49 protein-coding genes and 1 tRNA gene (2 of these 50 cut by a window edge) are annotated in these 57,223 nt (G+C 64.5%); 20 read left to right on the top strand and 30 right to left on the bottom strand.

Annotated features, from left to right (window positions below; translation table 11 throughout):
* Together EDE12_RS11570 and EDE12_RS11565 are read right to left on the bottom strand one after the other, a co-directional pair.
* Window positions 1-1,123 carry the 5' portion of an acyltransferase gene (locus EDE12_RS11570; protein ID WP_084768533.1) on the bottom strand. The gene continues 11 nt to the left of window position 1, outside the view, so 1,123 of the gene's 1,134 nt are visible here — the first part of the coding sequence; it begins with the start codon at window positions 1,121-1,123; the stop codon falls past the left edge of the window.
* Between the two features lie 155 nt (window positions 1,124-1,278).
* On the bottom strand, window positions 1,279-2,454 hold the full coding sequence (locus EDE12_RS11565) for a glycosyltransferase family 4 protein (RefSeq protein ID WP_036290962.1): 1,176 nt from the start codon (window positions 2,452-2,454) through the stop codon (window positions 1,279-1,281).
* Between the two features lie 10 nt (window positions 2,455-2,464).
* Here EDE12_RS11565 and EDE12_RS11560 point away from each other — a divergent pair, with 10 nt between their 5' ends.
* The gene (locus EDE12_RS11560; protein ID WP_024880273.1) at window positions 2,465-3,802 is read left to right on the top strand and encodes a hypothetical protein; all 1,338 of its coding nucleotides are present in this window, start codon (window positions 2,465-2,467) and stop codon (window positions 3,800-3,802) included.
* Here the strand turns inward: EDE12_RS11560 and EDE12_RS11555 are convergent.
* Genes EDE12_RS11555 through EDE12_RS11530 form a run of 6 tightly spaced genes read right to left on the bottom strand, consistent with a single transcriptional unit; the run spans window position 3,792 to window position 12,289 of the window.
* Window positions 3,792-4,949, bottom strand: a complete 1,158-nt coding sequence (locus EDE12_RS11555) for a glycosyltransferase (RefSeq protein ID WP_026598860.1) — start codon at window positions 4,947-4,949, stop codon at window positions 3,792-3,794. The genes EDE12_RS11560 and EDE12_RS11555 overlap by 11 nt on opposite strands.
* Window positions 4,942-5,958, bottom strand: a complete 1,017-nt coding sequence (locus EDE12_RS11550; protein WP_026598859.1) for a polysaccharide deacetylase family protein — start codon at window positions 5,956-5,958, stop codon at window positions 4,942-4,944. Before EDE12_RS11550 ends, EDE12_RS11555 begins: the two co-directional genes overlap by 8 nt.
* On the bottom strand, window positions 5,955-7,535 hold the full coding sequence (locus EDE12_RS11545; protein ID WP_026598858.1) for a lipid II flippase MurJ: 1,581 nt from the start codon (window positions 7,533-7,535) through the stop codon (window positions 5,955-5,957). The genes EDE12_RS11550 and EDE12_RS11545 overlap by 4 nt, the downstream gene beginning before the upstream one ends.
* Complete coding sequence (locus tag EDE12_RS11540) at window positions 7,532-8,962, bottom strand: O-antigen ligase family protein (protein ID WP_026598857.1); 1,431 nt, start codon at window positions 8,960-8,962, stop codon at window positions 7,532-7,534. The genes EDE12_RS11545 and EDE12_RS11540 overlap by 4 nt, the downstream gene beginning before the upstream one ends.
* 7 nt (window positions 8,963-8,969) lie before the next feature.
* On the bottom strand, window positions 8,970-11,150 hold the full coding sequence (locus EDE12_RS11535) for an exopolysaccharide transport family protein (RefSeq protein WP_084768531.1): 2,181 nt from the start codon (window positions 11,148-11,150) through the stop codon (window positions 8,970-8,972).
* Complete coding sequence (locus EDE12_RS11530) at window positions 11,132-12,289, bottom strand: glycosyltransferase (RefSeq protein WP_024880267.1); 1,158 nt, start codon at window positions 12,287-12,289, stop codon at window positions 11,132-11,134. Before EDE12_RS11530 ends, EDE12_RS11535 begins: the two co-directional genes overlap by 19 nt.
* A 749-nt stretch (window positions 12,290-13,038) precedes the next feature.
* On the opposite strand from EDE12_RS11530, the gene EDE12_RS11525 reads away from it, so the two are divergent.
* A tRNA-Phe gene (locus EDE12_RS11525) sits at window positions 13,039-13,114 on the top strand.
* 531 nt (window positions 13,115-13,645) lie between these two features.
* Here EDE12_RS11525 and EDE12_RS11520 read toward each other — a convergent pair.
* The 14 genes from EDE12_RS11520 to proS all read right to left on the bottom strand — a co-directional run bounded on the left by EDE12_RS11520 (window position 13,646) and on the right by proS (window position 26,251).
* Window positions 13,646-14,683 (bottom strand): AI-2E family transporter, encoded by a 1,038-nt coding sequence (locus EDE12_RS11520; RefSeq protein WP_024880256.1) that lies wholly within the window; start codon window positions 14,681-14,683, stop codon window positions 13,646-13,648.
* A gap of 268 nt (window positions 14,684-14,951) precedes the next feature.
* Window positions 14,952-15,731, bottom strand: a complete 780-nt coding sequence (gene amoC, locus EDE12_RS11515) for a bacterial ammonia monooxygenase, subunit AmoC (protein ID WP_024880255.1) — start codon at window positions 15,729-15,731, stop codon at window positions 14,952-14,954.
* A 230-nt stretch (window positions 15,732-15,961) separates the two neighbouring features.
* Window positions 15,962-16,402, bottom strand: coding sequence for a DUF1178 family protein (locus EDE12_RS11510; RefSeq protein WP_026598856.1), 441 nt, complete (start codon window positions 16,400-16,402; stop codon window positions 15,962-15,964).
* Window positions 16,399-16,671, bottom strand: coding sequence for a glutaredoxin 3 (grxC, locus tag EDE12_RS11505; protein WP_026598855.1), 273 nt, complete (start codon window positions 16,669-16,671; stop codon window positions 16,399-16,401). The genes EDE12_RS11510 and grxC overlap by 4 nt, the downstream gene beginning before the upstream one ends.
* 70 nt (window positions 16,672-16,741) lie before the next feature.
* Window positions 16,742-17,494 carry a ComF family protein gene (locus EDE12_RS11500; RefSeq protein WP_026598854.1) on the bottom strand — a complete coding sequence of 251 codons (753 nt, stop codon included), beginning with the start codon at window positions 17,492-17,494 and terminating at the stop codon, window positions 16,742-16,744.
* A gap of 3 nt (window positions 17,495-17,497) precedes the next feature.
* Window positions 17,498-19,363 carry a potassium transporter Kup gene (locus EDE12_RS11495; RefSeq protein WP_026598853.1) on the bottom strand — a complete coding sequence of 622 codons (1,866 nt, stop codon included), beginning with the start codon at window positions 19,361-19,363 and terminating at the stop codon, window positions 17,498-17,500.
* A gap of 11 nt (window positions 19,364-19,374) precedes the next feature.
* Complete coding sequence (locus EDE12_RS11490; RefSeq protein ID WP_026598852.1) at window positions 19,375-19,953, bottom strand: pyridoxamine 5'-phosphate oxidase family protein; 579 nt, start codon at window positions 19,951-19,953, stop codon at window positions 19,375-19,377.
* Between the two features lie 28 nt (window positions 19,954-19,981).
* Window positions 19,982-21,157, bottom strand: a complete 1,176-nt coding sequence (locus tag EDE12_RS11485; protein ID WP_026598851.1) for a GTP-binding protein — start codon at window positions 21,155-21,157, stop codon at window positions 19,982-19,984.
* 7 nt (window positions 21,158-21,164) lie between these two features.
* Complete coding sequence (locus EDE12_RS11480) at window positions 21,165-22,664, bottom strand: D-alanyl-D-alanine carboxypeptidase family protein (protein ID WP_084768634.1); 1,500 nt, start codon at window positions 22,662-22,664, stop codon at window positions 21,165-21,167.
* Between the two features lie 377 nt (window positions 22,665-23,041).
* Window positions 23,042-23,416 (bottom strand): hypothetical protein, encoded by a 375-nt coding sequence (locus EDE12_RS11475; RefSeq protein WP_036308877.1) that lies wholly within the window; start codon window positions 23,414-23,416, stop codon window positions 23,042-23,044.
* A 26-nt stretch (window positions 23,417-23,442) separates the two neighbouring features.
* The gene (locus EDE12_RS11470) at window positions 23,443-23,835 is read right to left on the bottom strand and encodes an energy transducer TonB (RefSeq protein ID WP_024880246.1); all 393 of its coding nucleotides are present in this window, start codon (window positions 23,833-23,835) and stop codon (window positions 23,443-23,445) included.
* A gap of 129 nt (window positions 23,836-23,964) precedes the next feature.
* Window positions 23,965-24,273, bottom strand: coding sequence for a hypothetical protein (locus tag EDE12_RS11465; RefSeq protein WP_024880245.1), 309 nt, complete (start codon window positions 24,271-24,273; stop codon window positions 23,965-23,967).
* A gap of 89 nt (window positions 24,274-24,362) precedes the next feature.
* Window positions 24,363-24,677, bottom strand: a complete 315-nt coding sequence (locus EDE12_RS11460; RefSeq protein ID WP_024880244.1) for a hypothetical protein — start codon at window positions 24,675-24,677, stop codon at window positions 24,363-24,365.
* A gap of 26 nt (window positions 24,678-24,703) precedes the next feature.
* Window positions 24,704-26,251, bottom strand: a complete 1,548-nt coding sequence (gene proS / locus EDE12_RS11455; protein WP_024880243.1) for a proline--tRNA ligase — start codon at window positions 26,249-26,251, stop codon at window positions 24,704-24,706.
* A 182-nt stretch (window positions 26,252-26,433) separates the two neighbouring features.
* Between proS and EDE12_RS11450 the strand changes: the two genes are divergently transcribed.
* Window positions 26,434-27,639: an acyltransferase gene (locus EDE12_RS11450; RefSeq protein WP_134188085.1), complete on the top strand. Its 1,206-nt coding sequence runs from the start codon at window positions 26,434-26,436 to the stop codon at window positions 27,637-27,639.
* 14 nt (window positions 27,640-27,653) lie between these two features.
* Here EDE12_RS11450 and EDE12_RS11445 read toward each other — a convergent pair whose 3' ends face one another.
* A complete protein-coding gene (locus EDE12_RS11445; protein ID WP_036308872.1) occupies window positions 27,654-27,872 on the bottom strand; it encodes a hypothetical protein in 219 nt (72 codons plus the stop codon).
* Window positions 27,873-28,100: 228 nt separating this feature from the next.
* Here EDE12_RS11445 and EDE12_RS11440 point away from each other — a divergent pair, with 228 nt between their 5' ends.
* From EDE12_RS11440 to EDE12_RS11415, 6 genes are all read left to right on the top strand, one after another.
* Complete coding sequence (locus tag EDE12_RS11440) at window positions 28,101-29,003, top strand: LysR family transcriptional regulator (RefSeq protein ID WP_024880240.1); 903 nt, start codon at window positions 28,101-28,103, stop codon at window positions 29,001-29,003.
* Between the two features lie 145 nt (window positions 29,004-29,148).
* The gene (locus tag EDE12_RS11435; protein ID WP_026598850.1) at window positions 29,149-29,625 is read left to right on the top strand and encodes a formate dehydrogenase subunit gamma; all 477 of its coding nucleotides are present in this window, start codon (window positions 29,149-29,151) and stop codon (window positions 29,623-29,625) included.
* On the top strand, window positions 29,622-31,175 hold the full coding sequence (locus EDE12_RS11430; protein ID WP_026598849.1) for an NADH-quinone oxidoreductase subunit NuoF: 1,554 nt from the start codon (window positions 29,622-29,624) through the stop codon (window positions 31,173-31,175). The genes EDE12_RS11435 and EDE12_RS11430 overlap by 4 nt, the downstream gene beginning before the upstream one ends.
* An 11-nt stretch (window positions 31,176-31,186) precedes the next feature.
* Entirely contained in the window at window positions 31,187-34,063 is a 2,877-nt protein-coding gene (gene fdhF, locus EDE12_RS11425; protein ID WP_024880237.1) for a formate dehydrogenase subunit alpha, read from the top strand.
* A gap of 221 nt (window positions 34,064-34,284) precedes the next feature.
* Window positions 34,285-35,115: a formate dehydrogenase accessory sulfurtransferase FdhD gene (gene fdhD, locus EDE12_RS11420; protein ID WP_026598848.1), complete on the top strand. Its 831-nt coding sequence runs from the start codon at window positions 34,285-34,287 to the stop codon at window positions 35,113-35,115.
* A complete protein-coding gene (locus EDE12_RS11415) occupies window positions 35,105-35,326 on the top strand; it encodes a formate dehydrogenase subunit delta (protein WP_018265611.1) in 222 nt (73 codons plus the stop codon). The genes fdhD and EDE12_RS11415 overlap by 11 nt, the downstream gene beginning before the upstream one ends.
* Before the next feature lie 36 nt (window positions 35,327-35,362).
* On the opposite strand, the gene EDE12_RS11410 is transcribed toward EDE12_RS11415, so the two are convergent.
* Together EDE12_RS11410 and EDE12_RS11405 are read right to left on the bottom strand one after the other, a co-directional pair.
* Window positions 35,363-36,016, bottom strand: coding sequence for a cyclic nucleotide-binding domain-containing protein (locus tag EDE12_RS11410; protein ID WP_026598847.1), 654 nt, complete (start codon window positions 36,014-36,016; stop codon window positions 35,363-35,365).
* A 136-nt stretch (window positions 36,017-36,152) separates the two neighbouring features.
* Window positions 36,153-37,346, bottom strand: a complete 1,194-nt coding sequence (locus EDE12_RS11405; RefSeq protein WP_245275774.1) for a lytic murein transglycosylase — start codon at window positions 37,344-37,346, stop codon at window positions 36,153-36,155.
* A gap of 198 nt (window positions 37,347-37,544) precedes the next feature.
* On the opposite strand from EDE12_RS11405, the gene irrA reads away from it, so the two are divergent.
* A complete protein-coding gene (gene irrA, locus EDE12_RS11400) occupies window positions 37,545-38,027 on the top strand; it encodes an iron response transcriptional regulator IrrA (protein ID WP_026598845.1) in 483 nt (160 codons plus the stop codon).
* A 194-nt stretch (window positions 38,028-38,221) separates the two neighbouring features.
* Here the strand turns inward: irrA and EDE12_RS11395 are convergent, their stop codons facing one another.
* The gene (locus EDE12_RS11395; protein ID WP_024880232.1) at window positions 38,222-39,106 is read right to left on the bottom strand and encodes a UTP--glucose-1-phosphate uridylyltransferase; all 885 of its coding nucleotides are present in this window, start codon (window positions 39,104-39,106) and stop codon (window positions 38,222-38,224) included.
* A 200-nt stretch (window positions 39,107-39,306) separates the two neighbouring features.
* On the opposite strand from EDE12_RS11395, the gene galE reads away from it, so the two are divergent.
* Together galE and EDE12_RS11385 are read left to right on the top strand one after the other, a co-directional pair.
* Window positions 39,307-40,302 (top strand): UDP-glucose 4-epimerase GalE, encoded by a 996-nt coding sequence (galE, locus tag EDE12_RS11390; RefSeq protein ID WP_024880231.1) that lies wholly within the window; start codon window positions 39,307-39,309, stop codon window positions 40,300-40,302.
* A gap of 169 nt (window positions 40,303-40,471) precedes the next feature.
* Window positions 40,472-41,401 (top strand): hypothetical protein, encoded by a 930-nt coding sequence (locus tag EDE12_RS11385; protein ID WP_026598844.1) that lies wholly within the window; start codon window positions 40,472-40,474, stop codon window positions 41,399-41,401.
* A gap of 16 nt (window positions 41,402-41,417) precedes the next feature.
* On the opposite strand, the gene EDE12_RS11380 is transcribed toward EDE12_RS11385, so the two are convergent.
* On the bottom strand, window positions 41,418-44,492 hold the full coding sequence (locus EDE12_RS11380; protein WP_026598843.1) for an autotransporter outer membrane beta-barrel domain-containing protein: 3,075 nt from the start codon (window positions 44,490-44,492) through the stop codon (window positions 41,418-41,420).
* Window positions 44,493-44,580: 88 nt separating this feature from the next.
* Complete coding sequence (gene ppc, locus EDE12_RS11375; RefSeq protein WP_026598842.1) at window positions 44,581-47,340, bottom strand: phosphoenolpyruvate carboxylase; 2,760 nt, start codon at window positions 47,338-47,340, stop codon at window positions 44,581-44,583.
* A 112-nt stretch (window positions 47,341-47,452) separates the two neighbouring features.
* Here ppc and EDE12_RS11370 point away from each other — a divergent pair, with 112 nt between their 5' ends.
* From EDE12_RS11370 to EDE12_RS11355, 4 genes are all read left to right on the top strand, one after another.
* Window positions 47,453-48,562: a DUF4062 domain-containing protein gene (locus tag EDE12_RS11370; protein ID WP_084768529.1), complete on the top strand. Its 1,110-nt coding sequence runs from the start codon at window positions 47,453-47,455 to the stop codon at window positions 48,560-48,562.
* 102 nt (window positions 48,563-48,664) lie between these two features.
* Window positions 48,665-49,207: a hypothetical protein gene (locus EDE12_RS11365; RefSeq protein WP_026598841.1), complete on the top strand. Its 543-nt coding sequence runs from the start codon at window positions 48,665-48,667 to the stop codon at window positions 49,205-49,207.
* Window positions 49,208-49,234: 27 nt separating this feature from the next.
* Window positions 49,235-50,221, top strand: a complete 987-nt coding sequence (gene bioB, locus EDE12_RS11360; RefSeq protein ID WP_026598840.1) for a biotin synthase BioB — start codon at window positions 49,235-49,237, stop codon at window positions 50,219-50,221.
* Between the two features lie 35 nt (window positions 50,222-50,256).
* Window positions 50,257-51,099: a shikimate dehydrogenase gene (locus EDE12_RS11355; protein ID WP_026598839.1), complete on the top strand. Its 843-nt coding sequence runs from the start codon at window positions 50,257-50,259 to the stop codon at window positions 51,097-51,099.
* A 70-nt stretch (window positions 51,100-51,169) separates the two neighbouring features.
* Here EDE12_RS11355 and EDE12_RS11350 read toward each other — a convergent pair whose 3' ends face one another.
* Window positions 51,170-51,847: a phasin family protein gene (locus EDE12_RS11350; RefSeq protein ID WP_026598838.1), complete on the bottom strand. Its 678-nt coding sequence runs from the start codon at window positions 51,845-51,847 to the stop codon at window positions 51,170-51,172.
* 181 nt (window positions 51,848-52,028) lie between these two features.
* Window positions 52,029-52,388, bottom strand: a complete 360-nt coding sequence (locus EDE12_RS11345; protein WP_024880223.1) for a phasin — start codon at window positions 52,386-52,388, stop codon at window positions 52,029-52,031.
* Window positions 52,389-52,691: 303 nt separating this feature from the next.
* Between EDE12_RS11345 and EDE12_RS11340 the strand changes: the two genes are divergently transcribed.
* The 4 genes in view from EDE12_RS11340 to EDE12_RS11325 are tightly spaced (at most 38 nt apart) and all read left to right on the top strand, a layout consistent with a single transcriptional unit that may run on beyond the window.
* Entirely contained in the window at window positions 52,692-55,469 is a 2,778-nt protein-coding gene (locus EDE12_RS11340; RefSeq protein ID WP_026598837.1) for a histidine kinase dimerization/phospho-acceptor domain-containing protein, read from the top strand.
* A 38-nt stretch (window positions 55,470-55,507) separates the two neighbouring features.
* Window positions 55,508-55,981 (top strand): nucleoside deaminase, encoded by a 474-nt coding sequence (locus EDE12_RS11335; RefSeq protein WP_026598836.1) that lies wholly within the window; start codon window positions 55,508-55,510, stop codon window positions 55,979-55,981.
* Window positions 55,978-56,745, top strand: coding sequence for a 5-oxoprolinase subunit PxpA (locus EDE12_RS11330; protein ID WP_024880220.1), 768 nt, complete (start codon window positions 55,978-55,980; stop codon window positions 56,743-56,745). Before EDE12_RS11335 ends, EDE12_RS11330 begins: the two co-directional genes overlap by 4 nt.
* A 4-nt stretch (window positions 56,746-56,749) precedes the next feature.
* Window positions 56,750-57,223, top strand: the 5' portion of a protein-coding gene (locus tag EDE12_RS11325; RefSeq protein ID WP_026598835.1) for an allophanate hydrolase subunit 1. It continues 255 nt past the right edge of the window; the window shows 474 of its 729 coding nt (coding positions 1-474); it begins with the start codon at window positions 56,750-56,752; its stop codon lies beyond the right edge, outside the window.

Below are 57,223 nucleotides of genomic sequence, written 5' to 3'. Positions count from 1 at the left end.
CGCTCGATTTCTGCGCGCGAGCCTTGCCGAAGACGGAAATTCCATCGATCGCGCGCCGCATCGGAACCTCGAATAGATGAAATGAAATAAGGCTCGTTGCGAAGATGCACGCATAGCAGACGAGGCTCAGCGCGACGATTGCGATTCCGCTGCCCTTCATCAGCTTGTCGCCGACGATGTTTATTAAAACCAGAATAAACAAATTGTGCCACATATAGATCGAATAGGTGAGCTGTCCGAGCGGCGCGATCTGCGTCAGGCCGGGCGTGGCGGCCGCGTAGAGGTCGCGCGCTGCGGCGCCCGTCACGAGCAAGATGATCAGAGCCAAGATCAGCAAGGGCGATTGTCCCGAGAGCATGGCGGCCACGATCGCCAGCAGGCCTCCCGCGAGAATGGGGATAGGCGGTGTGAACGGCTCGAGGAGATGACGGAGCCGGAAGAGCGCCACGCCGATGCCGAAGCCGAAAACGCCGCGCAGAAGCGGATGAAAACGGTCGGTGTCGATCCAATCATGAACGCCGAAATCGAGACCGTATCGGTAAAGGGCGCCGAGAATGATTGCGACGCAGATCGTCGCGATGACGAAAACGTCTCTCTGCCTGGCGCTTCGAGCGAGAATAATGGCGATAGGAAAGCCGATATACATCATCATCTCGACGCTGATCGACCAGTTGACGCCGTTGAAATACTGACGATTTCCACATTCGATGATCGTATGCAGCAATAGGATCGTATCCGCTATGCACAGCGGGCTGAAGGAAGGGGTATGCCGGCTCGGCAATTGCAGCGCCGAAAATCCCGCATATAGGATCGCTGAAACAATGAGCGTCAGCAGATGAAGCGGGAATAGTCTCGCGATGCGCTTTTTTAAAAAGCCGCCATAAGAGCTCAGATCGTCGATGCGGCCGAAATACATGTAAGATATGACATATCCAGATATGATAAAAAACATGTCGACGAATAGAGCCAAGCCATCCGAGCGCTCATTGGCGGCGGAAGAGAGCATGAACTCTTTGGAATGGTGAAACACGATTCCGAGCGCGGCGAGGAAGCGAAGGGCGTCGAGGTGCAGCATCTCCCCCGATTTCGCCACGAGCGGCTTCAGCTTCAACCACTTCCGCATTACCGAGTTCCAGCTTTCCCCATCGATGTTGTCTAGCTCGCGCCGAATGATTTACCAAGCGCAAATTCTGCCGGTTTGACTGTCGACCGAGCGCGCAATGCGGAATGTTTGTTGCTTCTTTGTGTAGTTCCGCCGCACGGAGGCTTTCGACGAAGTTATCGCTTGGCCGCCGCCAGCTCTTCCTTTTGCATTTCTTCCAACAATTCTAGATATTTCGTCGCGACGCTGTCCCAGCCGAAACTCTCGGCGGTGGCGCGGGCGCCGGCCCGCAATGTCGCGAAGCCGGCCTCGTCCTCGAAGGCGGAGCGCAATTTTTCCGTAATATTCCGGGCGTTCCGCTCGATCGCAAAGCCGTTCAGGCCGTCCCGCAAATAGTCTTCGATTCCGCCGACGCGGGTCGCGAAGACCGGGAGGCCGGCCGCCATCGCCTCCATGCAGACGAGCGAGAAGGTCTCATAGGCGGTCGGCAGCACGAAAGCGTCGGCCGCGGCATAAAAGGCGGCGACGTCGCGCCTCGCGCCGCAAAAAACGAGGCGGCCCTCGGCCTGCGCGGCGAGCTTTCTGTAGCGCGCTGGATTGTCGGAACCGACCACCGCCAGCCAATAGCGGTCGTCCAGAAGCGCCAGCGCTTCGATCAGCGGCGCGAGTCCCTTGCGCGCAAATTCATGTCCGACGAACAGCAGCAGCCGCGCGTCGTGGGGTATTCCGAATTCGCCACGAATCTGCGCGCGCGCTTCCTCCGAGGCTTGGAAACGATCGAGATCGATGCCATTGTAGATGACGCGAATTCGCTCGGCGGGGACATTGTAATGCAGTTGCAATTCTTCGCGGACGCGAGCGGAGACGGCGATGTATTTGCGGTAGCGGAGCCCGCCGATCATCCATCGGTCACGCAGGGCGACCCAATAATGCATAGGATTGATAAGCCAGCCCCAATTGCCGGCCTTACGTTTCTGCAGGAGACTTTCCGCATTCACGGCGTGGACGACGAGCATGTCGCCGCGCAGGCAGTCGCCATGGCTGATGATCTGCGCCGTCCGCGCGCGGCGCCGAAGGGCCAGCGTCGCGGCGAGCGTGAAGATCGGCATGACGACAAGCCGGCCGATATGGCGCATGGCGCCGCGCGTCGGCACGTGCGAGAGCCATGGCGTGATCTGCTCTATTTCGGAGGGCGCGTCGCCATCGTCCGCGACGACCGCGGCCACGACGCTGTTTCGCGCTCCGGCGCGTGTGAAGGCTTTCGTGAGTTCGAAGGCGACATTCTCGACGCCGCCGTCTCGGCTGAATTCTTGCACGACCTGAACGATTTCGAGTGAATTGTGTGAGCCCATTGGTAAGTCCATGACAGGAATCTTCGTAAGAATAGCGTGCTCGACGCTGCTATTCGTCGCATCGGCCGCCTTTTGCGAGGATAGGGCCTCCGAGGCCGATGCGCCGTTGCGGATGCGCATCGGCGGCGGGAATCTGGTGACGCATCTGCACGGAGCGCCTTCCGCGCAAATCTATGCGGCGCTGCGCGGAGTCGGCGCGCCGCTCGGCCGCATGGATTCCTATGGCTGGCGCACGCTCGACCGCAAGCCGACGCCGAGCGATTTCGACGCCGCAATGCGCGAGGCGTATGAGCGCGGAATCACGCCGGTCATTCTGCTGGAATACGAAGGCTCTTATCAGTTTCTCGATCCGCCGCAGCCGATCGGCTCCTACCGAGACTGGTTCATCGCCGGCGTCGCTTATGCGCGGCGCTTTCAGCCCGGCGGCGAGTGGGCGAAGGCCAATCAGGTGAGCGGATGGGGCGCGACCATCTTCACGGCGATCAACGAGCCGGATGTGCAGGCGACCATTCCGCGCGAGGAATATCGGCGCGCGCTGGAGGGGCTCGCCGATGGCGTTCACAGCGTCAATCGTGATCTGAAGGTCGTGCCCGGCGGCTTCGCCACTTGCAACTCGCATGGCGACGCGACTTTGCGCGGCTATGGCCCGGCCATTGCGCCACTGCTCGAGGATGGTCGCCTCGATGGCGTCGATCTGCACACTTATTATAACTTCCGCTGGTTTCCTTTGACTCGCGGTCGCCAATTCTCGGCGCAGAGCTGCTTCGATCGCGTCAAAAAGGCTATGGGCCTTTCGCGCGATATTAATTTCTACGCAACCGAATATAATATCTCGAAATCCGAAGGCTGGGCGCGGCCGGAGACCGCCGCCAAGCTGTTCCTGACGGCCTTTTGGGACGAGATGGCGGTGGTCGGCGCCGACGGGCGCAGGCCTGCGACCGTTTTGGCCATGCCCTGGAACCTCGGCGACACTGGCGCGATCGAGGGGCCGAGCTACGCCATGGCGTCCGGCGCCGCTCCTTGGCGGCCGGAGGCGCGCGCCATTGTGCTGCGCAATCTGATCGCGCTCGCGGGCTCGATGCATTTCGTCTCCATCGATCGCGAGAAGGGGCTGCTGACGCTGGAAGGTCCGACGGGACGATTGTTGGTCTGGCATGATCTCGAGGGCTGGACCGACGCGCCCGGCTCCGCATGGACCGTGCCCTTGCCGGCATGGGCCGTCACCGCGGAGCTGTGGGGCTGGGACGGATTGCGTCGACGCGTCCCTGTGGCGGGACCGGAGCATCGCTTCGCCGGGCTGAAGCCGGACGAGACCTATATGGTTTTCCTGCCCCGGCCTAAGCCCTGATCGACGGCGCATCATGGGCCTCGAGCCAAGCGCGCCGCAGCGTGCGCGCGACCTCTTCATAGGTGAAGCGCGCGGCGACATTCTCCAGCGCAGCGCGTGATGTCGCGCGCAGATCGTATTTTCCGACGGCGATGTCGTCGAGCAGGCGCGCGAGCGCCGCGCTGTCGCGCTCGGGCGCGACCCATCCGCCTTCGCCGATCACATCGGGGATCGCGCCGCCGGTGGAGCCGATCACTGGCACGCCGCAGCTCTGCGCCTCGATGATGACGCGGCCGAATTGCTCGCGGACGCGCGGCGTCGTGCGCGTGAACAAGATCAGCGCGTCGAGCCCGCGCATGAATTGCGCGACCTCATGCGGCGGCGCCCAATCGCGAAAGCTCACGCGCTCGCCGAGGCCGAGGCGCTCCACACGCGCGCGCAATTTGCCTTCATGCGGGCCGGCGCCGATCAGATCGAGGCTGACACTGGCCTCCGCGCGCGCGATCGCATCCAGCACATCGTCGAGCCCCTTCTCCTCGACGAGACGGCCGACATAGCCGATGCGCAATCCCGCGCCCCGCGGCTCCACGGCTCCGTCGGGACGGAAGCAGTCCTGATCCACGCCATAGCCGATCATCGTGACCGGACCCTCATAGCCGCCGGCCCTCACCACGGCCTCGGCGTCCGGGCTGCGCGCGAGAATATGCGCGCATTTCTTCAGCACGAAGCGGCGAATGGTCTCGAATGGCGGCGGCAGGGTCTTGAGTATGTTCTGATCGACCTCGAGCACGAGCGCTGCATCCTGCTTCGTCAGCGCGGCTTGCAGCGCCACTATGCTCCAAGGTTCTTCCCAAAGATGAAGCACATGCGGCCGCACCTTGCGCAGCAGGCGCGGGAGGCGCGGATAGAAATGCAGATACCAGTTCAACGGCCCAGCGCTCGGGAACAGGATCGGCAGCACATGCAGCTGCATGTCGGGGTCGATTGCGGGCTCGCCGATGAGCGAGCGGCCGAACTCGCGCCAATTTTTCGGCACGACGAGATGCAGATCGAGATCGCTCTGCCGGAGCAGGGGCGTGTAGCGCTGGCGGCCGCCTTTCTGGCCGACGGCGGAATGCGCGACGGAAACGACGCGCAGAGAGGAGGGGGCGCTCCGAAGCTCAGACACGGCCGAGCATCCTCGCGACGACGCCGGACACGCCGGTCAAATGCAGCTCGGCCATCGCCAGGCTTCTGGCGGCGCCATTCAGCGTGTTGCGCGGCAGGCTGAATACATTGCTCCGGCGCCGCATCACGCCCTTGCGCGTCGTCGCCGCCGAGGAAAAGCCCGCTCGCCGCGCGAGCTCGAAATCACGCTCGCCCGCATCGGCCGCGCGGCCGAAGGGAAAGGCGAAATGTCGAACCTCTCGGCCGAGCCGCTCGCGCAGGCGCTGACGGCAGGCTTCGAGCTCGGCGAGCGCCTCCGCTTCGGCGAGCGCCGAGACGCGCGGATGATCGACCGTATGCGCGCCGATCTCGACGAGCGGATCGCGCGCCAGCGATTCCAGCATGTCCCAGGAGATGGCGTGCTTCTCGCGCAGCTGCGCCTCGTCGAATCCATTCTCCGCGCAAAAGGCCGAATAGAGCGCGCCGGCGCGGGGGCCTTCCCAGGCCCGCTCGATCGCCGCATAGACGGCGCGCTTCTCTTGCGCGGTCTCGACTTTTACTGTCTCCCCGTCGTGAGCAATGCGGTCTTTGCTCAGGATGATGTCCTCGAGGCCGGCATGCCACATCGGCATTGTCGCATCGGGAATGCCCGTGGTCACGAAGAGCGTCACCGGCGCTCCATGCGCGCGGAACAGAGGGACGATCTCCTCGAAAGTGTCTCGGTAGCAATCATCGACGGAAAAATTCACGAAGCGATCGCCGGGCCGATTTGCGGCTGCGCGCTCTATCGCCTCTTCCATGGTCACGATCGACCAGCGCTGCGCCTTCACATAGACGAGCAGACGATCGAGATAGGCGAGATCGAGATAGAAATTGCGATTGGGCAGCCGCTCCCATAGCGCGCTCGGGGCGGCGCGATGAAAGGTGAGCAGGCAGCCGCGCGCGCCCCTCGCCGTGTCGAGGAGCGCGCCGATAGGTCGTAGCGCGGCCTCCATCGGCAGGACGTCTGTCAAGCTCGACGCGAGACTCATGGCCGCTCTCCTGGTCCAAGCAATTTTCGCAGCTTCGAAAAGCCCGCGCCACGCAGCTGCGGCAGCAGCACGAATGCTCCGGCCGCGGTGCAGACTGCGCAAGCTGCGGCGCCGGCGATGAGCCGCAGCGCGAGGGCGTTCGCTTGCGCCTCGATCATCCATCCGGCCGCGAGCATGGCGGCGCCGGGCGCGGCCGCCACGCATGTCAGCGACAATATCCGTCCACGATTGGGCAAGGCCCATGTCGTCCCCGCCAGCAATGTGAGGCTGCGCGCGCTCTCGCCGAGGCCGATCAGCAGCATGCCGAGGCCGAGCGGCGGCGCCAGCCATGCGCCGAGCGCGTTGATGACGATATTGACGAGATAGGCGCCGACGACGATCAGCGTCGCCCGCGCATTGCGGCCCTCGCTGTTGAGATGCCGCAGGAGAATCCATCCGAGCGTCGAGGCCCATAGGCCGATGGAGACGCCGCGCAGCGTCGCGCTGGCGAGCAGCAGGCCGGTCTCCGAGAAGGCGCCGCGGAAAAACACCAGCCGCACGATATCGGACGCGAAGACGAAGACGAAGGCGGACGCCGGCACGGTGAGCGCGAGGATAAGGCGCGTGATCGCTTCGATCTGACGATGGCTCTCGTCCTTCCGATAGCTCGACATATAGGCGAGGCCGACCGGCTGGCTGATGAGCAGCAGCGCCGTGTCCGAGAGCGTGCGTGAATAGTCGAGCGAGGCCACCGCGCCGGTGACGTTTCGCGAGGCCGCCAAGCGCTCGATCCAGACCTGCGTCTGTTCCGCGAAAGGAAGCGCGAGCAGCGGGCGCAGGCGCCACAGAAACTCGCGTCCGGCCGCAAAGATCATGGCGGGATGCGCGCCGCTCGGGTCCAGCGTGCGCTCCCGATAGCGCGACCAGAGGCCGAACAGCGCCAAGGCGATGAAGGAGAGGGTGAAGGGCCAGGCGAGCGCGCCGAACCAGCCGAGGAAGGCATAGAGGGCGAGGCCGATGATCATCGACAGATTCAAGAGGCCGGCGCGCAGATTGGAAAGTCGCGTCTTGCCGAGCGCGATCTCGCCCGCCGCCAGCGTGTTCACCAGCACAGAGGCCGGCATGGCGAAGCTCATGATCTCGACATAGCTCAGCGTCAGCGCCTTGCCCTCGGGCGTGAAGCCGCCGAGCATCAGATCGATCCACCATGCGCCCAGCGTCTGCACGCAGAGCATCACCGCAATGGCGGCGAGCGTCAGCGCGCAGCAGAGCGAGGCGAGCAGGCGAGGGGCGCGCCCTTCCGTCTGGGCGCGTTGCAGCATGGGGATGAGAATGGCCGGCGCGCTCTCATTCTGCAGAAAGCACAAGGGCAGCAAGATCACCGTGACGGCGCCTCTGTAGCCGTCGGCGAGCAGCGATGCGCCCAGCACTTGCGCCATCAATATCTCGCGCGCGAAGCCGAGAATCTTGCTGGCGAGCGCGCCGAGCATCAGCAGCGCGGCCATTTTGCGCGGCGCGGCGCGCGCCGCCGGCGCCGCGCTCGTGCTCGGAAGGCTCACCGAGGGCGCGGCGCTGCGGAGGCGCTGGGTCCAGCTCATCGGCGCCGCCGAAGGTCGAAGCCGTGACGCAGGCCCGGCGCCGGGACGGAGGCGAGCGCGAGCGCCATGAAGGTCCAGAAGAGAAAGCCGGCCTCGCCCGAGCCTATGCCGGCGAGCGGCAATTGCACGAGGAAGAAGGCGCCGAATGCGCCGAGCATGACGCTTTCCGCGCGGCCGTCGTTCAGCGCGCCGACGATCGCCGAGACAGTGACCCACACCAGCGCGAAGAGGCATATGAGACCGAAGACGATTCCCATCGACTGCCAGCAGGCGATGATCATTCCATCGACCGGCTGCGAGCCGGCGACGCCCGTGTCGACCGTGGTGAAACCGGCGCCGATCAGCGAGCTGTCGGAAAGATTCCATAGAGCGGAATATTGATCGATGCGCTCGCGCGCGCTGCCGTCGCGGCTGCCTTCCGTGAAGGTCGCCAATCTCGCGCTGATCGACTCGCCGAAGGGCGTCGCGATCAAGGCGACGATCGTCGCCGCGCATAGGCCGATCATCATGACGAACGAGCGTCCGCGCGTGGCGCGGAACAAGGCGCAGAACAGCATGGCCACGACGAGCGATATCCAGGCCGTGCGATAGAGCGAAAGAAACAGCGCGAGCGCCGCGGGCGCAGTGGCGATCTGAGACAGCCAATCGCTCTTGCGAAACCACACGAGCAGCAGCCCTACGGCGGTGAAGGTCGCAAAGCCCGCGGGCGCATTCATCGTGCTGAAGACGCGCACGCTATAGGGGACGGGCTGGCCGATCGAGGTGATCGGCGCATTCTGCATCCAATAGCGATCCCAGACGGCTGGATCGACATATTGCACGACGCCGTAGACGCCGATGATCGGCAAAGCGATCGCGAACACATTGGTGACGGCGGCTAGAATTTCGTCCTTGTCGGCGGTTTCCGCGAGCAGCATGGCGTAGAGCAGGGGAGCGAACCATTTGACGGTGTCGCGCGCGGCGCTCATCCACTCGCCTTTGAACAAGGTGAGGATCATCGCGTAGACGACGCAGGCGATGACCAAGAGCAGAGGCTCCATGCGCCGCATCCGGCCCGCCGAGGTCATGAGGCCGAGCATGTGGGAAAGAGGCGCCATGAGGCAGGCCAGCGGCCCCACCAGCATCAGGCTGCTCGTGTCATAGCCGAGGCGGACGTCGACAAGCCGTCTCACGAATGGCGTGAAGAGAAACAGGAGCAGCGCGGCTCCGACATGAGCCGAGGGTCCGCGTCGCCATGTCCACCATCCGACAGCCGCGCAGGCGAGCACATAGAGCGCGCGTGCGGGCGCGCCGAGGAAAGGCCCGACAGCGCCGGCGATCAGCAATGCGCCGAGCGCTGCGGCGCATCCGATCAAATGGTCGCGCGCGCCGTGCGCCGCGTCGCGACGGAGCGCGTTCTCTGTTCTGGCGCCAGCGAGACTCGCCATCTCCGCCTCAGGCCGTTACACGCGAAAAGCGTTGCTGGAATGGCGCCTCGTCGCGCTCCGTCATGTTGACGACGAGGCCGAGCAGTCGCCCGCCGGAAGCCGTGAGCCCCTCGGTCGCCGCGAGCGCTTCCTCCGCAGAGCATCCTCCGGCGCGCGCGCAGAACAGGATCGAATCCGCCTGACGAGCCAGAAGGCGCGCGTCCAATGCATCCGCTGGCGGGCAGTCGAGCAGGACGAGTTCATAGTCGCGCGTCGCTTTCACCACGGTCTCGATGCGCTTGCCGATCTGCGGCGGCGCCGCTTTGCCGGAGGCGCCGAGAGGCAGAGCGTCGAGCATTCGCGAGGCGGTTCCCGTCACGCAGTCCCGCAGAGGCGACGTTGCGTCCAGCGCCTCGAGCAGGCCCGGGCCGTGCTCGAGGTCGAGCGCGGATTCGAAGCAGGGATTGGCGCGGTCGCATTCGACGACCAGCACGCGATGCCCCATCGTCGCCGCGAAATGCGCCAGGGCGAGAGTGAGGAATGTCTTGCCGTCGCCGCGCGCGGGCGAGGTCACGGCGATGATTCTCGAACCTTTCGCCTCGCCGATGCGCGCGCTCGAATAGATCTCGAACAACGCGCGTTGCGCAGGCTCGTCGCTCTCCGCGAGCTTGGTGAGAGCCTTCAAAGGCAGGGCGCGATCTCGACGCTCGAGCAGGCCGAAGAGCTTGCCGTGCGCGCTGCGCAAATGCGGCAGCTCGACGCAGAGCGCGTCGCCGGCGAGAGCGGCGAGCTCGGCCGAGCCGCGCAGGGTCTTGTCGAAGCGGTCGCGCAAAATCGCCGCCGTGGCTCCGAGCAGCGTGGCCAGCGTCAATCCCGCAGCGAGGAACGGCAGCTTCTTCGGGAAGTAGGGCTGATTGGGGAACTCGGCCAAGCCCACGAGGCGCGTGCTACCGTTCAGCACGCGACGATCCGCATCGAGCTCGCTGGCGCGCTTGTACAGCTCGGAATATTGGCGCCTCTTCATATCGACGCCATGCACCAGCGTCTCTATGGAGCCCTGGTCGATCATTGCGTCGCCGACCTCTGTCTTGGCGCCCTCCACTTTGGCTTTCAGCGAGGCGACGAGCGAGTTGGCGGCTTCGTAATTGCGTTTCACCGCGGCGGCGACGCCGGCGACCTCGGCGGCGAGCCGTCGCTGGGCGATGTCGCGCTCCTGCTCCAGCTCGCGCATGGCGGGATGCCGATCGCCGAGCGTGGTCCGGGCGGAAGCGAGCCGGATCTCGATCATGGTGATCTGCTGCTTGAGATCGGAAACGCTGCGGCTCGCCAGCACGGCGGGCGAGTCGGCCAAGCCCTTTCCCTTGTTCGCGGTGATCTCCTTCAACCGCGCCGACGCCTCCGCGCGCGTGGCCTCGGCGGTGGAGAGCTGCTGTGTGAGGCTGGTGAGGCGTTCGGAATCGATCAGCGCATTGGTTCCGCGCGCGAGGCCTTTCTTCCGCTTGTATTCTTGAATCTTGCCGTCGTCGTCGCGCAATTCGGTCTCGAGCCGATGGACCTCGGCCCACAGCCAATCCGCGGCGTGCTGGCGCCCGGACGACAGGTTCGCGCGCTGGTCGTCGAGGAAGGCGGCGATCAGCGCATTGGCCATCCTCTGCGCTATTTCCGGCCGAGTGGATTGGTACGAAATGCCGATGACGCGCGATCGCCCGACATTGCCGATGGAATAGCGCGTGCGGACGAACTCGACGAGCGCGTCGGAGTCTTCTCTCAGCTTGTCGCAGCCCGAGCGGCGGCCGAGCTTCTCCAGCAAGGCGCCGATCCCTTTGCTCGCGGCGCAATCCTGCAACGCCAGTTCGAGAATGCCCGGCGAGGCGATCGCCGCCTTCAGCACGCGCGACGAGCCGATGATGAGAAGCTGACTCTCCATATCGGCGGGATCGCCGGCCTTCTGCGCCCAAACGGCGGAAGAATTATTGTCGCCGGGCTCCTGCTCGGCGACGATCACCGAGCCTGTCGCCATATATTGGACCGGCAGCACCAGGAGCGCTGCGATGAATGCGCCGAGGATCGTGATGAAAATCACCACGAATATCACTTTGCGTCGCCACAGCGCGGCGAGCAGGCCGCGTCCCGGCGGGTCTGCGGCATAGCTCGTCGCGCGCCTCGGCTCCAGATCGGAAACGGTTGCGCCTAGATTGTCATAGGCCATGCGGGCGTCCAATTCGATTGCTTGCCGCGCTCGCGATCTGCGATCGTTCGGTCCACGAGATCTTTGAATTCTCGCCGAAAGCGCTCGGCCGAAAAATTCTGCGCTTGCCTTCGGCAGGCTGTGCGGGAAAACTGATCCTCTTCCGCGACAAATCTGCGTAGGCAATCGGCGATGTCCGCCGGCGTCGCATTCGCGAAGAACATTCCCGAACGCGGCTCCCTCGCGGACACCGATTCTCTCGCGCCGCCACGATCGAGCGCCAGCACCGGCGTTCCTTCCGACATGGCCTCGACCACGACGATGCCGAAATCCTCCTCGGCGGCGAAAACAAAAGCGCGCGCGGAGGCCATCAGATAGCGAAGCCGCTCATCGCTGACGAAGCCTTCGAAGGAGACATTGTCGGTTGCGATCTTGCGCAGGCGCGCGGCCTCTGGGCCGTCTCCCGCGACAATCAGCCGAAGATCTTCCAGCTCGGCGAAAGCCCTCACGATCGCTTCGACATTCTTATACGGCACGAGTCGGCTGGCGGTGAGGAAATAGGGCTGACGTGAGACCTCTCCGCCTCGGCCGAGCGAGACCGGCGGATAGATTACTTTTGCTTTCCGCCCATATGATTTCTTTATGCGTCGCGCGACGAATTGCGAATTGGCGACCAGCACGTCCGGCCCATTCGCCGTTCGCGTATCCCAGATGCGCAGGTAATGAAGCAATATGCGGGCGACGGCTCCTTTGATCCCTTTCTCGAAGCCATTGTTGCGCAAATATTGATGCTGCATGTCCCAAGCATATCGCATCGGCGAATGCACATAGGAAATGTGAATCTGATCGGGGCCCGTCAGCACGCCCTTCGCGGTGGCGAAGCTGCTGGAGATGACGAGGTCGTAGGAGGAGAGATCGAACTGCTCGATCGCCAATGGCATCAACGGCAGATACAAGCGATGATGCGTGCCGACGAAAGGAGCGTTTTGCAGAAAGCTCGTCGTCTCGCGGCCGATGCCGATCATGGCGCGATCTGCGGGTGGGAGAACATCGAAGAGCGAAAAGACATGCGCTTGCGGATAGCATTGCAAAATTTCGCCGAGGACGCGCTCGGCGCCGCCCAAGACATAGAGCCAGTCGTGCACAACCGCGACACGCATCAGAGAAATCTTCCCCTCGTGGTTCCAGGGCGCTCGTCCATGCGATCACAATCGACGAGGTAGGGCCAATTACGACTTTAAATAAATGCACTGGCGGCGAGGCCTTTCGGCGGTCCTCGAGGTGGAATGCTCCTCCGCTCGCTGCGGGCATTTGTACGATTCCGCTTACGCTCTCGTAAAGTAATTTTTTGTTAAGCATAGTTAACGTGGAAGCGCTCGACTTTTCGGCAAGAGCATCTTCGGCGGCGTAACGTGCAAACGCTCCACGTCGAAAGAGCGAGCGATCTTCGTGGATTGAAGAGCGATCGAGGTGATGCGTTTCGATCGCGTGATCGGCGGTCTCTCGCTCCGCGAGCGCCTATAGTCCGAGCAGCGCCATACGGCGCTCGCCGGCGCTGCGGCGATCCGACGTCTCTGGTCGAGACAAATGATCACGCGAATGAGGCGCGCGGATCTGTTGATGATGATCTCGCGGCGTCGACGCGCTCGGCAAGTTCGCGAGCGTGAAAGCCTAGAAACGTGGATCGCCGAGTGCATGCGGCCGCAAAGGTCGACTTGCTGATCGGTGTCGGCCCGCGCCGCTCGAGGAGGTGGGCCCCCTCTCGCGGTCGGGAGTGCGTGTCGGGCCGTGGCCACGGCGGCTGCGCCAGGCGGTTTCCGCGCGAGCTTGTGAGAAATACGCTTTTGGGGTCTAGACAAGGCCGGCGGGGCTTTCTATAAGCCCGCTCTCGGCGTCGCGAGGCGCCTAGGCCCAGGTAGCTCAGTTGGTAGAGCATGCGACTGAAAATCGCAGTGTCGGTGGTTCGATTCCGCCCCTGGGCACCACTCCCGCCTACGACGAAAACCCGCACTAGAGCCTGTTAAATCAACGGGTTGGCGCGCACTAGCCATGCCATGCAGGGCCTGCGGTGCGGCCGCTTCGGGAGAAAATCCGGTCCAATCTCGATCTCACCGGGGTTCTGCGCCGACATCGCGGCCATATGATCGAGAAGCGACGTCATCGCTAGGCCGTTCCGAGCGGCGGCCGGCCCGCGCTTCGTCATCGCTGCTCTCGCTCCCGAGGCCTCCCGGTATGGGGAGGTCTGCGGCCTAGAATGACGAGATCCGCTGCTCGAAATCCGCATCGACGCGATATCGAGAGTCCGACGCGGGTCGGGACAATGTCTCTTTGAATGTCGACGCATTTCCCGATCGCGCCTTCGAAGGAAGAGTGACGCAGATAGTGGATGCGCCGGCGGAGCGAGGTGGAAGCAAAATCGTCGTCACCACGTCGAATCCCGATCTCGCGCTGACGCCGGGCAAGACGGCGAAGGGCGGAAGACGCTGCGCCTTCGAGCATCGTCGCAGCCACGAAGATCAGCGGCCCGCTTCGGCGGCGTCGGCTGCCAGCCATTCCCGCCATATGGCGAGCAGCACGGCGAGAATCAGTGGGCCGAGGAATAGTCCGACGAAGCCGAAGGCGAGCAGGCCGCCCATCACGCCGAGGAAGACGACGACGAGAGGGATATCGGCCGCGTTGCTGATGAGGAGAGGCTTGAGAATATTGTCGGTCGGGTTGACGATGAGCGCGCCCCAGGCGAGCAGCCCCAGGCCTGCGCCGATCTGATCGGTGAGAAGAAGCCAGACGCCGAGCGGCGCCCAGATCGCCACTGTTCCGACGAAGGGGATGAGCGCAGCCAGGGCTGTCAGCACGCCGAGCAGAACGGGCGGTCCGGCGCTGAGGAACGCATAGCCGACGCCGGCAATGAAGCCCTGCGCCATCGCGCTGATGATCAGGCCCGACACGACCGCATTCGACGTGGTCTCGACGGCTCGGAAATATTGATCCGCCGTCTCCCCGACGACTCGACGGAGCCCGACGCGAATTTGCTCGAGCATGAGGTCGCCGTCGCGGTAGAAGAAGAACAGCGCGATCGCCATGACGCCGAATTGCGCAATGCTGCGGCCGACCGCGCCGACGACCCCGGCGAGCTGGCGCATCCAGGGCTCCAGCCATTCGTTGATCTGCTGCTTACGAAATTCCGGATTGTTCACGAGATCGTTCAGCGTGGGGCCGATCACCGGGAGGCGCTTGATCGCGTTGGGCAGGACCAGCGGCTCGTCCGCATATTTGGTCGAGATGTCGCGATAGGCGGCGACCGCCTCGCTCTGCAGATCGATCAGCAGCACCGACACCGGAACGACGATGAGGACGATCAGCAGGATCGTCGTGACCGCGGCGGCGAGATTGCGCCGCTGTCCGCAGAGGCGAAGGCAGCGGCGATAGGCGGCGTCCGTGGCATGAGCGAGAATGGCGGCCCAGACGAGCGGCGCCCAGAAGGGGCTGATGACGAGGACGCCGAGCCCGATCATTCCGGCGAGCAGGATGAGGCCGAATATCTGTCGATTCTGCATGTCGGCCTCCGGCTGCGTTCGGGCTTTTCGGCGCGCGCCGAGCAGTCGGATATCTCGCGCGGCTTCGGGTCCGCGCCAATCATATATGGATGCGAGCGCGCCTCACATAGCCATGCGCCGCATATCGGCCCCGCGTGAGGGAAAATCGCTCGCGGCGGGTTCGTATCCTGCCGCCCCTCGAGCGAGGGGCGGCAGCTTTTCCACTCTGGTTCCCTGGGAGCATCATGGAGTCAGAGCAGGCTCGCTCTTGCGAGTTCCGTCGAGCGCGTCAGTCGATGATCGCCTTCACGCCGTCTTCGCCCAGCAGACGTTTCATGTTCAGCAAAATCTGCGCGGTCACGCCGAACACGGCGAGCGCCATCCAGCCGAAGAACACGAAGCCCCAGTGCAGCGGAGCGACGAACAGCTCCTCCATGAACCAGAAGGTGTGGCCCCACTCGTTCAGCCCGACATTGGGAATGATCATGAACGGACCGATCGTCAGGATCAGAAAGGCCAGCGAATAGCCCTTGGAGAAATAGGGCAACCGGGTCTTGGCGTAGAAGAACGAGCCGACGCCCACGATCGAGTAGATGGGATAGCTCAGATAGAACTCGATGATATGGCTCGGCGTGAAGTCGGTGTCGCGGATCACCGTCATGTGCCAAGTGCCGTCTTGTTCAGTAAAGAAGCTCGCGCCGAAGTAGATCGCTATGCCGTAAACGACCAGCCATTGCGCGAGGCAGACCCAGCGCCGCAATTCTTCGCGCGTGCTCAGCGCGTCCATGTCGCGCGTGCGCGTCTTCCACAGATAACCGGCGAGGCCGAGGCCAGTGACCAGCTCCAGCGGAATCTCGGTCCAGAGCATCGTCAGCCAATAGGTCTGGAATTCTGGGGCGAAGGAGTCGAGACCGGCGCGCCATCCGTAAATCTGCTCATAGATGCGAATGAACAGATAGAAGGTGACGAGCCCGCCGGCGGCGATCCACATAGGCTTCAGATCGACGATAACGACGTCTGTACTGTCGGCCGCGCCGGTTTTTCCGGCTGCTTCTGTCGTTAGACTCATGTTTCTCTCCTCGAGATTGGCTTCGCATCACGGTTTTGCAAAGCCTCGCTCAAAGGGATAAGAGCAGTATTCTCAAAGACAAAGTGCATATTGTTCATTGCGCTATGACGAAAATTCAAGTGCCGGCGACGTTTTTCGACGTCGAAAGCGCGGCCGTCACTCATATCAAAAAAGGAAGCGCCTCCGCCTGTGGAGCGCGAAGCCAAGGACGTCGGCGGGGGAGGCGCGCCTCAGTGGCTTTCGTCGGGCGGGCCGGGGAGCGGCAGGATTTCTATGCCCTCCTCGAGCAGCGCCTTGGCTTCCTCGAAGCTGGCGCGTCCGCGAATGGGGCGGTTCTCGGCCTCGCCATCCTGCATCCGCCGCGCCTCGTTCGGGAAGCGGTCACCGACGTCTTCCGTCGCGGCGACGACCTTTTGGCGCAGCTCCTGGATCATCGCCCGCAGCGCCGCATGGCGCTCGTCGAGCAGAGCGGGGACGCCCGCCTCGTCCTCACGCGCTCGGGACGAGCGGCGGGCCACATTCGGCGCCATGATCGCCTTGGCGACCTGGGTCGAATGGCAGAAGGGGCAGCTGACCGCGCCTTGCGCGGCCTGCGCGTCATAGGCTTCGCTATCGCGAAACCAGCTTTCGAATTCGTGTCCTTCCGAGCAGATCAGCCGGTAGAGAATCACGGCGCCGGCTCGCCCGTGGCGAGCAGCGGATCGAGCTCGCCGGCGCCGTCCAGAGCATAGAGATCGTCGCAGCCGCCGATCGGACGGCCGTCGATGAAAATCTGCGGCACTGTGGTCCGGCCCTCGGCCAGCCGGCTCATCTCGGCGCGCTTCTGCGCGTCGCCGTCGACGGCGATCTCTTCATAAGCGGCGCCTTTGATGTCGAGCAGCTGCTTGGCGGCGCGGCAATAGGGGCAGGTTCTCGTGGTGTAGATGACGATCTGCGGCATGACGGTTCCGTGACCTTTCGCGCGCTCTTATAAGCGCTTCCAGCGCATGGCTGCAACGGAGGCCTTTGCTTCAGCTCTGGCCGACGACGCGAGCGTAGACCAGCACGTCGACGCGCGTCGCCCGCGCCCGCAGCAAGACGCGGGCCGCGGCGTTGGCCGTCGCGCCAGAGGTCAGCACATCGTCGACGAGCACGATGTTGCGGCCTTCGATCTGAGGCTTTTTCTCCTCGCGCAGGCGGAAGGCGCCCTGCATGTTCGCTGAGCGCTGGCCGCGCGTCAGCCCCACTTGCGGCGGCGTCGGCTTCACGCGCTCCAGCGCCAGAGCCTCTACCGGAACGGCGCTCTCCCGCGCGATCACATGGGCGAGCGCCGCCGATTGGTTGAAGCGCCGCGACAGCAGGCGCATTCGGTGCAGGGGAATGGGAACCAGCAGATCGGCGTCGGAGAGAATCTCGGCGCCAGCGCGCGCCATCCAGCGGCCGAGCGGCTCGGCGAGCTCCAGGCGATCATAATATTTCAGTCTGTGGGCGAGGCTGCGCGCGCGGTCGCTGTCATAACGCACGACCGCGCGCGCCCGCGTGAAGACGGGCGGATCGGCGGCGGCCTCCAGCGAGATCATGCCGGGGCCGAAATCGCGCTCGAAGGGCGTTCCCAGCCGCTCGCAATAGGGCTGCTCGATAAAGCCCATCTCGCCCCAGCAGCGCGGGCAGAGCGCGCCATGGCTCGCCACCGCTCTGCGGCAGACGAGGCAGACGGGCGGATAGACGATATCGAGCAGGCGCGCGCCTATGCTGCCGATGAGGCCGGCGGCGCGCCCGAGCATGGCTCAGACCTCGACCTGACCGCCGAGCTCGACGACGCGGCCCGAGGGGATTTGGAAGAATTCCGTCGCCGGCAGCGCGTTGCGGTGCATGAATTGGAAGATGTGGATCCGCAGCCGTCGCCAGCGCGAGCGCCCGAGCGGCGTCACGGTGAGCCGGCCGACGAAGAAGGAGGTGTTCATCATATTGAATGTCAGCGGGCTCGATATGGTGTCGAGCATCAAGGCGCAGGGAATATTGGGCTGCTCCATGAAGCCGTAGTTCAGCTCCATCGCGTAGAAATGATCGTCGAGCGACACAGTCTCGACGCGCCGCGCGCGATCGACGCGCGGCGTGTTGGCGGTGGCCACATGCAGCAGCACGATATGCTGATGCAGGACCTTATTGTGCTTGAGATTATGCAGCAGCGCGACCGGCACGACATCGGTGCGGCTGGTCAGATAGACGGCGACGCCATCTACGCGCGGCTTGCCGTGGAACTTCGCGACGAAATCGGCGATCGGAAACGTGTCGCGCTCGAGCGCCTTGCGCATGGCCTCGAAGCCCTCGCTCCAGCAGCTCATCAGGAAGAAGAGGATGGCGGCGACGACGAGAGGAATCCAGCCGCCTTCGAAGAATTTGATGAGATTGGCGGCGACGAAGGAGACGTCCACGACGAGAAACATTCCGCCGACGGCGATCGAGAGCGGCAGGCTCCAGCGCCAGATGGAGCGCATGGCGATGAACATCAGCGCCGTCGTCAGCAGCATGGTCAGCGAGACCGCGATGCCGAAGGCGGCGGCGAGGTTTTCCGAGGAGCGAAACGTGATGGTCAGAACGAGCGTCAGCGCCATCAGCGTCCAATTGACGAAGCCGACATAGATCTGGCCATAGCTCTGCGCCGATGTCTGCGTGATGGCGAGGCGCGGCGACAGGCCGAGCTGGATCGCCTGCCGCGCCATGGAGAAAGCGCCGGTGACGATCGCCTGGCTCGCTATGACGGTGGCGAGCGTCGCCAGCGCGACCAGCGGCAATTGCAGCGGGGCGGGGCAGAGATCGAAGAAAGGATTCTCCGTCACGGAGCCCTCGACGAGCAGCGCCGTCTGGCCCGCGTAGACGAGGACGAGCGACGGCAGCACCAGCCCGTACCAAGCGAGGCGAATAGGGCGCCGCCCGAAATGGCCCATATCCGCATAGAGCGCCTCGGCGCCGGTGGCGCAGAGGAACACGGCGCCGAGCAGCAGAAATCCTTCGAACCCATGGGTGAAGAGATAATGCAGCCCGACGCGTGGATCGACAGCGGAAAGAACGCTCGGATGCGCGATGACGCCGCGCGCGCCGAGGACCGCTATCGAGACGAACCATAGCGCCATCACCGGGCCGAAGAGGCGCGAGATGCGCTCAGTGCCCTGTGGCTGCAAGGCGAACAGGCCGATGAGCACGACGACGGAGAGTGGAACCACATAGGGCGCGAGCGCGGGCAGGGGCGCCTTCAGCCCCTCGAGCGCGCTCAGCACGGAGATCGCCGGCGTGATCGCGCCATCGCCGAACAGCAGCGCCGCGCCCAGCATGCCGATCGCGATGATCGCCGGATGGCGCCCATGCTTCATGCCGAGCAGCGACATCAGCGCGAGTATGCCGCCTTCGCCGTCATTGTCGGCGCGCATGATGACGGCGACATATTTGACCGAGGTGACGATGATCAATGTCCAGACGATCAGCGACAACATGCCGAGCGCCGTCTCGGCGCTCACATGCCCGCCGGACCAGTCGAGCGCCGTCTTGATCGTATAGAGCGGGCTGGTGCCGATGTCGCCGAAGACGACGCCGAGGGCGCCCAGCATCAGAGCCTTCACGCCGTTCTCGCCGGCGTGCGCAGTCGAATTCGCCATAAAAACTTGCCTCACGCCTCTTCGGCGGCCAGATTTTCGTCTTCGAACAGGCCCGTCGGCAGTCCGTCTATGCTCTGCCGGTTCTTCTCGCGGCGATAGGCGTCGAGCGCATCTTCACCCTTGGAGGCGGCCCAGCGGTCGAGCCCGTCGCGCTCGCCGGCGTAATCATACAGCGGCACGGCGAAGCCGCAGGAAGTCTGCACCGATTCCACATCGAGCAGGATCATTTGTCGCGCGCCCGGCGGCTCCGCGCCGCCGAAGGCGGAGCGCAGCAGCCGCGCATAATCCTCGCCGCCGCGCGCCAGCGCCCGGCCGCGGCCATAGAGGCGCAGGATCAGCGGCGCGCCGTCGAGCGCGCAGAACATGAAAGTGAGGCGCCCGTCCGCGCGCATATGCGCGGCCGTCTCATTGCCGCTGCCGGTGCGATCGATATAGACGGCCGTGCGCTCGTCGATAAGGCGCAGCGTGTCGGCGCTCTTGGGCGAGACATTTACGCGCGAGGTGGGAGCGGCGGAGGCGACGAAGAAGAGCCTCTGCTTCTCGATGAAGTCGCGATGCTGCGGCTCGATCGATGCGAAGAATTTGCTCATGACGCGCGATTCCGGTGCTTGCCCCGCGTCAGCCTAGCAGGCCGGCGTTTTTGGGGGCAAGCGGATTATCCTGCAGCGCGGCGGCGTCCGGCGTGTCCGGCGCCGGTATGCCCGCGACGGCGGCGTAGAGCTTTTCGACGAAGGACGGGTCCAAATCCTTGACGATGAAGACGAGGCGTGTGCGCCGATCGGCGTCCGGCCAGGCGGCGAGGCGATGCGGCGGATGGAAGACATGCTGCACGCCATGCACGGCCACGGGCCGTTCGCGATCGTCGGTGAGGCCAACGATTCCCTTCACGCGCAAGAGATGCGGACCATGCGCCTGCCGCAAGATCTCGACGAACATGTCGAAAGCCTGCGGGCTGAGCGGCGCGTCGCTCGTGATGCAAAAGGCGCGAATATGCGCGTCGTGGCGATTCACGTCCTGATGCGCATGGCCGTGGTGGTGGTCATGATCGTGATGATGGTGATCGTGATGATGGTGATGCGCTTCATGCGCCGCCGCGACCGCCTCGTCATTGAGCCATTTGGCGACCTGCGGAATCTTGCCGGAGGCGTCATAGAGACCGCAGTCGAGCAGAGCGGCGGGGCTCGCCTCTCCCGTCGCGGCGATGAGCCGGCGCGCCGCCGGATTGAGCCGAGCGAGGCGCTGGTCGAGCGCCTCGAGACGGGAGGCGCCCTCGGGAAGGTCAGTCTTGGTGATGACCAGCCGATCGGCGACGGCGGCCTGCTTCACCGCCTCCTCATGCGCGTCCAGCGTCGCGGCGCCATTCACGGCGTCGACCAGCGAGACGACGCCGTCCAGCCGATAGCGCAGCGCGAGATAGGGATGCGACATGATGGTGTGGAGAATGGGCGCCGGATCGGCGAGCCCGGTCGTCTCCAGCACGACGCGGCGGAAGGGGCGGATGCGGCCATTGTCGAGCTTGCGCAGCGCATCCTCGAGCGCGGCGACGAGATCGCCGCGGATCGAGCAGCAGATGCAGCCCGAGCTCATGACGATCATGTCGCCTTCGACATTCTCGACCAGCAGATGATCTATGCCGACCTCGCCGAACTCATTGATGAGCACCAGAGTGTCGGCGAGCTCGGGCGAGGCGAGCAGGCGGTTGAGCAGGGTTGTCTTGCCGGCGCCGAGAAAGCCGGTGAGGATCGTCAGCGGAATGGGCGGCGGTGGACGACGCGGCTCGGAACGCTCGGTCATTGTCGAATCATTGCTCATTGTCTGGGCGCGGCGGCGCATGATCGCCGATCGCATGCTTGTCATTCTTGGCGGAGACGTTCTTGCCAGGCGTCTTCGCCGCGGCCTTGGCGGCCGGAGCCTTCGCCGGCGCTTTGGCGGCGACATTCTTACCCTGGATGGGCTTGCCCTGACCAGACTTGGCGGGCGCGGGCTTCGCCGCCTTCGCGGGCTTTTCCGTCGCATCCGTCTCGATGGCGGCTTCCTGCGGCGGCGTCTTCGCCTTGGCTGTCTTTTCCTTGGTCGCCTTTTCTTTGGCCGGCGCATGCGCGGCCTTTACCGCCGCCTTGCGGCTGTGGCGCATGGAGAGCGCGTCTGGCGCCGGGCGGCTTATCGGCGAGGCGGCGGCGGCCGGCGGCTCATGGGCGTAGGCGGTGACAGTCGAGGGCGAGCCGACCGGCGTGCCAGGATCGCGCACCCCGGCGACCGGACCCTCATAGCCAGGAGCGCGGCCGAGATGCACCGGTGTCGGCTCGAAGCGCGCGCGGGGCAGGGCGGCGATGGTCTTGACGTTGACCTGATCGGTCGAGCCGTTCTCGCGCGGAATGGCGACATTCATATCCTCGACCTCGGCCATATATTCGGCGTTGGCCTTGCCGCGATGGCGGCAGACGCTGTCGCGCATGTCCGGCGCCTGGCCGACGCCGAAGGTCGGCAAAGAGGCGACCGAGCCCGAGGGCGAGCCGGTCATGAAGGCGCGGTCGAGCAGCGAGGCGGCCTTGGCCGTGCGGGCGGCCGCCGTGGGCGCGCCCAGAACCACGGCAATGAGCTTCTGCCCGCCATGGGTGGCGCTGGCCACCAGATTATAGCCGGCGGGGCAGGTGAAGCCGGTCTTCATGCCGTCCGCGCCCGGATAGCGGCCGAGCAGGCCGTTATGGGTCGGGTGGATCTGCCGGCCGAGCTGCATCGCGCCAATGTTGAAAAAGCCCGAGGATTCGGGAAATTCCGTCAGCAGCGCGCGGCCGAGAATGGCGAGATCGCGCGCCGAGGTCACTTGCCGGTCGTCCGGCAGACCGTTGGGATTGGCCCAATAGGACTCGCGCATGCCGAGCTTGGCCGAGGCGCGGTTCATCTCATCGGCGAAAGCCTCCACCGAGCCGGAGACGCCCTCCGCTATGGTGACGGCTATGTCATTGGCGGATTTGACCATCAGCATGACCAGCGCATTGCGCAGCGTCACCTCCGAGCCGACCGGAAAGCCCATTTTCGACGGCGCCATGGAGAGCGCGCGGGGCGAGACGATCATCGGCGTGTCATATTGAATGCGGCCGGAACGCACCGCGTCCAGCGCCACATAGACGGTCATCAGCTTGGTCAGCGAGGCGGGATACCAGCTCTGGGTCGCCTGCTCCTGCGCCAGAACCTGCCCGCTGGAGACATCGATGACGACGGAGGGGGCCGCCGACGCCGTCGACGCTGCGACAATGGCGGCTGCGACGAAAAAGCTGCGTAGGGTCGGTTTCACGCTCATGTTCATCCGATCGGCCTCGACCTCGGCCGTTTTGCGGCCGCGCGTTCGATTCGAGACATAGTCTCGCTCCAAGGACGGCCCGAATATGGGCCGAATGTGGCGTAAACGCGCTCTGCGCCGTTTCGGGACGCCGAAAAGCGCCGTTATGGACAACGGTTAGTACGCCCGGACGATCAAAATTCGTTCCAACTTCCGGCGAGCCGGCGTAGGCTCGGCCGGCCATTTCGCAATTTTGCGGCCGCCGTGTGCTCGGCTAGCTGGGCCGCCAATTCTGGTTGGGCAGAATGAAAAGCTTATATTGGTCGTAATAATTCAATCTGGATGCGACCAATAGGCGCGCGAGGTTTCGTCGTCCGCTGAGCCGCCCGCCGAAGCGGTCAATGGAAGTTGAAGGTCTGCTCGAAATCACGGCAGTCGGTGTCCATGTCGAAGGGCGGCGGCGGCAGCTTCAGCGCGGTGATCATGCCCGCCGCGACCAGCGCTCGGGCGTTATTGTCGTAGTTCGAGAAAGTGGCTCTGGTGACGCGGCCTCTGAAATCGACATGGAATTTGATGGTCACTGTTCCGCGTCCCAGATTCAGCTTCGGCGCGCGTTCGCGGAGCTGCTGGGTGACGGTCTGTATCCAGACCTTGTTTTCCGGGATCGCCATGCAGGCGGCGAGCGTCGGCCGCTCCGAGGGGCCGAAAAGAAATTGTGCGAAGGCCGCCGGCGACACGCCGATCAGACAAAATACGATGATTGCTCGAAACATGATGCGTGGCCTCCGGTCCGCCGGGCTCATGGATAGTAGAAGCTCTGCGAGAATAAGTGGCACTTGCCGCCGGCCGCCTTGCGGGCCGAGGCCGGTGGCGGCGGCAATTTGAGCGAGGAAATCGTGCTCAAGGCGAGGAGCGCCTGTTCGTTATTGCTGGCTTTCACGACATTCGCATCGGCCACTCGGCCGGCGGCGTCGACGCAGAAATGCACGGTCACAGACCCATGCCCGAGCCAGAGGCGCGAGGTGTGCTCTTTGGCCTGACGGGCGATCGTCCTCTTCCACTGCTCATATTCCACCTGGGCGGCGTCCCGCGCGGGGTCTGCCGTTCCGCCGAGCCCGTCGAAAATCGATTGCGCCACAACCGGCTGGGAGAGCGCGAGCAGACAAGCCATAAAAATCGTCGCCGCTTTCATCAATTCGGTCCTCGAACGAAACATAGCGCCTGGAAATTCGCCGCCCGCGCCTTGTGATCTATGAATATCCGAACGCGTAGCGCGGTCAATAAGGTGAGTGATTTCGTCGAGCGCTGGCCGGTTTTCCTGTTATTCGTTTCGGTCTTTTCTTGCGGCGCCGAGCGCGCCTCGCGGTGGGGCGACGCGATTGAGGGCAGTGATCGACAAAAACCCGCCGATCCAGGCGCCGAGCGCGGCAAACAGCACATAGGCCCAGTTGGACGTGTAGCTGATGACCGCGAAAGCGGAGAGGAGATACCACACGCTGCTCCAGCTCGCGGCGGCGACGCGACGGCGTTCGGAAACCGCAGCGTTGAAGAACACATAGACGGCGTCGGTCACGGCGGTCGACAGGGCGACGCCCGCGGCGATGGCGGGGTCGAAAGGCGGAATGTCCATTGCTGCGGTCTCCGATTGGCGTCGTGTCCAATCGGCTCTAGATGGCGCGAATTCGATGCTGACGAAGGGGTTTCTTTGCGGGCGAATCGTTAATCTTCTCCGAGCAGCCACCAGAGATCTGATCCGCTAATCTCACCCGCATCATGCTGCTCGAAGAGCTTTCGGGCTGGCTCGTCCAAATTGCTCGTTGCTCGGCGGAATTTCTCCCGCCGTTCTATAAATTCTATGTGATCCCACAGATAGGCGGGCGAAACTTCACCGGTGTCGAGCCGCGCTAGCAGGCTTTGGAATTCCGCTTTGACTTGCGGGCTTTGGACACCCAAAAAATCGGCGCGTTTCAGCAGCGCGACACGTTCCTTGCCGCTCGGCGGCCGGGTCAGGGCTCTCTTCCTGGGCGCGCTCATCGGCCGCCATTCGAGGCTCGCCCGCGCTAATAAGCACGAGCGATCAATATCTCCTCCACCGCCGGCCGGCCGGTGAAGACACAAACGCCCGTCGGCGCGCTCTGCTGGAGCGGAATATTGCGCAGCGTCAGCTTCAACGCCTTCAGCCGCGTCTCCACCTCCTCGAGCTCCGCGCCGGTCGGCCGCGCCCAGGGCGCGCGCACCCAGCCCTTGAAGGCCGCCGCGGCCTCGTCGTCCTCCGCCGCCTTGCCGAAATAATCGGCGATCTCGGCGAAGCGCGTCAGATCGGAGCGGATATTCGCCTCGAGTCGCGCCTTGGCCTCGGCGAACAGCGCCGCCTGGATTTCCGCCAGCAGGGCAGGGACCGCGCCCACGAATTCCGCGCGGGGCGTCGCCGTCGAGACGATCTTGTCGCCGTCGCGCAGGCGGTCGCGGCGGATCAGCGTCACAACGTCATTGGCGGCGTCGCGTGGGCCGATCTCGAGGATGATCGGCGCGCCGCGGCGCACCCAGTCCCAGCGCTTATTGGCGGCGCGCGCCGGCTTCTTGTCGACGATCGCGCGCAATGGCGCGCCCAGCGCGAAAACCCCGTCCAGCTCGGCTTTCAGCCTGTCGCAGAAGGCGAGCACCTCGGCGTCCTCGGGCTTCTCGCGCAGCATGGGCACGATCACCACCTGACGCGGGGCGATGGCCGGCGGAAGGCGCAGCCCGTCATCGTCGCCATGGGTCATGATCACGCCGCCGATGAGCCGCGTCGAGACGCCCCAGCTCGTCGTGTGGCAATATTCCAGCTCGCCGCTCGCGCTCTGGAAGCGGATGTTCTGCGCGTGAGCGAAATTGGTTCCGAGATAATGCGAGGTGCCGGCCTGCAGCGCCTTGCCGTCCTGCATCATCGCCTCGATGGAATAAGTGTTCACGGCGCCGGGGAAGCGCTCATTCTCCGGCTTCTCGCCGGCGACCACGGGCACGGCCAGCACATCCTCGACGATTTGCCGATAGACCTCGAGCATTTTGCGGGTTTCTTCCCGCGCGTCGGCCTCGTCGGCATGGGCGGTGTGGCCCTCCTGCCAGAGGAATTCGCTCGTCCGCAAGAAGAGCCGCGTGCGCATTTCCCAGCGCACGACATTGGCCCATTGATTGATGAGCACGGGCAGGTCGCGATGCGAGGAGACCCAGCGGCGGAAGGCGTCGCCGATGATCGTCTCCGAAGTCGGCCGCACGATCAGCGGCTCCTCGAGCTTGGAGTCGGGATCGACGACGAGCTTGCCGTCCACCGCCTTCAGCCGGTGATGGGTGACGACCGCCATCTCCTTGGCGAAGCCTTCGACATGGCTCGCCTCCTGAGCGATGAAGCTCATGGGGATGAACAGCGGGAAATAGCAATTGTCGTGGCCGGTCTCTTTTATGCGCCGGTCGAGCGCGCCCTGGATCAGCTCCCAGACGCCATAGCCCCAGGGCTTGATGATCATGCAGCCGCGCACCGGGCTCGTCTCAGCCATATCGGCCTCGGCGACGATGGCCTGATACCATTGCGCGAAATTCTCTTCTCTCGTGACCGACAGAGCGCGTTTCATCTTTGCCCTTGGGGATTCGATTCCGATGTTCGAGCGCAGAGATAGCCCAAGCCCGCCGTCATGGCGAGCGAGGCCGCGCTTTTCGGCCGCGGCGCGGTGCAGGGGTCGAGCAGGGGCGTTGCCTTGCGCGGGCGTTCCGGTCGAAACTCCGCCCCGTCGGACATGGGTCCGAGGAGGGCGCGTTGGTCTATCCATTGGGCATGATCGGCGTTGGGATAGGGCTCGCCTATCTCGCCGCCTTTGCGGCGGGCGGCCTCCTCGATCGCCTCGGCTTTCCGCTTCCGTCGTCGGCCGGGCGGATTTCGCGCATAGACGGGCTGCGCGGGCTGCTGGCCCTCTCCGTGATGATGCATCATTTCGTGATCTGGATGCAGGCCACGCGGCTCGGCGGAACCTGGGAGCGGCCGACCATTCTGTTTCTTGAAAATCTCGGCGGCGGCAGCGTGTCGATATTTTTCATGATCACAGGGTTTCTATTCCATCGCAATACGCTGGAAGGATTTCATATTTCCAGAATAGCAGCGTTATGGGTCGGCCGTTTCTTCCGTCTGACGCCGCTGGTCGCCGCTTCCGTCGTGGCGACAGGCCTGATTATTCTATGGACGCAAGAATATTCCATTCGGCCGGAAACGGTTTTCACGCCGCTGCTCACATGGGTGGCGGCCCTCGGCCAGCCTCCGCTTCTCGGCCATGCCGATAGCGGCCGCATCGACGCTTATGTGCTGTGGTCGCTGAAATATGAGTGGGCGTTCTATCTTTTCGGCGTTCCGCTGATGGCGATCGCCTATGACCTTCTCCGCGGCAAGGCGCCGACTGCGGCGCTTCCGCTGGCGCTCGTCATCGGCAGTCTGGCGGCGACGCGTTTCGTCGCTCTCGATTGGCTCGCGTTTCCGCCCTTGTTCGCGATGGGGATGCTGGCCAGCGAGGCGGCGAAGCTCGACGAGGCGCGGATCTGGTCGTCCTCGCGCGGTGGAATGCTCACGGCCACGATATGCCTGCTCGCGGCCTTGGCTTGCGCTCCCAAGCCTTATGGGACGCCATGGGATTTTCTGCTCGGACTCTTCTTCGCCTCTGTCGCCTGCGGCAACGATATCTTCGGCCTTTTGCGGAGGCGCGCGCTTCTGGCGCTCGGAGAATGCTCTTATGGAATATATTTATTCCATGGCAATGTTCTCTTTGTTCTCTTCTACTTCGGCGCGCCCTCGCTCGCGGCGCTGGACACGGCCAGCCTGCCGCTGCTTCTGCCATTGGTCGCGATTATCGTCGTGGCGGTAACGGCGACGATCTTCGTCACGATCGAGAAGCCGGGGAGCGCTTACGGTCGAGCATTCGTCGCTCGATTTTCTTCTGCGCCCCCGGCGCCGTCGGAGGATAAAGTGGTCGGATGAAGCTTCGCCGACGCTCAGCCGCCGGCGAGAGGCTTCAGCGCTTGTAGCTTCGAATGGAGTTCTAAGATCAATTTCTCATTGTTCTGAATAAATTCAGGCGAGAGCATCAGCTGCTCCCGCAATGAGCGAGGCTCCACGAAACGGCTCGCGCTGTCCAAATTCACTTCCTTTTCCGGGTCGCGGTCGAGAATGAGACGATAGCCCCAAAGCAAGTGATCTTTTGTCAACGACATGCGCGGCCTCCGATTTTTTCTATCCGACCTTTTTTAGATTTGTGCAGCGCACAAGGTCAACCGCCTTTTTCCCTATCGCGGCCCGCTGTCCGGGCGCGCTTTCGTCCGTGGCCGCGCGCGCATCCTTCGACCGTGCGATGAATTCGCCGCGCCAAGCCTTTAGGTATATAGTTCCTCGCGCGTCCCATTCGGTCCTTCGAGGGCGCGAAGAGGGAGTTTGGGCGCGACGTGATCGACAAGCTGGAATTCTTCATCACTGTCGCCAAGGAGCGGAGCTTTTCCCGCGCGGCGGAGCTCTGCGGGGTGACGCAGCCGACGCTCTCGGCCGGGATCAAGCAGCTCGAGGACAGTCTCGGCGTCCTGCTCGTCAATCGCTCCTCCCGCTTCCACAGCCTCACCGCCGAGGGCGAGCGGGTGCTGGAATGGGCCAAGCGCATCGTGGCCGACGCGCGCGCCATGCGGCAGGAGGTGCGCACGCTGAAGGAGGGGCTCGGCGGCCAGCTCAAGATCGCCTCCATCCCCACGGCGCTGACCATGATTCCCGCGCTGACGACGCCCTTTCGCGAGAAGCACCCCGGCGTGCGCCTCACCATTCTCACCAGCTCCTCGACCGAGATCTTGTCCATGCTGGACAATCTCGAGATCGACGCCGGCCTCACCTATCTCGACAATGAGCCGCTGGGGCGGGTGCGGACCGTTCCGCTCTTTTCGGAGCGCTATCGGCTGCTGACTGCGGCCGACAATCCGCTCGGCAATCGGGACAAGGTGACCTGGGCCGATGTCGGCCGAATCCCTCTCTGCCTGCTGACGCCGGACATGCAGAATCGCCGCATCGTCGAGCGGCTGATCCGCGACGCCGGCGGCGAGCCCGAGCCCGCGCTCGAATCGAATTCGGTCATCGTGCTCTTCGCCCATGTGAAGACAGGACGTTGGGCCACCATCCTACCCGAAAAGCTGGTCGACTCGCTGCGAGTCGCCGCCCCCTTGCGCTCTATTCCGATCGTCGAGCCGGAGGCCGTCCACGAGATCGGATTGGTCGTTCCGCTGCGCGAGCCGACCATCCCGCAAGTGGCCGCGCTCGTCGCCGAGGCGAAGAAGCTCGCAAAGAATCCGCTAGTTGGCGATCTATAGGATTCGCCTATCATGTAACCGTTCCAGATTATTGATCCCGCCGACTTTTTGGCGCACTGTTGGGGCAATTACCTAAAATGGGCGGCTGTCGCTCAGAAAGGCCCGCTCTCTAAGAACGGGCTCGCTCGATAAGAACGGGGAAGAAATGTCTGGCGCTGTTCCGTGGAACGAGGCGCGGGCGCAGGAGATCATCGACGCTCATCTCGGGCTCGAGGGTCCTGCCCTGCCTATCTTGCATGCTATCCAGGAAGAATTCGGCTATGTGCCCGAGGCTGTCGTGCCGCAGATGGCGCAATCGCTGAACATCTCCCGGGCCGAGATGCATGGCGTCGTCACTTTCTATCACGACTTCCGCCATGCGCCGGCCGGCCGCCATGTGCTGAAGCTGTGCCGGGCGGAGTCCTGTCAGTCCATGGGGTCGGAGAAGATCGCCAAGGACTTCCTCGAGCGCATCAAGCTCGAATGGGGCGGGACCGCCAATGACGGCTCGCTGACCGTCGAGGCGGTCTATTGCCTCGGCCTCTGCGCTCACAGCCCCGGCGCTCTCTACGACGGCGAGCCGATCGGCCGCGTCGATGGGGAGATTCTGGACGAGCTGGCGTCGGAGGCGCAAAAATCATGACCAAGATTTATGTGCCCCGCGACATGGCCGCGCTGGCCGTCGGCGCCAAGCGCGTCCTCGCCGCCATAGAGAAAGAGGCCTCCGCGCGCGGCGAGACCATTCAGATCATTCGCAACGGCTCGCGCGGCCTGCTCTGGCTCGAGCCTCTGGTCGAGGTCGAGACGCCGGAAGGCCGCATCGGCTACGGCAATGTGAAGCCCTCGGATGTTCCTTCGCTGTTCGATGCGGGATTCCTGAAGGGCGGCGCGCATCCGCTCTCCATCGGCAAGGTCGAGGATCATCCTTATTGGGCCAAGCAGACGCGCGTGACCTTCGAGCGCGTCGGAATCATCGATCCGGTGAATCTCGATGATTACGTCGCTCATGGCGGCGGGCAGGGGCTCGCCAAGGCCTTCGAGATCGGTCCGGCCAAGGTCATAGAGGAAGTCACCAAGTCCGGCCTGCGCGGCCGCGGCGGCGCGGGCTTCCCGGCCGGCATCAAATGGAAGACGGTCGCCGACGCTCCGGCCGACCGCCGCTATGTCGTCACCAACGCCGACGAGGGCGACTCGGGCACTTTCGCCGATCGCATGGTGATGGAGGGCGATCCCTTCGTCCTCATCGAGGGCATGACGATCTGCGGCTACGCCATCGGCGCGAGCAAGGGCTTCATCTATCTGCGCGCGGAATATCCGCAATGCGCCGAGGTGCTGACCGAGGCGCTGGAGGCCGCGCGCAAGGCCGGCTGGCTCGGCGAGAATGTGCGCGGCTCCGGCTTCGCCTTCGACATTGAACTGCGCATCGGCGCCGGCGCCTATGTCTGCGGCGAGGAGACCTCGCTGCTCGAGAGCCTCGAGGGCCATCGCGGCATTGTGCGCGCCAAGCCGCCGCTGCCGGCGCATGTCGGCTTCATGGGCCGCCCCACGGTCGTCAACAATGTGCTGACGCTCGCCACGGCTCCGGCCATTCTCGCCAAGGGCGGCGAGTTTTACGCCTCTTTCGGCGTCGGCCGCTCGCGCGGCACCATGCCGTTGCAGATCGCCGGCAATGTGAAATATGGCGGTCTCTATGAGACGCCCTTCGGCCTCACGCTGGGCGAGATCGTCAATGACATCGGCGGCGGCACGCTGACCGGTCGCCCGGTGCGCGCCGTGCAATGCGGCGGCCCGCTCGGCGCCTATGTGCCCCCGTCGCTGTTCGACACGCCCTTCGATTATGAGGCGTTCCAGAAGCACGACAGCCTGATCGGCCATGGCGGCCTCGTCGTTTTCGACGACACCGTCGATATGATGCAGATGGCGCGCTTCGGCATGGAGTTCTGCGCGATCGAGAGCTGCGGCAAGTGCACGCCCTGCCGCATCGGCTCCACCCGCGGCGTCGAGACGATCGACAAGATCGTCGAAGGCGTCGATGTGGAGGCGAATATCGAGCTGCTGTCCGATCTCTGCAACACGATGAAATTCGGTTCCCTCTGCGCGCTCGGAGGTTTCGCCCCATATCCGGTCGAGAGCGCCCTTCGTCATTATCCGGAAGATTTCCGCAAAGCGACGCTTCCCGCCGCCGCCGAGTGAGGAGCAAAGCCATGAGCCTCGTCAAAGAAGTCGATTACGGCACGCCCGCGTCGAAGTCAGAGAAAGAAGTCACTCTGACGATCGACGGCGTATCGGTCACTGTGCCGGAAGGCACGTCCATCATGCGCGCCGCCATGGAGCTGGGGACGGAAATCCCCAAGCTCTGCGCCACTGACAGCCTGAAGGCCTTCGGCTCCTGCCGTCTCTGCGTCGTCGAGATCGACGGCCGCTATGGCACGCCGGCCTCCTGCACCACGCCGGTTCTGCCGGGCATGAGCGTGCACACGCAGACGCCTCGCCTCAAGGCGATCCGCCGCGGCGTTATGGAGCTCTATATCTCCGACCATCCGCTCGACTGTCTGACTTGCGCCGCCAATGGCGATTGCGAGCTGCAGACGATGGCGGGCGCCGTGGGCCTGCGCGATGTGCGCTACGGCTATGAGGGCTCCAACCATGTGTTCGCCCGCAGCCGCGTCGACGGCAAGGCGAATTTCGATTGGATGCCGAAAGACGAGTCCAATCCCTATTTCACCTACGACCCGTCGAAATGCATCGTCTGCAATCGTTGCGTCCGCGCCTGCGAGGAGACTCAAGGCACTTTCGCGCTGACGATCGACGGCCGCGGCTTCGACAGCCGCGTCTCGCCCGGCATGGCCGAAGCCTTCATGGATTCGGAATGCGTCTCCTGCGGCGCCTGCGTGCAGGCCTGCCCGACCGCGACCTTGACCGAGAAGTCGGTGATCGCCGTCGGTCAGCCGGAGCATTCGGAAGTCACCACCTGCGCCTATTGCGGCGTCGGCTGCACCTTCAAGGCGGAAATGCGCGGCGAGGAGATCGTCCGCATGGTTCCCTGGAAGGACGGCAAGGCCAATCACGGCCACAGCTGCATCAAGGGTCGCTTCGCTTATGGCTATGCGCTGCACAAGGAACGCGTCACCCAGCCGATGATCCGCGACAAGGCGACCGATCCCTGGCGGGTCGTCTCCTTCGACGAGGCCATCGCCTTCGCCGCTGATCGCTTCAAGAAGATCATCGAGAAGCACGGCAAGCGTTCTGTCGGCGTGATCACCTCCTCGCGTTGCTCGAATGAGGAGACCTATCTCGTCCAGAAGCTGACCCGCGCCGGCTTCGGCAACAACAACACCGACACTTGCGCGCGCGTCTGCCATTCGCCGACCGGCTATGGCCTCAACCAGGCCTTCGGCACCTCGGCCGGCACGCAGGACTTCGACTCGGTCGACGACAGCGATGTGATCCTCGTCATCGGCGCCAATCCGACCGACGCGCATCCGGTGTTCGGCTCGCGCATGAAGAAGCGCCTGCGCGAGGGCGCCAAGCTCATCGTCGTCGATCCGCGCCGCATCGATCTCGTGCGCTCACCCCATATCAGCTCGGATTATCATCTGGCGCTGAAGCCCGGAACCAATGTCGCCGTCGTCACAGCGCTGGCGCATGTGATCGTGAAAGAGGGCCTCGTCAACGAAGCCTTCGTCCGCGCGCGTTGCGATTGGGACGAGTTCCAGGATTGGGCGGCCTTCGTCTCCGAGGAGCGCAACAGCCCCGAGGAAGTCGAGAAGCTCTCCGGCGTTCCGGCGGCGGATATTCGCGCCGCGGCGCGCCTCTACGCCACCGGCGGCCGCGCGGCCATCTATTATGGCCTCGGCGTCACCGAGCACAGCCAGGGCTCGACGACCGTCATGGCCATCGCCAATCTCGCAATGGCGACCGGCAATCTCGGCCGCCGCGGCGTCGGCGTGAACCCGCTGCGCGGACAGAACAATGTGCAGGGCTCCTGCGACATGGGCTCTTTCCCGCATGAGCTGCCGGGTTATCGCCACGTCTCCAACGACGCCGTGCGCCAGTCCTTCGAGCAGGCCTGGGGCGTGGAGCTCGACAATGAGCCGGGCCTTCGCATCCCCAATATGTTCGATGCGGCGATCGCCGGCGAGTTCATGGGGCTCTATTGCCAGGGCGAGGACATTCTCCAGTCCGATCCGGACACGAAGCATGTCTCGGCCGCTCTCTCGGCGATGGAATGCGTCATCGTGCAGGATCTCTTCCTGAACGAGACCGCGCATTACGCCCATGTGTTCCTGCCGGGCGCGAGCTTCCTCGAGAAGGACGGCACCTTCACCAACGCCGAGCGCCGCATTCAGCGCATCCGCAAGGTGATGAGCCCGAAGAACGGCTATGGCGATTGGGAGATCACCCAAATGCTCGCCAAGGCCTTCGGCCTCGACTGGAACTATGCGCATCCGAGCGAGATCATGGATGAGATCGCCGCTCTGACGCCGACCTTCAAGAACGTCTCCTATGCGATGCTCGATGAGGTCGGCTCGGTGCAATGGCCGTGCAATGACGCGTCGCCGGACGGCATGCCGATCATGCACATCGAGGGCTTCACGCGCGGCAAGGGCAAGTTCGTCATCACCGAATATGTCCCTACCGACGAGAAGACCGGGCCGCGCTTCCCGCTGCTGCTGACGACGGGCCGCATCCTGTCGCAGTACAATGTCGGCGCGCAGACCCGCCGCACTGAGAACAGCCGTTGGCACGAGGAGGACGTGCTCGAGATCCATCCGCATGACGCCGAGCTGCGCGGTGTGCGCGATGGGGATTGGGTGCGCATCGCGAGCCGAGCCGGCGAGATCACGCTGCACGCCAAGGTCACCGACCGCGTGGCGCCGGGCGTCGTCTACACCACCTTCCATCACCCGCTCTCGCAGGCGAATGTGGTGACCACCGATAATTCGGATTGGGCCACCAATTGCCCCGAATATAAGGTGACGGCGGTGCAGATCTCGCCCTCCAACGGTCCGACCGAGTGGCAGGAGCAATATCGCGAGCTCTCCGAGAACGCCCGTCGCATCGCGACGGCCGCGGAGTAGAGCAGGGCGGTATCGATGGGCGCGATTCCTTCTCCCGCATGGCGGGAGAAGGTGGCCCCGCGAAGCGGGGTCGGATGAGGGCGCTCATCGTTTTGCGATTGTTTTGATCAGGCCAACGTCGAAATTGGCCGGTCATTTCCAGGGTCCCTCATCCGACCCGGCTGCGCCGGGCCACTTCTCTCGCAAGCGGGAGAAGGGGCGCGCGCTGGAGATAGATCTGGATGAACGAGGACCTCCCCGCGGCCAGCATTCGTGTTCCGTGCATCGCGCGGCGCAATGACGCCTTGTCGGACAGCTCCCGCATCATACCGGAAGAAACCCCCATCGCCTTCACCTATGGCGGCTCCACGCATGCCGTGATGATGGCGACGCCGGCTGATCTCGAGGATTTCTCCATCGGCTTCGCGCTTACCGAAGGCCTCATCGATTCGATCGACGAGGCCGGTGATTTCGAGATCGTCGCCTCCGAGGCCGGCATAGAGCTGCGCAGCTGGCTCGCTGGCGGACGGCAGGAGGTCTATGCGGCGCGCAAGCGCTCCATGGCCGGGCCGACCGGCTGCGGCCTCTGCGGCATCGAGAGCCTCGAGCAGGCCAGCCGGCCGTTGCCGGTCCTCGCCAATGCGCTGCGCGTCTCATCGACGGCGCTCATCGCCGCCATGGATCGCTTGCCCGGCGCGCAGACGCTCAATCGCGAGACGCGCGCCGTTCATGCCGCCGCTTTCTGGGGGCCGGATTCGGACGTGCTGGTGGCGCGGGAGGATGTCGGCCGCCATAATGCGCTGGACAAGCTCGCCGGCGCGCTGGCGCGTCAGCGGCTTCCCGCAGCGCAGGGCGTCGTGCTGATGACGAGCCGCATTTCCGTCGAGCTCGTTCAAAAGGCCGCCCGCATCGGGGCGCCCATTATCGCCGCAGTCTCCGCGCCCACAGCTCTGGCGGTGCGCACGGCGGAGAAATGTGGCATGACCTTGGTGGCGGTCGTGCGCGGCCGTGACTTCGAAATCTTCACCCACCCCGAACGCATTCTGGAACAGGTCTCTACCCATGTCGCATAATTCGGCCGACCGGCTCGTCAAAATGGCCAATCAGATCGGCAAGTTCTTCGCCGCACAGAGGCATTCCGACGCGGTGGCCGGCACGGCCGAGCATTTGAAGAAATTCTGGGATCCGCGCATGCGCGCCGGCATCATCGATCATGTCGCCCATGGCGGCTCCGGCCTCGACGAGGTGCCGCTGCAGGCGGTGCAGAAGCTCGCTGCGAAATAGAGGCGAGCGGCGCGGGTCGTCTCGGCGCTCTTCGGCTCAGGCGCCGACATCTTCCGTCGTTTTATTCCAGGCGACGGCTTCGAGCTGCTGCGTGTTCGCCTGACAGCGTCGAACGATCAGCCGAATGAGATAGAGCCCGAATTGCGGGTTCTGGAAATAGAGCTGCTCGAACTCCTCATAGGTGATCGACAGCAGTCGGCAATCGGTGAGCGCGCGCGCCGAGGCCGTGCGCAAGCCGTCCTCGGTGAACAGCGCCATTTCCCCGAACAGCGTTCCCGGCGGCAGCTGGATTCCCACCTCTGGAAGCTCGATCTCGCCTTCGATCAGCATATAGGCGCGGTCGGCCTCCTCGCCTTTGCGAAACAAAAGCGCGCCGGCCTTCACGCTGCATGGATGCATGAAGGGCTTCAGCCATTCGACCTTCAGCTCGCCATCCGCCGCGCGCTTGACGCTGGCCACCAGCTTGCGCATCTCGCGTAGACGAATGAGGTCGAGCGGAAACAGAATGACGTGGCGGGTCAACACGGCCATGTTCCCGCTCGCAGCGCCGACGACGACGCCGAGAAAATTCGCGATCGTGGATGCGATCCGCAAGCGGATCATCGTCTTCGAATAGGCGGAAGCCACAGCCGCCACCGATTGCATCCACGAGGCCGCGATCACCAGATACAGAATATGCTCGCTCGTCACTCGAGATTCTCCAGGGAAGCGGAGGCTTTCTCGCCGACGACGAGCGGCTCGACGCCTCTTTGGCGTCACAGATAGCTCATTTCTCACGCTGAAGTCAGCAGCTACAGCGTTTCGCGCCCCATATCGCCGCAGCGGCTCAGCGGCGGAGCCGCTCCAGCACCTCCTTCGTCGCGAATCCATCCGCCGGCTGCACGCCTTCGCTCAGCTGAAAGGCGTGCACGGCGTTGCGGCTGGTGCGGCCGAGCTTGCCGTCTATGGCGCCGCGATAGAAGCCGCGCGTGGTGAGCAGGCGCTGCAGCTCCTTGCAATCGGCGGTCGAGAGCGCCGCGATCTTCTTCGGCCAAGGGGCGATGGGCGCGCGTCGCCCGGCGATGCGGTCGGCGAGCAGGCCGATCGACAGCGCATAGGCGTCGGAGGTGTTGTATTTGCGGATCACCTCGAAATTATCGGTGATGAGAAAGGCCGGGCCGGCCGCGCCGGCCGCGCCGGCCGGCAGATAGAGGCTCGCCGGACCGCTCGCCGGCAGCGCCTCGCCATCGGCCCGTGCGAGGCCCAGCGCGCGCCATTGCGCGAAGTCGAGATCGAAGTCGGCGTAATCGAAATTTTTGGGCAGGACGACCTCGACCGCCCAGGGCAGGCGCGGATCCCAGCCGGAGAATTTCAGGAAATTGGCGACAGAGGCGAGCGAATCGAGCCTGTTCGTCCAAATGTCGGGGGCCGCGTCGCCGCTATAGGCGGTCGCATATTTCAGATAGGCCGAGGGCAGGAATTGCGGCTGGCCCATAGCGCCGGCCCAGGAGCCGCGCAGCCGCGCGCGGGTGACGTCGCCTCTCTGCAGCATGACCAAAGCGGCGACGAGCTCATCGGAGAAGATCGTTCCCCTATGGCCGGCATAGGCCAGCGTCGCCAGCACGCGCAGCGTGTCTGCGGCGCCGGTCGCGGAACCGAAATTGCTTTCCACCCCGAGTATGGCGAGAGCGATCTCGGAAGGAACGCCGCTGCGCTCCTCGATCGTCGCCAGCGGCGCGGAGAGCTCGCTGGCGAGCGCGCGTCCCCGCGCCACACGCGCTGCGCTCACCGCGCCGGAGACATAGGAGGGGATGGAAATGGTGAACTCGGCTTGAGCCTGTGGGCGCCGCAGCAATCCGGGCTCCGGCGTGAGGCCTGCGACAGCCGAATCGAAAATCTCGCGCGCGACGCCGGCGTCGCGCGCCCGTGGCCATAATTGCTGCAGGAAATGGTCGAGATCAGAACCGGCGGCGCTTTCCTGCGCCAGCGCGCAAGGAGCGAAAAAAGCCGTCAGGACAAAGAGTAGGAAAATGACCGGCAATGATAGGAACACATCGCGGCGATTGGCGCGAGCGTGGCCGAAAGCTTGTCGCAAAATTGCGCGCGAGCTTGGCCATTCTTTGGAATCTTTACACTTTTGGCCATTTTGTTTGACACTTCGCTGCGCTGCGTTTTCAATCGGCATGTCTCGACTTCCACAAGGAGCCGCGAGCAGGACAGGATCTGAGGCGAAACGGAAATGACGCATCACCCCATGATTACGAATTTTCGTGCGCCGATCCAACTGGGAAAAAAGGCGGCCCCCATCAAGGACGAGCAGGAGCTGAAGGCCAAGCTTCGGGCGGCCGGCCTTCGTCCCACCTCGCAGCGCATCTCGCTCAGCAAGCTGCTCTATGGCAATGGCGACCGCCATGTGAGCGCCGAGGCGCTCCACGCCGAAGCGCGCGAGGCCGGCCTGCAAATGTCGCTCTCGACCGTCTACAACACGCTCAACCAATTCGCCGACGTCGGCCTGCTGCGGGAGATCGCCGTGCAGGGGCCACGCACCTATTTCCACACACGCACCGCGCCGCATCACCATTTCATGGATGAGGTCAGCAAGCGCATGTTCGACGTGGTGGACGGCTCCATCGAATTCGCCAAGCTTCCCGCTCCGCCAGAGGGCATGGAGATTGTCGGCTGCGACGTCATCATCCGGCTGCGGCCCAAGCGGAAGGCTTGAGGCGGCTCGCCGGAGCAGTCTCTCTTCAGTGTGATTGTTTCAGAAAGGCCGCCGCTTGGGCGGCTTTATTCATGCCTTCTCCCGCGCAGCGATTTTTCCTCGCCGGGTCTTGTCCAGCTCCAGCTCCAGCGCTCGCGAGGCGAGCCGAATCGGCCCCTCTCCCGCGAAGCTTCGCGGGAGAGGGGCCTTTCCGTTCAGCCGAGCAGCTTGGCGATCTCCGCCTTCAGCCCGTCGGCGATGTCCGGGCGGGTCAGGCCGAAGGCGAGATTGGCCGCCAGAAAGCCGAGCTTCGATCCGGTGTCATAGGTCTTGCCGTCGAAGCGCACGCCGTGGAAGGCTTGCGAGCCGCTCAGCGTCACCATGCTGTCGGTGAGCTGAATCTCGCCGCCCGCGCCCTTCTCGCCCTTGGCCAGAATGTCGAAAATCTCCGGCTGCAGAATATAGCGGCCCGAGATCATCAGATTGCTCGGCGCGGTTCCGCGCGGCGGCTTCTCCACCATTCCGGTGATCTCGAAAGCGGCGCCGAAATCCTTGCCGACCGAGACGATGCCGTACTGGTGCGTCTCCTCCGGCGGCACTTCCTCCACCGCGATCACATTGCCGCCATGGGCCTCATAGGCCTCCACCGCCTGGGCGAGGCAGCGGCTCTTCTTCGGCCCATTGCCGAGCGTCACCATATCGGGCAGCAGCACGGCGAAGGGTTCGTCGCCGACGATCTCGCGCGCACACCAGACCGCATGGCCGAGGCCGAGCGGAGCCTGTTGGCGGGTGAAGCTGGCGGCGCCGGCGGGAGGCAGATCGGCGATCAGCGCGTCATATTCCTTGATCTTGCCGCGCTTCTTCAGCGTGTCCTCGAGCTCATAGGCGATGTCGAAATGATCCTCGATGACGCCTTTGTTGCGTCCGGTCACGAAAATGAAATGTTCGATGCCGGCCTCGCGCGCCTCGTCCACCACATGCTGGAGCACGGGACGATCGACGACGGTCAGCATCTCCTTCGGCACCGCTTTGGTCGCCGGGAGGAAGCGCGTGCCGAGGCCGGCCACGGGAAATACAGCCTTGCGAATGCGTTTGCTCATGATTAGTCCATTTCGAGCGAGTGTGACCCGAGCGCGAGAGCGCGACGCCCGAGCAGGGTTTCGGAAAAGGCGCAAGCGCTTTTCCGAGAATATCCCGCAATGGCGAAAGACCAACGCCTAGTCCGAGCCGGGCCAGGATTCGTCCTTAACCATTGCCCGTTAATTTCCCGTGATGACGTCTTCAGCAGGAAGAGAGCGGAATGACCATTCTCGTGACCGGCGGCGCCGGCTATATTGGAAGCCATATGACGCTCGAGCTGCTCGACGCCGGCGAGAAGGTCGTCGTGCTCGACGATCTCTCCACGGGGTTTCGCTGGGCGGTTCCGGAGGAAGTTCCGCTCATCGTGGGCGATTTTGGCGACGCGGCGCTGCTGCGCGATATTTTCGCGCGGCATGATGTCCAGTCGATCATTCATTTCGCGGCCAAGATCGTGGTCCCCGAGTCCGTCGCCGATCCTCTCGGCTATTATTTGAACAATACGGCGAAAGCGCGGGCTCTGCTGGCGGCGGCGGTGGAAGCGGGCGTGAAGCGCTTCATCTTCTCCTCGACCGCGGCCGTCTATGGCGATCCCGAGCATAATCCGGTGACGGAGGACGAGAGCCTGAAGCCGGTCTCGCCCTATGGACGCTCCAAGCTGATGGTCGAGTGGATGCTCGAGGATGTCTCGCGCGCGCATGATCTCTCCTATGTAGCGCTGCGCTACTTCAATGTCGCCGGCGCCGACCCTCGCGGCCGCTCCGGCCAATCGACGCCCAAGGCGACGCATCTCATCAAGGTGGCGGTGCAGGCGGCGTTGGGGCTGCGTCCCGGCATGCAGGTTTTCGGGACTGATTATCAGACGCCCGACGGCACCTGCCTGCGCGACTACATCCACGTTACCGATCTCGCCCGCGCCCATCTCGACGCGCTGCGTCATTTGCGCGGGGGAGGCGAGAGCCTCGTCTGCAATTGCGGCTATGCGCATGGCTTCTCGGTGCTCGAGGTGATCGAAACGGTGAAGCGCGTTTCCGGCGTCGATTTCAAGGTGGATTTCGCCGGCCGTCGGCCGGGCGATCCGGCCGCCATCGTCGCCGCCAATGACCGCATTCGCTCGCGCCTCGGCTGGACGCCGCGTCACGACGATCTCGAGACAATCGTGCGCCAGGCGTTGGATTGGGAGCGCAAGCTCGCGGCGCGTAACGAAAGTGGAGCATAGCATATATATTATAGAAATATTCCGATACTCTTCGGATATGGGAGGAAAGCGCCAGATTTTACAAGTATTTCTGCGCGATATAGCCTCGTGACGGCAGGCGCTGGTAAGTTTTGCGTAAGGCGACGCGCGGACAGTCGCGCGCGTCCGCTCTCCTTCCAGGATACGCAGAATGTCCATATCGAGTCTGGCCTCCAGCGCGGTTCAAACCGCCTATCATCATCATTCCCGTCCCACGAAAGACGTCGACGACACGACAGCGGCGGCCGCTGCGAGCGCTTCGGCGACGACCAGCTCCACCTCCACGACGCAGACCAGCGCGGTCGATCCCAGCTCGGCGATCGATTTCCGCAGCCTGAGCTCCGGCCAGCTCGCCTCGCTGCTCTTCGCCAGCGATTCCAGCTCGACCAGCTCCAGCGACGATTCCTCCTCGTCCTCGGATTCGGGCTTCGCCTCGACAGTCGCCAATCTGCTGAAGGCGGTCGACTCCGGCGATACGGAGGCGGCCAAGACCGCCGCGTCGAGCCTTCAGAGCCTGTTGCAATCGTCGTCGACCTCGGATTCGTCGAGCTCGTCATCGTCCTCGTCGGACGGCCAATCCGGCTTCCTCTCCGATCTGCAGACGTTGGTCTCGGCGGTGCAGTCGGGCGACACGACGACTGCGCAATCGACGGCCAAGACGATCGAGAGCCATTTGCAGGCGCCGCCGCCTCCGCCCCCGCCGCCGCCGCCGTCTTCTTCCGCGTCTACTTCCTCTTCCGAGAGCTCGGATTCGACCGCTTCCTCCTTCGTCTCCGATTTGGCGACGCTGCTGAACGCGGTGCAATCGGGCGATTCGACGACGCAGAAGAGCTCCGCCACGAGCCTCGAGAGCGATCTCGCTTCGCTCCTGTCCACATCCTCGACGAATTCCTCGTCATCGTCCTCGATGACGACCGATTCTTCGTCTTCCTCTTCGACCATCGTCGACGATCTGAAGACGCTGATCACCGCCGCCAAGAGCGGCGACGCCAGCGCCGCGCAATCGAGCGTCGAGGCGCTGCTGAAGGATCTCGTCGCTCAGCAGGGGTCTCAGTCCTCGAGCGCTTCGCAGAACGCGTAAAAGAGCAGGGGCGGCCTCACCAAGCCACTTTGAGGCCGCCTCGTCCCGCATAGGATTGCGTGCGTCCGCCATATTCGCCCTCGAAGGAGGCGAAGAGCGCGACCGAAGCGCTCACATCGAGGCGCAGCCCGCCTTTCACCTGCAGGTAATTCTCGTCGGGACGCGCGCCGGCGATGGTGAAAGCCGCCGAGGGGGCCGAGGCGAAGGATGCGAGAAGCGCGCGCGTCGGCTCGAATTCATGCACATAGGCGAGCGAAAGATCGGGCGTCAGCCGCCAGCCATTGTCGAGCGCGAAGCTGCGCTTGAATCGCGCGCCGAAATAGAGGGGCAGCGAGTCCGTCTCGCGCGCGGCGAAGGTCAGCGCGCTGAGGCCTGCAAAGCCGGGAAAAGCCGCCGTCGTCTCGGTGAATCCATCCGTCCAAATATGCGCCGTCTCGACAGCAGCGAAAGGCGTAGCGCGCAGGCCGAACAGATCGACGTCGCGCCCGATCTCGACGCGCGCGCGCAGCACGCGGCTCCCGAAATTCGCATTCGCCGTCTCGCCCGTTCCGAGGCCGAAGACCGAGCGGCGTGAGTAATTGTCGAAATCGGAGAAGGCGAGCGAGGCGGAGATATAATTGGGGTCGAAGGTGAAGACGCCATAGCCGCCGATATGCCAGCCATGCGTGTCCACATGAGTCGAGCGCTGATCGGTCGAGGCTCCGCCGGCGCTATAGCCGCCCGCGAAGCCGAGCAGAAGATTGGGAAGCACCGCCGCATCGAGACCGATGGCGCCGCCGCCGAGGCTCGTGCGCTGCGTCGCCGAGCCTTGCGCAGCGTCGCCGCCGAGGCGTGCGCTCTGGCCGAAGCCGGAGATCCACATGCGCCAGAGCCGCGCCGGCTCCTGTGTCATACGCGGGGCGATCGGACCCTTTTTCGATTCCAGAGACGCATAGCCGAGGGCCGGCGTCGTCGCGGAAATGGAGATTCCATTGGCGTCGCGCGTCTCGCCCGAGCGCCAGAATTGTCCGGCGTCTGCGAGAGTCGAGCCGAACAGGCGGTTCGATTCGAGGCCGACATTCAGCGCGCCGGTGACGCCTTCGCCGGAGAGTCCGTCGAAGGCCGCGCGCGCGCCGGCCGCCGATTTGCCGACGACGGCGAGGAACAGCGGGCTCGCCGTCGGCGTCGTGTCGAGCGCCGCGGCGACCGCGCGCTGATTGCGATTGGCCGCGACGCTCTGGAAGAACACGCCATTGCGCGAGAGCGTCAGATAGGCGTTGTTGGCGTTATAGGAGAGCGAGGGCGTCAAAAAGGCGAGATCGGTGGAGACCGAAGCGAAAGAGCCGCTGACGCCGCCCGCCGCCTGCACGATCGCATAGCTCGTCGAAGGCGCATAATTGCCGGAGGCGGCGGTCACTTGCACAGAGCCGGCGAGCGCCGCCGTTCCGCCGACGATGATCTTGTCCGCCGCGCCGGCGGCGTTTGCGTCGATCTGATAGACCGAGCCCGAGCGGAAAGTAGCGTTGCCGGTGACGGTGAGCGTGGAGATCGCGCCGGCGCCGGGCGAGACGACGCCCGACAGATCGAGCGCGCCCAGCGTGCCGGAGCCCGAGAGGCGTCCGCCAGCGGCGATGGTGACGAGATTGCCGATCGTGCCGGAGGCGACCAGCTCCGCGCCGCCCGCGACCGTCACGCCGCTAGAATAGCTCTGCGTCCCGGTGAGCGTCCACACGCCGTCATCGACGCTCAGCGTCTCGAAATTGATCGCGCCGGCGAAGGTTCCCGTTCCTGAGAGCGAGATGCGATCGTTTCCGGCGCCGCCGTCCACCGTTCCATTGATGACGGAGCCGGTGCGAATGTTCAGCGTGTCGTCGCCGGAGCCGAAGACGATCGCCTGTCCGCCGCCGCCGGTGATGGTCCCGGAGTTGGTGATCGTATTGTTCTGCGTGCTGTTGATATAGACGCCGTAGCGCGTCGTTCCCTGGATCGTGCCGGCGTTGGTGATCGTCACCGCGCCGAAGGCAGGCCCTTCCGAGCTATTGTCGACGAGAATGCCGTCCGCCTGACCAATGATCGTCGCGCCAGCCTTATTGTCGATGACGCCGCCGCCGATGGCGACGCCCTGGCTGGTGTTGGTCTTGCCGTCGGAGCCGACGCCCTTCGCGCCCGTGCCGCGGATCGTGCCGTAATTGGTGATGTTGCCGATGTAATCGATATCGACGCCATCGCCGTCGCCATTGGCGACGCCGGCGATATTGTCGATATCGCCCGAGATGAGGCCGTAATTGATCACCGTCCCGCCGACGTCGGAGCCGACGCCCGAGCCGTTGCGGCCGATGATCTGACCGCCGGCGTAATTGGTCACGGTGATCGAGGAGGTCGTCTTATTCGCCGTCGGATCATAGCTGATGTTGATTCCGTGGCGTCCGCCGGAGATCAGGCCGCCGGCGTAATTATTGACCGTTCCGCCGGTGCTCGTCTGGAAGTCGATTCCATCCGCGCCGCTGTTGGTCTGGAAATTATTGGAGATGATCTGGCCGTAATTATTGATCGTGGCGTTGTTGCCGGGGCGAACGCCGTCGGCGTCGGCGGTCTGCAGCACGCCGGTCGCGAAATTATTGATGGTGATCGAGGCTGTGCCGGCGACGATATTGCCGAAGTCGATCGCCTGGCCATTGTTGGAGCCCGTGCCCGTCGCCTGGATCAGCCCGTAATTATTGACGGTGATCGTTCCCGACGTGACAGCCGTTCCCACTTGCAGCGCGTCATTCTGCGATTGAATCGTCGCGCCCGCCTCATTGGTCAGCGTGAAGCTCATCGCGGTTCCGCTGTTGAAGCGGATCGCGCGCGTTCCTGTCCCCGTCGATTCGATCGTGCCGAAATTGTCGACGGAGACGCCGGTCGAGGTCGATGTCTGATTCAGCGTCGGATTGGCCGAGGAGGTGAGCTTGCCCCCGGCGCCCACGGTGATCTTATCGGTTCCGCCGAATGTCTTCTGGCCGGAGACGGTCGTATTGGCCGGGACATTTATGTCGGCTGCGACGGCCGCGGAAGAGAACGAGAGGGAGGCGAGGAGGGCGAGAGGGCTGACGCGCGAGAGAAGAGGCGACATTGCGGTTCCGTTCCAGCTGGATCGGGACCCCTAATGGCGGCGGCGCATGACGCTTTGACGACAGCGCCGCAATGTCGCCCTCTTCTGTTCACCCTGTGTTACGCAGGCCGGCCGCCACGCCATTGATGGACATGAGAATGCCCTGGCGAATGTCGTCGCCGGTCTGGCCGCCGCGGAAGCGGCGAATGAGCTCCACCTGCAGATAGTTGAGCGGGGCAATGTAGGGGAAGCGATGGTGCAGCGAGCGCGCCAGCGCCGGATTGTCGGCGAGTCGCTGGCTCGATCCGGTGAGATCGGCGAGCGCGGCGTTGGATCGGCTCCACTCCGCCTCTATCTCCCCATAAATGCGGTCGGCGAGCGCGTGATCCTGCACCAGGCCCGCATAGTGACGCGCGATCGAGAGATCGGTCTTCGACAGGATCATGTCGATGTTCGACAGAAGCGTGCGGAAGAAGGGCCATTCGCGATACATGCGCTTCAGCAGCTCGAGCTTGGAGCCGTCGTCGCCCTCGCGGAAGCGCGCGATCGCCGAGCCGAAGCCGTACCAGCCGGGCAGGGCGAGACGCGCCTGGCCCCAGGAGAAGCTCCACGGAATGGCGCGCAAATCTTCGATCTTGCGCGATGGCTTGCGCGAGGCCGGCCGCGAGCCGATGTTGAGCGAGGCGATCTCGGAGATGGGCGTCGAGGCGAAGAAATAATCGACGAAATCGGGCGTCTCGTAGACGAGGCCGCGATAGGCGTCCATGCCCCATTGCGCCAGCTGTTCCGCCACTTCGAGGAATTCCGGCGGCGGCGCCTTGCTATGCGAGAGCAGCGTCGCCTCGAGGGTCGCGGCGACGAGCAGCTCGAGATTGATGCGGCCGATCTGCGGATTGGCGTATTTCGCCGCGATCACCTCGCCTTGCTCGGTGAGGCGAATCTGCCCGTTCACCGTGCCCGGCGGCTGCGCGAGAATGGCGTCATAGCTCGGTCCGCCGCCGCGCCCCACAGTGCCGCCGCGGCCGTGGAAGAGCCGCATGGCGATCGACGGCAGGCCCGAGAAAAAGTCCGCGAGCGCGGTGGAGGCGCGATAGAGCTCCCAAATGCTCGCGAGAATGCCGCCGTCCTTGTTGCTGTCGGAATAGCCCAGCATGATGTCCTGCTGCGCGCCGGAATTGGTGACGAGCTTGACGATTCCGGGCAGCGCATAGAACTCGCGCATGATGACGGCGGCGTTGCGCAGATCGCCGATCGTCTCGAACAAAGGCACGATGATGAGATCGGCGGCGACGATGCTGGCGTCGCGCGGATCGAGCGTGCCGCGCATCATGCCGCATTCCTTCTGCAGCAGCAGCACCTCGAGCAGATCGCTCACCGTCTCCGTATGGCTGACGATGTAATGACGGATCGACTCGTGACCATAGGTCTTGCGCATCTCCGCCGCGCGCTCGAAGATCGCCAGCTCGCTCGCGACATCTTCCGAATAGGCGGCGTCGACGAGCCGCACCGGCCGCGGATCGCTGAGCAGCTTCAGCAGCAGCGCGCGCTTCTCCTCTTCCGTGAGGGCGGCGTAGTCGGGCGCGATGCGCGCCTCGCGCAGCAGCGCGGCGATCGTCTCCTCATGGCGGTCGGAGCTCTGGCGCAAATCCACTGTGGCGAGATGAAAGCCGAAGACTTCCGCCGCGCGGATCAGCGGCTCGAGGCGCTGCGTCGCGATCACCTCGCTATGATGGCAGCGCAGCGAATCATCGACGATCTCGAGATCGGCGAGAAAGGCGCGCGGACCGGAGTAGGGCGCGCCGGGCGCCCTCGCATGGCGCTGCGCCTGCTGGCCGGTCAGCTCCTCGAGCGTCGCGGCGAGGCGGGCGTAGACGCCGATCAGCGCGCGGCGATAGGGCTCGTCGTCGCGATGCGGATTGTCGTCGCCAGAGCGCGCGGCGAGCTGCTCGAGCGCCTGGCTGCAGCCGGCGTAGCGGCGCGAGATGGACAGCTCGGCGCCGAGCTCATGCACCTCGGAGAGATAGAAGCGCAGCGCCGTCTCGCTCTGCATGCGCAGCGCATTGGCGAGCGATTCGGCGCGAACATTGGGATTGCCGTCGCGATCGCCGCCGACCCAAGTGCCCATGCGCAGGAAGGGCGGAATGCGCAAGCCGCCGAGGCGCTCTTCGATGTCGGCGTAGAGCAGCGGAATCTGGCGCAGGAAAGTGCTGCGATAATAGCTCAGCGTGTTGGCGATCTCGTCACGCACAGTGAGCCGCGCCTGCCGCAGCAGCTCCGTCTGCCACAGCTGCGAGACGCGGGCGCGCAATTGCAGCTCATTGCGGGCTAGCTCGGCCTTGTTGCGCGCATGTGGGCGCGCTTGCAACAGAGCGGAGATGGCGTGCTCGGCATCGAGCAGGCTCTTGCGCCGCACTTCCGTCGGATGCGCGGTCAGCACGGGCGAGACCCAGCCGTTGGAGAGCACCTGCGCCACCTTGCCGGGGCCGATCGAGGCCTTGCGCAAATGCGCGAATGTGTTGGCGAGGCTCGGCTCGCCGGAGGCCTCGTCGCCCTGCAGCGGATGCAGATCCTCGGCGATATTGGCGAGATGCGAGAAATAGCTGAAGGCGCGGATGACAGTGACCGCCTCGCTCGCCGAGAGCGAGCGCAGCAGCGCGTCGAGCTTGTGATCGGCCTCCATGTCGCCATTGCGGCTGACGGCCACCGAGAGGCGGCGGATCGTCTCTATGCGCTCGAAGGCGGCCACGCCCTCCTGCTCGCGCACCGTGTCGCCGAGCAGGCGGCCGAGCAGGCGAATATCGGCGAGCAGCGACTGATCGTCGAGCAGGGCGGAGGAGCTGAAATTGGCGGCGTCTGTTTCGACTTGCATATGGGGCGTCGATCCTCGAGCGGGGGCGCCGTGCGGCGCGGTAGGTCCTGCGAGCTATAGCAGATTTTGGACCGGAGGCGATGTGGGGTAGCTATGAAGTGAAGCTGGTGTCATGTTCGGCCTCGCCTTTCAGGTCATGCCGAGTCCCGGCTTCTTACGAACGACCTTTGTGGGAATTGCAGACGTGACGATCAATCCGCGCTACCAAGTGTTTGTGAGTTCCACTCATCTAGACCTAAAGGAAGAACGCGAACGTATCATCTACGAACTCATAAAGTCCGGCTTTATCGCAGTCGGTATGGAGCAATTCCATGCAGCGACAGAAGAGCAGATGGAATATATAAGGCCACTTATTGACGAAACGGACTATTATGTAGTTATTGTAAAAGGTCGGTATGGGTCGGTAGGGGCAGATGGGATAAGTTACACGGAGAAAGAGTATCGGTACGCCTTAGAAAAAGGCGTTCCTATTCTTGCCTTCTTGTATGAAAAAATGGATGATTTGCGCCTGGGAGATACGGACCAGAATCCAGAAAAGCAAGCAAAATTGATCGATTTTCGAAATGAGCTGCAAAAACGAATGGTTTGCTACTGGAATAATACTGACCAGCTCGTAAATAAAGTAAAGGATTCTGTTTACGATAGTGTGCGCCGTAAGCCCAGGGTGGGATGGATTCGCGGTGACAACGCTATGGATCCTGCTGTATATAAAGAACTTGAGAGTGCTAGAAAGGCAGTTTTAGAATTAGAGAAGCGGCTATCGGAGGTTGTGGTTGTTGATCTTCATAATGATCTAGCACAAGGAGCTGACATATTTCAAATACAATGGACGCTTATGGAAAAATCAGGAGGAAATGAATTTTTAAATTATCGGTATGAAGAGATTGGGAAATTTACATTTGATACAAGCTGGGATGATATATTGGTTATCCTTATCGAGAATTTATATCGAGAGGATACAGAGTATGCAATCGGTAGCGCGATAGCGCAGCATATTCGAGACTCGTTGGTGGATGCTGGTGATGATCAACATGTAGATGTGCATGTTGATGTGGTCAGAAACATAAGATTTCAATTGGAGGCCTTAGGAATTATTTCCACGACCACAAGGACCTCGACGAGTTCGACCGGGTATTCAAGAACCAACCTTTGTTGGGTATTGACGGAAAGAGGGCGTCAGTACATCTCGAAAATCAGGGCAATCCGTCGCGATTCTATGTAATGGCGCGCGAACCAATGTGCCATCCCGCCCCCTCCCTTGTCGCCTCCGCCCGTCCGACTTATAGACCTCGCTGCGGCCGTAACCCTATCCGAGTGCTCGACCATGGAAGACGCGTCCTCGATTCTGATTCCCGCCGCCGTCGGCGCGCTCATCGGCGTGGCTTTCGCCTTTTTCGCGCGCTGGTCGGAGCGTTATCCGCAGGCGGGCTCCCGCCGCGCGCTGGCCTATGGGCTCATCGCCACGGCTGCGCTCTATGTCGGCCTCTCCTTCGCCTCGGACAATCCCAAGGCCTGGTTCGGCATAGAGATGACCGGCCTCGCCATTTTCGGCTCCTTCGCGCTGCTCGGCCTCGTGGGCTCGCCCTGGTGGCTCGCCATCGGCTTCGCTCTGCATCCCTTCTGGCACCTGCAGTTCCATTATCTCGGCACGGGCTCGGAGTTCACGCCGGCGTGGTTCACGCTCGGCCTCACCGGTTTCGATCTGGCCGTCGCCGCTTATGTCGTCTATGCCATTCTGCGCGGCGCCGATCCGCAGCTCCAGCGCAAGCCGCGGCCCTCCGCGCCTTCCGCCGCCGGCGGGGAGGAGGATGAGCCGCAGCGTCCGCTCACGCGCAATGAGCGCCGCGTCGCCAAAAAGTCGCGCTGAAACCACGCCGCAGAGAGGCTCCGATCGATGAACGCTCCCGCCGATTTCACTCTCCGTCACGATTGGACGCTGGAGGAGATCGTCGCCATCCACGACGCCCCTCTGCTCGAGCTGATCGCGCGGGCGAGCGCGCTGCACAGCCGCTTCTTCGATCCCAATGACGTGCAGAAGGCGGCGCTGCTCAGCATCAAGACAGGCGGCTGCCCAGAAAATTGCTCCTATTGCTCGCAATCTGCGCATCACCGCGAGGTCAAGCTCGACCGCGTCGAGCTGCTGCAGGTGGACGAGGTTCTGGACGCCGCCAGGCGCGCGCGGGAGGCCGGGGCGGATCGTTTCTGCATGGGCGCAGCCTGGCGCCAGGCGCCCAAGGGCGAGCGTTTCGACTCCGTGCTGGAGATGGTGCGCGGCGTGCGAGCGCTCGGCATGGAGGCCTGCGTCACGCTCGGCATGCTCGACGACGGCCAGGCCGAGCGTCTCGTGGAGGCGGGCCTCACCGCCTATAACCATAATCTCGACACTGGGCCGGAGTTCTACGGCGAGATCGTCACCACCCGCACCTATGAGGATCGGCTGCAGACGCTCGCCGCAGTGCGCCGCGCCGGCATAGAAATGTGCTGTGGCGGCATCATCGGCATGGGCGAGAGCGTGCGCGACCGCGCCCATATGCTGCAGGTGCTGGCCTCCTTCGATCCGCATCCCGAGAGCGTGCCGATCAATGCGCTGGCGGCCATAGAAGGCACGCCGCTCGAGGGCCGCCCGCCGGTGGATTCGCTGGAGCTGGTGCGCATGATCGCGACGACGCGCATCCTCATGCCGAAATCCCGCGTACGGCTGTCCGCCGGCCGCTCCGGCCTCTCGCGCGAGGCGCAGATATTGTGCCTCGTCGCCGGCGCCAACTCCATCTTTTATGGCGAGAAGCTTCTGACGGCCGGCAATCCCGGCCTCGACGCCGATGCCGCGCTCTTCTCCGCGCTCTCCGCGCAGGGGGAGGACGCCTGCGCGGCGAAGCAATAGGCGCCGCGGGCGGGAGGAAAAGCGGGGAGAGACCGATGCATGGGCAGGACCGCTTTCTCCTCGCCGGCGTGATGGGCTGGCCGATCTCGCATTCGCGCTCGCCCAAAATCCACAACTACTGGCTCGCCCGCTATGGCCTCGTCGGCGCCTATGCGCCGCTCGCCATAGAGCCGGGGCGGCTCGAGGCGGCGCTGCGCGCTCTGCCGGCGCTGAATTTCTCGGGCTGCAATCTCACCATCCCGCATAAGGAGGCGGCGCTCGCCATCGTCGACGTTCTCGACGCGAGCGCGACGCGCATCGGCGCGGTCAATTGCGTGGTGGTGGAGGAGGACGGGACGCTCGTCGGCCGCAATTACGACGGTTTCGGCTTCACCGCCTCGCTGCGCGCCGCCGCGCCCATGTGGCGGGCGGACGCCGGGCCGGCGGTGGTGATCGGCGCGGGCGGAGCGGCGCGGGCGGTCATCGCCGGGCTCATCGATTCCGGCGCGGCCGAGGTGCGGCTGTTCAACCGCACGCTCGAGCGGGCGCAGAAGATCGCAGCGGATTTCGGCGCTCCGGTCACGGCGCATCGCTGGGAAGAACGCGCCGACGGCCTCGCCGGCGCCGGCCTGCTGGTGAACACGACGAATCAGGGCATGGTGGGCGAGCCGCCGCTCGATCTGCCTTTGGATCGCCTGCCGGCGGAAGCGCTCGTCTCCGATATCGTCTATGCGCCGCTGGAGACGCCGCTGCTGGCCGCGGCCCGCGCCCGCGGCAATGTCGCGGTCGATGGGCTCGGCATGCTGATCCATCAGGCGCGGCCGGCGTTCCGCGACTGGTTCGGCGTCATGCCCGAGGCGACGCCGGAACTGCGCGCGCTGATCGAGGCGACGTTGTAGAGAGCGTTTCGATCAGAATGAGAGCGCTCCGCCCGGCCGTGTTCTGCCGGGCGAGGAGCATTCCGTAAGCTCACGCCACAAAGGCGGAGACGGCGAAGCGGAAGGGCGACCAGCGGCTCGACAATTCCACCAGCTCATTGGCGCGCTTCAGGAAAGTCGAATAGCGCTCGCTCGCGAAGCGCGACTGCGCCTCCAGCGCATCGCTGACCGAGCGCGCCTGACCGAGCGCCAACGCCAGATCGAGGACCGCGGCGGCGTTCTCGTTCACGAGATCGAATGTTTTCAGAGACCAGAGGCTCGGGTCGAGAGGCTCGACCTTGGCGGGCGCGGTCTCGATTGTCGCGGCGACGATGGTCACCGGCGCGACCGGCGCTTCGGCGATCGGTTCCGCAACGACCTCGAGGGCGGGTTCCGCGATTGTCTCGAGGACAGGTTCAGCCGCCGTCTCGAGCGCCGGCTCCGGCGCTATGTCGAAAACAGGCTCCGGCGCGGTCGCGATCGTCTCGGCGGGGACCTCGATGGCGGGATCGGCCGGCGTCAGCGCCAGCTCGACGGGTTCCAAGGCGGCGGTCACGGCCTCGATCTCGGCGGCTTCCAAAGCGGCGGCGACGGCGTCGATCTCGACGGGCGACGCGGCCTCCAGCGGGGCCGTCTCGTGCTCATCGTCGTCCAGCGCGTCCTTGAGGGTAATCGGCGGCTCCTTCGGCGGCGCCGGGCGCTTGGAAGAACCTCTCGTATGGGTGGCCATCGCTTCGGGCTCCTTTCGTGCTGGTGTCGGCAGTTAGTGTCGCGCCCGAATCGCCTTCGGCGCTCGAAAGCTCCGCGGAAACGCCGCTCTACTCGACGCTGCCTCTACTCACGCCGCCGAGACGCGCCGCAGCGCATTTCGTCGAGGCGCCGCGCGTCATCGGCGCGGCGCCGTCGGCAACTCACTTGCCGGTCGTCGCTTTTTGCAGCGCAGCGCCGAGATCCTTGGCCTGGGACTGTATCGCCTCGACCTGGCTCTTCACATACTCCGCCTGCAGCTGGAGCACTTCCTGGGGATCCTTGGCGCGCAGAAGCTTCTGCGCGAGATCGAAAGCCGCATTCACATTGGCTTCGGCGTAGCCGAGCGCCTTGGCGCTCACATCCTTGGCCCCGACCTGGAAGGTGGCGGTCGTCGTCTCGACGGAGCCGATCGCCTTTTGCGCGGCTCCGGCGAATCCCTCGAACGCCTTGCGCGCCTGCTCGACGCTCTTTTCGGCGAAGTCGCGGACTTCGTTCGGTATCTGATAGATCGGTTCGCTCACGAATGCTTCCTTCTGGTCGGGTCGGCTCGAACGCCCGTCGGCCGAAGAAGGGGCGCCGGCCGAGCCGAATATGGCTCAACTCATGTTGCATTGCAACATAATTGTGGTCTAGGGGCGGCGCATCCGTTCATCATGAATCGTCGAAGCTTGTTAAAATGTCCTGCGCCGCATAGACCAAGCCGCAACGAACCTTTAAGTTTCCTTTAACCGATCCTTCACCTTGATCGGCCGCGACGCGCGTTCCGCGTCGTTTTGTTCCGCGCCGCTTCCGGCGCTTGTCGCGTCTGAAGAGGCGCTGTCGATATGAGCGAGCACGACAGGATCGAGAGCGAGGCGGTCGCCACGCAGATCGGCGCCGATCCGGCCTTCGCCGCGCTCGAGGCGTCCGGCGCGCCGATCGTCGCCGCCGCGGGCGAGCCGCTGGCGATCGTCCACGCCAATGAATCCGCCATATCCGTTTTCGGCGGCGATCTCGTCGCGCTCGGCGACCGGCTGTTCGGCGGCGACGAGCCCGGCGCGCGCCGGCTGCGCGAGCTCGCGGGGGCGGAAAGCCACGCCGCCGCGCCGCGGCTGGAGCGGCTGCGTTTCTCCTTCGGCCCAATCGCGCAGACGGCGACGGTTCTGTGCCGCAGGCTGACGTCCGAGGATTCGGCGCCGCTGTTTCTGGTCGCAATGCTCGGCATGCGCTCCGCCGCGAATGAGACTCCGCTGGTTCAGCCAGCCGAAGCTCCTGTCCCCGAGGCCGCGATCGCCGCGCCGGAGGCCGAAGCCGCTCCCGAGCCTGTGATCGAGCCGCCGCCCGCCCGTCCGCCGCGGCCGGAACGTTTCCTCTGGCGCTCCGACGCCGAGGGACGGGTGCTCGATGTCACCGCCGCCCTCGCCGATGTGGTCGGGCGCGAAAATGGCGACATTGCCGGACGTCCGTTTCTCGAGCTGGCGAGCCGGCTGCGGCTCGCGCCGGACGGACGCCTCGCCGACGCCTTCGATTCGCGCCGCTCCTGGAGCGGGGTCGAGCTCGACTGGCCGCTCGACGGCGGCGGCGCGCGTGTGCCAGTGACGCTCGGCGCTCTGCCGGTCTTCGACGACGGCCGTCATTTCGGCGGCTATCAGGGCTATGGCGTGCTGCATGTGGACCGGCTGCGCCAAGAGCCGGAGCGCGAGCCAGAGCCTGAGCCCGATTTGACGCCGCCGGCGGAAGAGCCCGCCACTGCGCTGGAGCCGCTGGCCGAGGCCGTCCCGATCCAGACCGCCCCGGCCGAGACGGAGCAGACGCCGGCGCTCCTCGGCGCCAAGATCGTGTCGCTGCGGCCGCTGCCGCGCCTCGAGGAGGCCGCCGCCTCCATCGGCGAGTCTCTGTCGCCGAGCGAGCGCACCGCTTTCGACGAAATCGCCCGCGCGCTCGCTTCCGCCGCGCAAAAGCCGGCCAAGGGCTCGGTGCGCGATTTGTTCGAGACGATCGAGCAGGCGACCGGGCAGCAGGCGATGGGGCAGGCGACCGCCGTCTCGGCGGAGCCCGCGCCCGAATCGGAGCCTTTCGAGGAGCCGTCCCACGAGGCCGCACCGTCCCAAGAGCCTCTGCCCTCCAATGAGAATAGCGCCTTTCCGGGCGATCTCGCGCGCGCCGCCGCTCTGCTCGATCGGCTGCCCATAGGCGTCATGGTCGCGCGCGGGGCGGAGGCGCTCTACGCCAATCGCACGCTGCTCGATTATCTCGGCTATGGCGACGCCGCGGCGCTGACCGGCGATGGCGGCGCGACGCGGCTCTTCGCCGGCCGGCGCCCGCCGACCGCGGCGGACGGAACCGCGGGCGGGGTCGTCGAGGTGCTCGATTGCGACGGCGAGCCGTTGGAGGCCGATGTTCGGCTCGAGCCGATCCAATGGGACGGTCTGGCCGCCACTCTCGTCACGCTGCGCAGCGCGGCTTCCGTCGCCGCGCCGGAGAGCGCGCGCGCCGGCGCCTTGCGCAAGGAGCTGGAGAGCCGCCGTCATGAGGCGGAGGAGCTGCGCGCGACGCTGGACGCCATGGGCGACGCCGTTGTGGTGGTCGACGCCGAGGGCAGGCTGCGCAGCGTCAACGCAGCGCTCGGCCGGCTCATCGGCGGCGAGCCGCGCGCGCTGCTCGGCTCTGGCCTCGCCTCGCTGTTCTGCGACGCCGATCAAGGCGTGGTCGCCGATTTTCTCCGTCGTCCGACGAGCCGCGATCTGGGCGAGGGTCTGCAGGTGCAGGCGCGTGGACGCAATGGGCAGCTCATTCCGGTGCAGCTGACGCTGGCGCCGCTCGGCCCGCCGCCAGAGCTGAGGCGTTGCGTTATTCTTCATGTCATCCGCCGCCGTAGCTCGGACGACGAGCTCGAGGCCGCCCGCCACGAGGCCGAGCGCGCCAGCGCCGCCAAGACCGATTTCCTGGCCAAGGTCAGCCATGAGATCCGCACGCCGCTCAACGCCATCATCGGCTTCGCCGAGGTGATGATGGAGGAGCGCTTCGGCCCGCTCGGCAATGATCGTTACAAGGAATATCTCAAGGACATCCACACATCGGGCGAGCATGTGCTGAGCCTCGTCAACGATCTGCTCGATCTCTCCAAGATAGAGGCGGGCAAGTTCGAGCTCGACGTCGAGCGGATCGACGCCAACGCCGTCATCTCCGAATGCGTGTCGATCATGCAGCCGCAGGCGAACCGTAGCCGTGTGGTGATCCGCCTGTCCTTGTGGCCGCGCTTGCCGCGCATCCTTGCCGACGGCAGGTCGCTGCGGCAGATATTGCTGAACCTTCTGTCCAACGCCGTGAAGTTCAACGAGGCGGGTGGACAGGTGATCGTGTCGAGCGCCTTGACCGACGCCGGATATGTGGTGATCCGCGTGAAGGACACAGGGATCGGCATGTCCGAGAATGAGATCGAGACGGCGCTCGAGCCCTTCCGCCAGATCGGCTCGTCGCGCGGCGGCACGGGCCTCGGCCTGCCGGTGACGAAAGCGCTGATCGAGGCCAATCGCGCCTCCTTCTCGATCAAGAGCCGCAAGAACCAAGGGACGCTGATCGAGGTCGCCTTTCCGCCGCCGCAAGTGCTCGCGGCGGAATAGCGAGGCCCCGCCGGCGCCGCGCCGGAAAGGGGATTTCGATGAGAGCGTCGGATATCGTCTGCATGGATGAAGCGTTTCGCTTGGCGAAGAAGAGCTTCGACGAGGGCGGCCTGCCGATCGGCTCCGTTCTCGCCGAAGGCGCGCGCATGCTCGGCCGCGGCCATAATCGCCGTGTGCAGCAGGGCGATCCGATTCTGCATGGCGAGATGGATTGCCTGCGCGACGCCGGACGCCGCGCCTCCTATCGCGAGACGACGCTCTACACGACGCTCTCGCCCTGCATGATGTGCGCGGGGACGATCGTGCAGTTCAAGATTCCGCGCGTCATCGTCGGCGAGAACAGGAATTTCGGCGGCAATGAGCAGTTTCTCCGCGACCATGGCGTCGAGGTGATCGTGCTCGACGATGCGCGCTGCCGGGAATTGATGCGAGACTATATCGCGGCCAATCCGTCGATCTGGAACGAGGATATCGCCGAGGACGCGCCGCGCGGGGGAGCCGGGGGACAGTGACAGTCGATCTCAACGCCGATCTCGGAGAAGGATTCGGAGCCTGGCGCATGGGCGACGACGAGGCCATGCTCGACCTCGTGACCTCCGCCAATGTCGCCTGCGGCTATCACGCCGGCGATCCGGACATAATGGCGCGCTGCTTCACGCTGGCGAAAGCGCGCGGCGTCGCCATTGGCGCGCATGTGTCCTTTCCCGATCTCGCCGGCTTCGGCCGGCGGCGCATTCCCTATTCCGCCGCCGAGGTGGAGCGTCTCGTCGCCTATCAGATCGGCGCGGCGCAGGCGCTCGCGCATTACAGCGGCCATCGCCTCACTTATGTGAAATGCCATGGCGCGCTCGCCAATGTCGCGGAGGTCGAGCCGGAGATCGCGCTCGCCGTGGCGCGGGCGACGCGCGCCGTCGACGCCAGCCTCACTCTGCTGGCCATCGCCTGCAGCGAGCAGGTGGCGGCGGCCGAGCACGCCGGCGTCACGATCGCGCATGAGGTGTTCGCCGATCGCGCCTATCTCGATGACGGACGGCTGAAGCCGCGCGGCCAGAAGGGCGCCGTGATCGATGATCCGGATTGGGCCGCGGCGCGCGCGCTCAATATGTTGAACGAGCAGGCGATCGTCACCGAGAGCGGCAAGCGTCTGCCGACGCCGATCGACTCCATTTGCGTGCATGGCGACACGTCACACGCTGTCGATATGACACGGCGGCTGCGCGATGCGCTGGAACGCGCCGGCTATCAGCTTCTGCCCTTCGCGCCCTCGGAGACATGAGGCGATGCGCACCACCGCGCCGCGCTGTCTCGACGCCGGCGAGGCGGCGCTCGTCGTCGAATTCGGCGATAGCGTCGATCCTGCGATCAGCGCCGAGGTGCTGGCGCTGGACGCCGCACTGCGCGCCGCGCCGCTGGCGGGAATCGTCGAGACGGTTCCGACCTATCGCTCGCTGATGATCCATTACGATCCGCTGGCGCTCACGCGCGCCGCGCTCGTCGCCCATGTCGAGGCGCTGGAGAGAGCGGCGCAGGAGAGCGCTGCGCCGAGCGTCAGGTGGATCATTCCCTGCTGCTACGCGCCGCCGCATGGCGAGGATCTCGCGGCGGCGGGCGAAGCGCTGTCGCTTTCGCCCGAGCGCATTGCGGAGCTTCATTCGGGCGCCGATTTTCGCGCTTACATGTATGGCTTCGCGCCGGGCTGGTGCTATCTCGGCGGCCTGCCTTCGGCGCTCGCCGTCCCGCGCCGCGCCTCCCCG

Origin of the sequence: Methylosinus sp. sav-2, assembly GCF_004366495.1 — a bacterium.
Taxonomy (GTDB): Bacteria; Pseudomonadota; Alphaproteobacteria; order Rhizobiales; family Beijerinckiaceae; genus Methylosinus.
This window is presented reverse-complemented; position numbering and strand designations above follow the sequence as displayed.

Bases quoted from the DNA above. Each gene is read 5' to 3' on its own strand.
- EDE12_RS11565 (WP_036290962.1), bottom strand. From the start codon at position 2,454: ATGGGCTCACACAATTCACTCGAAATCGTTCAGGTCGTGCAAGAATTC.
- EDE12_RS11560 (WP_024880273.1), top strand. From the start codon at position 2,465: ATGACAGGAATCTTCGTAAGAATAGCGTGCTCGACGCTGCTATTCGTC.
- EDE12_RS11550 (WP_026598859.1), bottom strand. From the start codon at position 5,958: ATGAGTCTCGCGTCGAGCTTGACAGACGTCCTGCCGATGGAGGCCGCG.
- EDE12_RS11545 (WP_026598858.1), bottom strand. From the start codon at position 7,535: ATGAGCTGGACCCAGCGCCTCCGCAGCGCCGCGCCCTCGGTGAGCCTT.
- EDE12_RS11540 (WP_026598857.1), bottom strand. From the start codon at position 8,962: ATGGCGAGTCTCGCTGGCGCCAGAACAGAGAACGCGCTCCGTCGCGAC.
- EDE12_RS11535 (WP_084768531.1), bottom strand. From the start codon at position 11,150: ATGGCCTATGACAATCTAGGCGCAACCGTTTCCGATCTGGAGCCGAGG.
- EDE12_RS11530 (WP_024880267.1), bottom strand. From the start codon at position 12,289: ATGCGTGTCGCGGTTGTGCACGACTGGCTCTATGTCTTGGGCGGCGCC.
- EDE12_RS11520 (WP_024880256.1), bottom strand. From the start codon at position 14,683: ATGCAGAATCGACAGATATTCGGCCTCATCCTGCTCGCCGGAATGATC.
- amoC (WP_024880255.1), bottom strand. From the start codon at position 15,731: ATGAGTCTAACGACAGAAGCAGCCGGAAAAACCGGCGCGGCCGACAGT.
- grxC (WP_026598855.1), bottom strand. From the start codon at position 16,671: ATGCCGCAGATCGTCATCTACACCACGAGAACCTGCCCCTATTGCCGC.
- EDE12_RS11500 (WP_026598854.1), bottom strand. From the start codon at position 17,494: ATGCTCGGGCGCGCCGCCGGCCTCATCGGCAGCATAGGCGCGCGCCTG.
- EDE12_RS11495 (WP_026598853.1), bottom strand. From the start codon at position 19,363: ATGGCGAATTCGACTGCGCACGCCGGCGAGAACGGCGTGAAGGCTCTG.
- EDE12_RS11490 (WP_026598852.1), bottom strand. From the start codon at position 19,953: ATGAGCAAATTCTTCGCATCGATCGAGCCGCAGCATCGCGACTTCATC.
- EDE12_RS11485 (WP_026598851.1), bottom strand. From the start codon at position 21,157: ATGACCGAGCGTTCCGAGCCGCGTCGTCCACCGCCGCCCATTCCGCTG.
- EDE12_RS11480 (WP_084768634.1), bottom strand. From the start codon at position 22,664: ATGAGCGTGAAACCGACCCTACGCAGCTTTTTCGTCGCAGCCGCCATT.
- EDE12_RS11475 (WP_036308877.1), bottom strand. From the start codon at position 23,416: ATGTTTCGAGCAATCATCGTATTTTGTCTGATCGGCGTGTCGCCGGCG.
- EDE12_RS11470 (WP_024880246.1), bottom strand. From the start codon at position 23,835: ATGAAAGCGGCGACGATTTTTATGGCTTGTCTGCTCGCGCTCTCCCAG.
- EDE12_RS11465 (WP_024880245.1), bottom strand. From the start codon at position 24,273: ATGGACATTCCGCCTTTCGACCCCGCCATCGCCGCGGGCGTCGCCCTG.
- EDE12_RS11460 (WP_024880244.1), bottom strand. From the start codon at position 24,677: ATGAGCGCGCCCAGGAAGAGAGCCCTGACCCGGCCGCCGAGCGGCAAG.
- proS (WP_024880243.1), bottom strand. From the start codon at position 26,251: ATGAAACGCGCTCTGTCGGTCACGAGAGAAGAGAATTTCGCGCAATGG.
- EDE12_RS11445 (WP_036308872.1), bottom strand. From the start codon at position 27,872: ATGTCGTTGACAAAAGATCACTTGCTTTGGGGCTATCGTCTCATTCTC.
- EDE12_RS11435 (WP_026598850.1), top strand. From the start codon at position 29,149: ATGTCTGGCGCTGTTCCGTGGAACGAGGCGCGGGCGCAGGAGATCATC.
- EDE12_RS11430 (WP_026598849.1), top strand. From the start codon at position 29,622: ATGACCAAGATTTATGTGCCCCGCGACATGGCCGCGCTGGCCGTCGGC.
- fdhF (WP_024880237.1), top strand. From the start codon at position 31,187: ATGAGCCTCGTCAAAGAAGTCGATTACGGCACGCCCGCGTCGAAGTCA.
- fdhD (WP_026598848.1), top strand. From the start codon at position 34,285: ATGAACGAGGACCTCCCCGCGGCCAGCATTCGTGTTCCGTGCATCGCG.
- EDE12_RS11415 (WP_018265611.1), top strand. From the start codon at position 35,105: ATGTCGCATAATTCGGCCGACCGGCTCGTCAAAATGGCCAATCAGATC.
- irrA (WP_026598845.1), top strand. From the start codon at position 37,545: ATGACGCATCACCCCATGATTACGAATTTTCGTGCGCCGATCCAACTG.
- EDE12_RS11395 (WP_024880232.1), bottom strand. From the start codon at position 39,106: ATGAGCAAACGCATTCGCAAGGCTGTATTTCCCGTGGCCGGCCTCGGC.
- galE (WP_024880231.1), top strand. From the start codon at position 39,307: ATGACCATTCTCGTGACCGGCGGCGCCGGCTATATTGGAAGCCATATG.
- EDE12_RS11385 (WP_026598844.1), top strand. From the start codon at position 40,472: ATGTCCATATCGAGTCTGGCCTCCAGCGCGGTTCAAACCGCCTATCAT.
- EDE12_RS11380 (WP_026598843.1), bottom strand. From the start codon at position 44,492: ATGTCGCCTCTTCTCTCGCGCGTCAGCCCTCTCGCCCTCCTCGCCTCC.
- ppc (WP_026598842.1), bottom strand. From the start codon at position 47,340: ATGCAAGTCGAAACAGACGCCGCCAATTTCAGCTCCTCCGCCCTGCTC.
- EDE12_RS11370 (WP_084768529.1), top strand. From the start codon at position 47,453: ATGTTCGGCCTCGCCTTTCAGGTCATGCCGAGTCCCGGCTTCTTACGA.
- EDE12_RS11365 (WP_026598841.1), top strand. From the start codon at position 48,665: ATGGAAGACGCGTCCTCGATTCTGATTCCCGCCGCCGTCGGCGCGCTC.
- bioB (WP_026598840.1), top strand. From the start codon at position 49,235: ATGAACGCTCCCGCCGATTTCACTCTCCGTCACGATTGGACGCTGGAG.
- EDE12_RS11355 (WP_026598839.1), top strand. From the start codon at position 50,257: ATGCATGGGCAGGACCGCTTTCTCCTCGCCGGCGTGATGGGCTGGCCG.
- EDE12_RS11350 (WP_026598838.1), bottom strand. From the start codon at position 51,847: ATGGCCACCCATACGAGAGGTTCTTCCAAGCGCCCGGCGCCGCCGAAG.
- EDE12_RS11340 (WP_026598837.1), top strand. From the start codon at position 52,692: ATGAGCGAGCACGACAGGATCGAGAGCGAGGCGGTCGCCACGCAGATC.
- EDE12_RS11335 (WP_026598836.1), top strand. From the start codon at position 55,508: ATGAGAGCGTCGGATATCGTCTGCATGGATGAAGCGTTTCGCTTGGCG.